General features: G+C 69.0%; 54 protein-coding genes, 1 tRNA gene and 2 riboswitches (2 of these 57 cut by a window edge). Of the genes, 28 read left to right on the top strand and 27 right to left on the bottom strand.

Annotation, left to right across the window (positions count from 1 at the left end; translation table 11 throughout):
* The 13 genes from GA0116996_RS24145 to GA0116996_RS24205 form a co-directional block, all read right to left on the bottom strand.
* Positions 1–193 carry the 5' end (the start) of a DsrE family protein gene (locus tag GA0116996_RS24145; RefSeq protein WP_092316641.1) on the bottom strand. It extends 272 nt beyond the left edge of the window, so the window shows 193 of its 465 coding nt (coding positions 1–193); its start codon is at positions 191–193; its stop codon lies beyond the left edge, outside the window.
* Positions 194–291: 98 nt separating this feature from the next.
* Positions 292–603, bottom strand: coding sequence for a thiosulfate oxidation carrier complex protein SoxZ (gene soxZ / locus GA0116996_RS24150; RefSeq protein ID WP_018006135.1), 312 nt, complete (start codon positions 601–603; stop codon positions 292–294).
* Between the two features lie 49 nt (positions 604–652).
* Positions 653–1,108: a thiosulfate oxidation carrier protein SoxY gene (soxY, locus tag GA0116996_RS24155; protein ID WP_092316643.1), complete on the bottom strand. Its 456-nt coding sequence runs from the start codon at positions 1,106–1,108 to the stop codon at positions 653–655.
* Positions 1,109–1,264: 156 nt separating this feature from the next.
* Positions 1,265–1,591 carry a c-type cytochrome gene (locus GA0116996_RS24160; RefSeq protein ID WP_035826540.1) on the bottom strand — a complete coding sequence of 109 codons (327 nt, stop codon included), beginning with the start codon at positions 1,589–1,591 and terminating at the stop codon, positions 1,265–1,267.
* Between the two features lie 117 nt (positions 1,592–1,708).
* Entirely contained in the window at positions 1,709–2,755 is a 1,047-nt protein-coding gene (locus GA0116996_RS24165; protein ID WP_092316645.1) for a c-type cytochrome, read from the bottom strand.
* A complete protein-coding gene (gene soxC, locus GA0116996_RS24170) occupies positions 2,739–4,088 on the bottom strand; it encodes a sulfite dehydrogenase (protein WP_092316647.1) in 1,350 nt (449 codons plus the stop codon). Before soxC ends, GA0116996_RS24165 begins: the two co-directional genes overlap by 17 nt.
* A 116-nt stretch (positions 4,089–4,204) precedes the next feature.
* Positions 4,205–4,624, bottom strand: coding sequence for an ArsR/SmtB family transcription factor (locus GA0116996_RS24175; protein WP_092316649.1), 420 nt, complete (start codon positions 4,622–4,624; stop codon positions 4,205–4,207).
* A gap of 51 nt (positions 4,625–4,675) precedes the next feature.
* Positions 4,676–5,578 (bottom strand): EamA family transporter, encoded by a 903-nt coding sequence (locus GA0116996_RS24180; protein WP_092316651.1) that lies wholly within the window; start codon positions 5,576–5,578, stop codon positions 4,676–4,678.
* 126 nt (positions 5,579–5,704) lie between these two features.
* Complete coding sequence (locus GA0116996_RS24185; protein ID WP_092316653.1) at positions 5,705–6,970, bottom strand: NAD(P)/FAD-dependent oxidoreductase; 1,266 nt, start codon at positions 6,968–6,970, stop codon at positions 5,705–5,707.
* Between the two features lie 12 nt (positions 6,971–6,982).
* Positions 6,983–7,360, bottom strand: a complete 378-nt coding sequence (locus GA0116996_RS24190) for a c-type cytochrome (RefSeq protein ID WP_092316655.1) — start codon at positions 7,358–7,360, stop codon at positions 6,983–6,985.
* A gap of 186 nt (positions 7,361–7,546) precedes the next feature.
* The gene (locus GA0116996_RS24195; RefSeq protein WP_092316657.1) at positions 7,547–8,425 is read right to left on the bottom strand and encodes a BON domain-containing protein; all 879 of its coding nucleotides are present in this window, start codon (positions 8,423–8,425) and stop codon (positions 7,547–7,549) included.
* Between the two features lie 55 nt (positions 8,426–8,480).
* The gene (locus GA0116996_RS24200; RefSeq protein WP_092316659.1) at positions 8,481–9,068 is read right to left on the bottom strand and encodes a phosphoheptose isomerase; all 588 of its coding nucleotides are present in this window, start codon (positions 9,066–9,068) and stop codon (positions 8,481–8,483) included.
* Between the two features lie 74 nt (positions 9,069–9,142).
* Positions 9,143–9,553, bottom strand: coding sequence for a YraN family protein (locus GA0116996_RS24205; RefSeq protein ID WP_092316661.1), 411 nt, complete (start codon positions 9,551–9,553; stop codon positions 9,143–9,145).
* Positions 9,554–9,571: 18 nt separating this feature from the next.
* On the opposite strand from GA0116996_RS24205, the gene rsmI reads away from it, so the two are divergent.
* A complete protein-coding gene (gene rsmI / locus GA0116996_RS24210; RefSeq protein ID WP_092316663.1) occupies positions 9,572–10,477 on the top strand; it encodes a 16S rRNA (cytidine(1402)-2'-O)-methyltransferase in 906 nt (301 codons plus the stop codon).
* Positions 10,478–10,573: 96 nt separating this feature from the next.
* Here the strand turns inward: rsmI and GA0116996_RS24215 are convergent, their stop codons facing one another.
* Entirely contained in the window at positions 10,574–11,341 is a 768-nt protein-coding gene (locus GA0116996_RS24215) for a septal ring lytic transglycosylase RlpA family protein (protein ID WP_208601270.1), read from the bottom strand.
* Positions 11,342–11,601: 260 nt separating this feature from the next.
* Here GA0116996_RS24215 and GA0116996_RS24220 point away from each other — a divergent pair, with 260 nt between their 5' ends.
* The 3 genes from GA0116996_RS24220 to GA0116996_RS24230 all read left to right on the top strand — a co-directional run bounded on the left by GA0116996_RS24220 (position 11,602) and on the right by GA0116996_RS24230 (position 13,346).
* Positions 11,602–12,252 carry an MBL fold metallo-hydrolase gene (locus tag GA0116996_RS24220; protein ID WP_092316665.1) on the top strand — a complete coding sequence of 217 codons (651 nt, stop codon included), beginning with the start codon at positions 11,602–11,604 and terminating at the stop codon, positions 12,250–12,252.
* A 4-nt stretch (positions 12,253–12,256) separates the two neighbouring features.
* Positions 12,257–12,913 (top strand): 3'-5' exonuclease family protein, encoded by a 657-nt coding sequence (locus GA0116996_RS24225; protein ID WP_092316667.1) that lies wholly within the window; start codon positions 12,257–12,259, stop codon positions 12,911–12,913.
* 205 nt (positions 12,914–13,118) lie between these two features.
* Positions 13,119–13,346 carry a hypothetical protein gene (locus tag GA0116996_RS24230; RefSeq protein ID WP_012354224.1) on the top strand — a complete coding sequence of 76 codons (228 nt, stop codon included), beginning with the start codon at positions 13,119–13,121 and terminating at the stop codon, positions 13,344–13,346.
* A gap of 70 nt (positions 13,347–13,416) precedes the next feature.
* Here GA0116996_RS24230 and arsC read toward each other — a convergent pair whose 3' ends face one another.
* Positions 13,417–13,776 (bottom strand): arsenate reductase (glutaredoxin), encoded by a 360-nt coding sequence (gene arsC / locus GA0116996_RS24235; protein ID WP_092316669.1) that lies wholly within the window; start codon positions 13,774–13,776, stop codon positions 13,417–13,419.
* Positions 13,777–13,948: 172 nt separating this feature from the next.
* Between arsC and GA0116996_RS24240 the strand changes: the two genes are divergently transcribed.
* From GA0116996_RS24240 to GA0116996_RS24250, 3 genes are all read left to right on the top strand, one after another.
* The gene (locus tag GA0116996_RS24240; RefSeq protein WP_092316671.1) at positions 13,949–14,533 is read left to right on the top strand and encodes a GNAT family N-acetyltransferase; all 585 of its coding nucleotides are present in this window, start codon (positions 13,949–13,951) and stop codon (positions 14,531–14,533) included.
* A 96-nt stretch (positions 14,534–14,629) separates the two neighbouring features.
* Positions 14,630–14,914, top strand: coding sequence for a hypothetical protein (locus GA0116996_RS24245; protein ID WP_092316673.1), 285 nt, complete (start codon positions 14,630–14,632; stop codon positions 14,912–14,914).
* Complete coding sequence (locus GA0116996_RS24250; protein WP_092316675.1) at positions 14,911–15,201, top strand: type II toxin-antitoxin system RelE/ParE family toxin; 291 nt, start codon at positions 14,911–14,913, stop codon at positions 15,199–15,201. Before GA0116996_RS24245 ends, GA0116996_RS24250 begins: the two co-directional genes overlap by 4 nt.
* Before the next feature lie 80 nt (positions 15,202–15,281).
* On the opposite strand, the gene GA0116996_RS24255 is transcribed toward GA0116996_RS24250, so the two are convergent.
* Together GA0116996_RS24255 and GA0116996_RS24260 are read right to left on the bottom strand one after the other, a co-directional pair.
* Entirely contained in the window at positions 15,282–16,550 is a 1,269-nt protein-coding gene (locus GA0116996_RS24255; protein ID WP_092316677.1) for a M20/M25/M40 family metallo-hydrolase, read from the bottom strand.
* A gap of 56 nt (positions 16,551–16,606) precedes the next feature.
* Positions 16,607–17,863: an allantoate amidohydrolase gene (locus GA0116996_RS24260; protein WP_092316679.1), complete on the bottom strand. Its 1,257-nt coding sequence runs from the start codon at positions 17,861–17,863 to the stop codon at positions 16,607–16,609.
* A 395-nt stretch (positions 17,864–18,258) separates the two neighbouring features.
* On the opposite strand from GA0116996_RS24260, the gene GA0116996_RS24265 reads away from it, so the two are divergent.
* The 5 genes from GA0116996_RS24265 to GA0116996_RS24285 all read left to right on the top strand — a co-directional run bounded on the left by GA0116996_RS24265 (position 18,259) and on the right by GA0116996_RS24285 (position 23,501).
* Positions 18,259–19,656, top strand: coding sequence for a C4-dicarboxylate transporter DctA (locus GA0116996_RS24265; RefSeq protein WP_092316681.1), 1,398 nt, complete (start codon positions 18,259–18,261; stop codon positions 19,654–19,656).
* Between the two features lie 47 nt (positions 19,657–19,703).
* Positions 19,704–20,396: a GntR family transcriptional regulator gene (locus tag GA0116996_RS24270; protein WP_092316683.1), complete on the top strand. Its 693-nt coding sequence runs from the start codon at positions 19,704–19,706 to the stop codon at positions 20,394–20,396.
* Positions 20,397–20,988: 592 nt separating this feature from the next.
* Positions 20,989–21,792, top strand: a complete 804-nt coding sequence (locus GA0116996_RS24275; protein ID WP_092316685.1) for an SDR family oxidoreductase — start codon at positions 20,989–20,991, stop codon at positions 21,790–21,792.
* A 53-nt stretch (positions 21,793–21,845) separates the two neighbouring features.
* The gene (locus GA0116996_RS24280) at positions 21,846–22,625 is read left to right on the top strand and encodes an enoyl-CoA hydratase-related protein (RefSeq protein WP_092316687.1); all 780 of its coding nucleotides are present in this window, start codon (positions 21,846–21,848) and stop codon (positions 22,623–22,625) included.
* A gap of 42 nt (positions 22,626–22,667) precedes the next feature.
* On the top strand, positions 22,668–23,501 hold the full coding sequence (locus GA0116996_RS24285) for a crotonase/enoyl-CoA hydratase family protein (protein WP_092316689.1): 834 nt from the start codon (positions 22,668–22,670) through the stop codon (positions 23,499–23,501).
* Positions 23,502–23,511: 10 nt separating this feature from the next.
* On the opposite strand, the gene GA0116996_RS24290 is transcribed toward GA0116996_RS24285, so the two are convergent.
* The 3 genes from GA0116996_RS24290 to GA0116996_RS24300 form a co-directional block, all read right to left on the bottom strand.
* Positions 23,512–23,892, bottom strand: a complete 381-nt coding sequence (locus GA0116996_RS24290) for a DUF2784 domain-containing protein (RefSeq protein WP_092316691.1) — start codon at positions 23,890–23,892, stop codon at positions 23,512–23,514.
* Between the two features lie 17 nt (positions 23,893–23,909).
* A complete protein-coding gene (locus GA0116996_RS24295) occupies positions 23,910–24,830 on the bottom strand; it encodes a LysR family transcriptional regulator (protein WP_025586057.1) in 921 nt (306 codons plus the stop codon).
* A gap of 148 nt (positions 24,831–24,978) precedes the next feature.
* A complete protein-coding gene (locus GA0116996_RS24300) occupies positions 24,979–25,671 on the bottom strand; it encodes a hypothetical protein (RefSeq protein WP_092316693.1) in 693 nt (230 codons plus the stop codon).
* 275 nt (positions 25,672–25,946) lie between these two features.
* On the opposite strand from GA0116996_RS24300, the gene gcl reads away from it, so the two are divergent.
* From gcl to GA0116996_RS24335, 7 genes are all read left to right on the top strand, one after another.
* A complete protein-coding gene (gene gcl / locus GA0116996_RS24305) occupies positions 25,947–27,731 on the top strand; it encodes a glyoxylate carboligase (protein ID WP_092316695.1) in 1,785 nt (594 codons plus the stop codon).
* Between the two features lie 113 nt (positions 27,732–27,844).
* A complete protein-coding gene (gene hyi / locus GA0116996_RS24310; protein ID WP_092316697.1) occupies positions 27,845–28,627 on the top strand; it encodes a hydroxypyruvate isomerase in 783 nt (260 codons plus the stop codon).
* Between the two features lie 78 nt (positions 28,628–28,705).
* Positions 28,706–29,626 (top strand): 2-hydroxy-3-oxopropionate reductase, encoded by a 921-nt coding sequence (locus GA0116996_RS24315; RefSeq protein ID WP_092316699.1) that lies wholly within the window; start codon positions 28,706–28,708, stop codon positions 29,624–29,626.
* 110 nt (positions 29,627–29,736) lie between these two features.
* Positions 29,737–31,050: a glycerate kinase type-2 family protein gene (locus tag GA0116996_RS24320; RefSeq protein ID WP_092316701.1), complete on the top strand. Its 1,314-nt coding sequence runs from the start codon at positions 29,737–29,739 to the stop codon at positions 31,048–31,050.
* Positions 31,051–31,124: 74 nt separating this feature from the next.
* Entirely contained in the window at positions 31,125–32,588 is a 1,464-nt protein-coding gene (pyk, locus tag GA0116996_RS24325) for a pyruvate kinase (RefSeq protein ID WP_092316703.1), read from the top strand.
* A 242-nt stretch (positions 32,589–32,830) separates the two neighbouring features.
* Positions 32,831–33,700, top strand: coding sequence for a KPN_02809 family neutral zinc metallopeptidase (ypfJ, locus tag GA0116996_RS24330; RefSeq protein WP_092316705.1), 870 nt, complete (start codon positions 32,831–32,833; stop codon positions 33,698–33,700).
* A 304-nt stretch (positions 33,701–34,004) separates the two neighbouring features.
* Complete coding sequence (locus GA0116996_RS24335) at positions 34,005–37,136, top strand: multidrug efflux RND transporter permease subunit (RefSeq protein WP_092316707.1); 3,132 nt, start codon at positions 34,005–34,007, stop codon at positions 37,134–37,136.
* A gap of 113 nt (positions 37,137–37,249) precedes the next feature.
* Here the strand turns inward: GA0116996_RS24335 and GA0116996_RS24340 are convergent, their stop codons facing one another.
* The 3 genes from GA0116996_RS24340 to GA0116996_RS24350 all read right to left on the bottom strand — a co-directional run bounded on the left by GA0116996_RS24340 (position 37,250) and on the right by GA0116996_RS24350 (position 39,302).
* A complete protein-coding gene (locus GA0116996_RS24340) occupies positions 37,250–37,663 on the bottom strand; it encodes a hypothetical protein (RefSeq protein ID WP_092316709.1) in 414 nt (137 codons plus the stop codon).
* 269 nt (positions 37,664–37,932) lie between these two features.
* A complete protein-coding gene (gene rnk / locus GA0116996_RS24345) occupies positions 37,933–38,352 on the bottom strand; it encodes a nucleoside diphosphate kinase regulator (protein ID WP_092316711.1) in 420 nt (139 codons plus the stop codon).
* Positions 38,353–38,870: 518 nt separating this feature from the next.
* Positions 38,871–39,302 carry a Cd(II)/Pb(II)-responsive transcriptional regulator gene (locus GA0116996_RS24350; protein WP_092316713.1) on the bottom strand — a complete coding sequence of 144 codons (432 nt, stop codon included), beginning with the start codon at positions 39,300–39,302 and terminating at the stop codon, positions 38,871–38,873.
* A 219-nt stretch (positions 39,303–39,521) separates the two neighbouring features.
* Here GA0116996_RS24350 and GA0116996_RS24355 point away from each other — a divergent pair, with 219 nt between their 5' ends.
* Both GA0116996_RS24355 and htpX read left to right on the top strand, forming a co-directional pair.
* Positions 39,522–39,875 (top strand): hypothetical protein, encoded by a 354-nt coding sequence (locus GA0116996_RS24355; RefSeq protein WP_244159973.1) that lies wholly within the window; start codon positions 39,522–39,524, stop codon positions 39,873–39,875.
* 126 nt (positions 39,876–40,001) lie between these two features.
* Positions 40,002–40,880 carry a protease HtpX gene (gene htpX / locus GA0116996_RS24360; protein ID WP_092316717.1) on the top strand — a complete coding sequence of 293 codons (879 nt, stop codon included), beginning with the start codon at positions 40,002–40,004 and terminating at the stop codon, positions 40,878–40,880.
* A 10-nt stretch (positions 40,881–40,890) separates the two neighbouring features.
* On the opposite strand, the gene arfB is transcribed toward htpX, so the two are convergent.
* On the bottom strand, positions 40,891–41,295 hold the full coding sequence (gene arfB, locus GA0116996_RS24365; RefSeq protein ID WP_092316719.1) for an alternative ribosome rescue aminoacyl-tRNA hydrolase ArfB: 405 nt from the start codon (positions 41,293–41,295) through the stop codon (positions 40,891–40,893).
* A 309-nt stretch (positions 41,296–41,604) separates the two neighbouring features.
* Between arfB and GA0116996_RS24375 the strand changes: the two genes are divergently transcribed.
* Positions 41,605–43,365, top strand: a complete 1,761-nt coding sequence (locus tag GA0116996_RS24375) for a diguanylate cyclase (RefSeq protein WP_167355547.1) — start codon at positions 41,605–41,607, stop codon at positions 43,363–43,365.
* 1 nt (position 43,366) lies between these two features.
* Here the strand turns inward: GA0116996_RS24375 and GA0116996_RS24380 are convergent.
* Positions 43,367–43,442 (bottom strand) — tRNA-Arg (locus GA0116996_RS24380).
* 464 nt (positions 43,443–43,906) lie between these two features.
* Between GA0116996_RS24380 and GA0116996_RS24385 the strand changes: the two genes are divergently transcribed.
* Positions 43,907–44,824: a c-type cytochrome gene (locus GA0116996_RS24385; protein WP_092316725.1), complete on the top strand. Its 918-nt coding sequence runs from the start codon at positions 43,907–43,909 to the stop codon at positions 44,822–44,824.
* A gap of 74 nt (positions 44,825–44,898) precedes the next feature.
* Here GA0116996_RS24385 and hemN read toward each other — a convergent pair whose 3' ends face one another.
* Entirely contained in the window at positions 44,899–46,371 is a 1,473-nt protein-coding gene (gene hemN, locus GA0116996_RS24390; protein WP_092316727.1) for an oxygen-independent coproporphyrinogen III oxidase, read from the bottom strand.
* Between the two features lie 196 nt (positions 46,372–46,567).
* On the opposite strand from hemN, the gene GA0116996_RS24395 reads away from it, so the two are divergent.
* On the top strand, positions 46,568–47,695 hold the full coding sequence (locus tag GA0116996_RS24395) for an ABC transporter substrate-binding protein (protein WP_092316729.1): 1,128 nt from the start codon (positions 46,568–46,570) through the stop codon (positions 47,693–47,695).
* Positions 47,696–47,718: 23 nt separating this feature from the next.
* Here GA0116996_RS24395 and GA0116996_RS24400 read toward each other — a convergent pair whose 3' ends face one another.
* Positions 47,719–49,824, bottom strand: coding sequence for a UvrD-helicase domain-containing protein (locus GA0116996_RS24400; protein WP_092316731.1), 2,106 nt, complete (start codon positions 49,822–49,824; stop codon positions 47,719–47,721).
* Between the two features lie 272 nt (positions 49,825–50,096).
* Between GA0116996_RS24400 and GA0116996_RS24405 the strand changes: the two genes are divergently transcribed.
* The 4 genes from GA0116996_RS24405 to gcvP form a co-directional block, all read left to right on the top strand.
* Positions 50,097–50,324 (top strand): glycine zipper 2TM domain-containing protein, encoded by a 228-nt coding sequence (locus tag GA0116996_RS24405; RefSeq protein ID WP_092316733.1) that lies wholly within the window; start codon positions 50,097–50,099, stop codon positions 50,322–50,324.
* Between the two features lie 75 nt (positions 50,325–50,399).
* Positions 50,400–50,487, top strand: a riboswitch (glycine riboswitch).
* Between the two features lie 21 nt (positions 50,488–50,508).
* Positions 50,509–50,633: riboswitch (glycine riboswitch) on the top strand.
* 95 nt (positions 50,634–50,728) lie between these two features.
* On the top strand, positions 50,729–51,856 hold the full coding sequence (gene gcvT, locus GA0116996_RS24410) for a glycine cleavage system aminomethyltransferase GcvT (RefSeq protein WP_092316735.1): 1,128 nt from the start codon (positions 50,729–50,731) through the stop codon (positions 51,854–51,856).
* A gap of 100 nt (positions 51,857–51,956) precedes the next feature.
* Entirely contained in the window at positions 51,957–52,337 is a 381-nt protein-coding gene (gcvH, locus tag GA0116996_RS24415) for a glycine cleavage system protein GcvH (protein ID WP_010812169.1), read from the top strand.
* 98 nt (positions 52,338–52,435) lie between these two features.
* Positions 52,436–54,904, top strand: the 5' portion of a protein-coding gene (gcvP, locus tag GA0116996_RS24420; protein ID WP_092316737.1) for an aminomethyl-transferring glycine dehydrogenase. It continues 474 nt past the right edge of the window; only the first 2,469 of its 2,943 coding nucleotides appear in the window; its start codon is at positions 52,436–52,438; the stop codon falls past the right edge of the window.

A 54,904-nucleotide genomic window follows, 5' to 3' on the forward strand; every position in this document is an offset into this window, starting at 1 on the left:
CATTCAGGTGGTTGCGCAGGTTGCCCATCGCGCGCACCGCCTGGTCGATGCCTTCCGACAGCTGGTACACCACCTTCACGCGCCCGCCCTTGCCCGGCCCCGCCGCTGCGGACTGGCCGGACTGTGCCGAGGCCTTCGCCGCCAGGCCGATGGCAGCCAGCGCCGCCGATGCTCGAATAAATGCTCGCCGCATAATGCTCCTTCGGGCCGGGTCCGTCCCGGCATTCCGCCCCGAACCTTAGCAGAGGACGGCGCGGCGTGCCGGCGCCATGCAAGCGTGGCCGCGCGGCCTCAGGCGATGGTGGCCTCGTCGGTGCGCTTGTCGCCCTTGTTGTCGATCCAGGTCACGGCGACCTTGTCGCCCTTGGCGCCGCCCTTGAACTTGAAGTTCAGGAACGGGTCCTTGGACACCGCCGGGCCGAACTGGGCGCGGAACACTTCCTTGCCCTTGCACTGGGCGGTCACGGTCTGGATATGCCAGGCCGGCACGACCTTGCCGGACGCATCCTTGCGCTGGCCGGTCTCCATGTCGTGCTTCATCAGAATCTTGACGTCCACCACGCCGCCGTTTTCGGTGGCGCGTACGCGCATCGGGTCTGCCATGTGTTTCTCCTGTTGCAGTTTGGCGGGAATCTCGGTCGGGGACGCGGCGTCAGCCGCCGCAGCCGCCCAGCGTGACCTTGATTTCCTTCGATGCCACGTACCACTTGCCGCCGGCCTTGACCGCGGCGTGCACCACCGAGGTCTGGCCCATCTTCACGCGCGTGGAGACGAACGGCTCGGTGCCGGCCGGGATGATGAAATCTGCGGCCAGGGTGTTGGGGTTCTTTTCCACCAGGATGGCGATCTGCTCGGTATCCGGCAGGGTGCTGGTCACGGCCACCGGCACCACGGCGCCGTTTTCGGCGATATCGGGGGCGTTGAAGGTAATGGCGGTGCTTTTCTCGGTGCCACTGCCGCCGAGGGCCTTGATCACGTCGGCAACGCTCTTGCCGTCAAAGGCGTTCTTGTTCCACTCGGCCGCCTGCGCTTCGCTGATCAGGCCGGTGGCGGCCATCAGCGACAGGACAGCGGTGACCCGCAGCACTTCTCGTCGTTTGGAATTCATTGCTTGCTCTCCGGCTACTCCGTTCCAGTCGGTCGTGGACCGTTCCAGGGGTGTTGCATGCGGCCGGTACATCGCCGGCCGCTGGTTGTCCCGGGCCGCGCGGCTTTCACTGCCCGGCCCGGTGCATCGGCGGACTGCCCGCTGTGGCAGTCGGTCTTACTTGGCGGGGGCGCCTGCCAGCACCCACTCGACCACGGTCTTCAGGTCGGCGTCGCTGATGGCGGCGTTGGCCGGCATCGGCACCGGACCCCAGACGCCAGAGCCACCGCTCTTGACCTTCTTGCTCAGGGTCGCCAGGGCGTTCTTGTCGCCCTTGTACTTGGTCGCCACTTCCTTGTAGGACGGGCCGACCAGCTTCTTGTCGACCTGGTGGCAACCCATGCAGGCGTTCTTGTTGGCGATCTCCTGTGCCTTGGCGGCATCGACCGCGTGGGCCGATGCGGCGGCGCCGAGCATCAGCGCTGCGATGACAAACTGCTTCATTGTTAAGCTCTCCAAGCTCTGTAAAGCCGTGGGGACGGCAAAGGCCACGCGGCCGTGCTGCAATGGCCTGGCGGCACACACCGGCCGCCGCCTGGGGGCACTGCGGCGGCCAGTCCGCTATTTTGCCTCAAGAATCCAGCCCACCATGGCCTGCACGTCCGAATCCGGGATTTGCGGCTGCGGCGGCATCGGCACGGCGCCCCACGCGCCCTGCCCGCCCGCCTTGACCTTGCGCGCCAGTGCCGCATGCGCATCCTGCCCCTTGTACTTGCCCGCGATGTCGGCGAACGACGGCCCCACCAGCTTGCGATCCATCGCGTGGCAGGCCACGCATTGATACTGGCTGGCCAGGCGCGCGCCCGGCGCGGGCGCCGTCGCGGCCACGGCTGCGCCGCCTGGCCTGGCCGCGCCCGCGGCCGCGATGCCGCGCACCGGGCCGAAGGCGCGCTGCTGCTGCGCCAGGTCGCCGTGGGCGTCGCGGGCATAGTCCGGCATCGACGAGGCGATCGAAACCTGCTCCGCGCAGCGCGACATGCACGCGGTGTTGCGGGTATCCGGCCGGCCGCGTCCCGGCCACAGGCCGTGTTCGGTGGTCATGCCGGCGCGGTTGGGCATGCGCCGCTGGACCTCGGCGATATTGGCGTCGGACAGCGCGAAGTCGGCCGGCACGATCTCGCCCAGGTGGAGCAGGTAGGCGGTCACCGCATAGACCTCGCTCACGCTCAGGCTCTTGGGCGCGTTCCACGGCATCGCGCGGTGGATATAGTCCCACAGCGTGCTGACCGTGCTGACCTTCATCAGCGTGGTGCGGTACGGCTGGTTGCCGGTCATGCCGGCGACGCGCCCGCGCCGGATGTCCTCGGCGGTGGTGCCGCCCACCAGCGGCGTGAACACCTCGTTCGATTCGCCGAAGTCGCCGTGGCACGACGCGCACTTGCCGTCCCAGACCTTCTGGCCCTGCGCCACCGTGCCGCTGCCCTTGGGCAGGCCCTTGAAGTCCGGGCGCACGTCGATGTCCCACGCGGCCAGCTCGGCCGGCGTGGCGGTGCGGCCAAGTGCCGCACGCGCTTCACTCGTGCCGCTTGCCGCCGCGGATGGCGACACGGCGCAGCCGGCCGCCAGCATCAGCGCCGCAGCGATCCTGAGCTCAACCCACATGGACATTGGTCACCTCGCCGCCGGCCGCCACCTGCCAGCTCTGGATCGCGTTGTTGTGATAGATCGAGCGCGTGCCGCGCACCGCGCGCAGCTGCCCCAGCATCGGCTGCACGTAGCCGGTCTCGTCGATGGCGCGGCTTTGCAGGATGGCCGGGCCGCCGTCCCAGACCCAGTCCAGGTTGAAGCGCGTCAGGCATTTGGACAGCACCGGCGCCTCCAGCCTTGCGGTGCGCCAGTTGCGCCCGCCGTCGGTCGAGACATCGACCCGCTTGACGCGGCCGCGCCCGGACCACGCCAGGCCGCTGATGTTGTAGAAGCCCTTGCCCACCAGCTGCTGCCCTCCCGACGGCGTGGTGATGACCGACTTGCACTCCTGGATCGAGGTGTACTGGCGCAGCTTGCCGTCGGGCATCATGTCGACGTAGTGGATGGTCTCGTCCTTGGCGTTCCAGGGCTGGTCGCCCAGCTCTAGCCGGCGCAGCCACTTGACCCACGACACGCCCTGCACGCCCGGCACCACCAGCCGCAGCGGGTAGCCGTTCTCGGGGCGCAGCATCTCGCCGTTCATGCCCCAGGCGACGATGATCTCGTCGGCCAGCTCCATCGGGATGGTGCGCGTCATCGACGAGCCGTCGCCGCCCTCGGCCAGCAGGTAGCGGCCGCGGCGCAGGTCGGCGCCGGCGTCGTCCAGCAGCACCCGCAGCGGCACCCCGGTGAATTCGCAGCACGAGAGCATGCCGTGGGTGTACTGCACCGTGGGCACCGCGACGTTGCCCCATTCCATGCCGGTATTGGCGCCGCATTCGATGAAATGCATGCGCGACACCGCCGGCAGGCGCATCAGGTCGTCCATGGTGTAGACCCGCGGCCTGCGCACCAGGCCGTTGATCATCAGGCGATGGCGCGCCGGATCGATATCGTGCCAGCCCTGGTGGTGGCGCTCGAAGTGCAGGCCGTTGGGAGTGATGATGCCGAAGAAGCCCTGCAGCGGCGCGAACGCCACCGAAGCCGCCGACACCCGGGTCAGGCCGGGCGACTCGCGCCGGATCAGGTTTTTCTCATGGACCGAGGGCTGGCCATAGGGTCGCGCCGCAACCGGCTGACCCAGCGACGTGGCCCACGGCTGCGGCTGCAGGATGGCGGCATCGCCGTCCGCGGCCAGCGCCTGCCGGCCCGCCGCCGCCGTGGCAATGCCCGCGGCGGCGCCCAGGAAGCTCTTGCGCAGGAAGTCGCGCCGCGGCGCGTCGAGGCCGTGCCGGCCGATGTCCTGCTGCAGCGATGCGCTGACGAAGTGCTCGGGCGCGGGCACGATGCGCCCGGGCCGGTTCCGTTCCTGCAATGCGGTCTCCTCCGGCGCGCTCGCCCTGGTCGGTCAGACCGGTCGGCATGCCTGTTGTACAGGGCGCTGCAACGGGTGCGGCGCCGCCGTTTGCTGCCGGAAGAGTGGTGGCGCGGCTACCCTGCGGGGCGCCGCCGGCGCGCCGGGGCTTCCGGCGCGGGCTGTGCCATGAAGCGGTCTACCACGCCGGAGGGCAAGGCGTTGTCCTCCAGCCGGCTCGCCACCTGCACGCAGACCGTGCGGCACAGCTCGATCACGCTTTCGTCCGCAATGGCGTAGAACACCAGGTTCGCCTCCTTGCGGCGCGACAGCACGCCCGAGCGGTACATCGCGTTGAGATGCCGCGACACGTTGGTCTGCGACGAACCCACCGTCTCGACCACCGTGCTGACCGGCTTCTCGCCATCGCACAAGGCGTGCAGGATCTTCAGCCGCGTCGGCTCCGCCAGCAGGCTGAAATAACCCGATACCTTTTCGAACACGCGATCCAGCTCTTCCATGCCGTCCAATATATTCGTATATGCGTGAATGCGCATATAGTGTTTACCCATTGATGCAGCACAACATGAGGCGCCGCGCGCGCCGGCTCAGCGGCGCGCCAGCGCCCTGCCCGCCCACAGGCGCTGGCCGAACACGTTGAGCAGCAGCCCCGCCATCACCACCGCGGCGCCGATCCACTGGGTACCGGACAGGTCCTCGCCCAGCAGCACGTGCGCCGACACCAGCCCCACCACCGGCACCAGCAGCGTCAGCGGCGCCACCTGGCTGGCCGGATAGCGCGTCAGCAGCCGGCCCCACATGGTGTAGCCGAACACCGTCGCCGCGAACGCCAGGTACGCCACCGCGAACACCGCCATGCCCGACACCTGCGTCACGCTTTGCACGATGCGGGCCGGCCCCTCGAACCACAGCGACAGCAGCGCGAACGGCACGATCGGCACCAGCGCGCCCCAGATTACCAGCCCGAGCAAGTCCACGGGGCCGATCTTCTTGCTGACGATATTGCCGCTGGCCCAGCAGAATGCCGCGCACAGCGTCAGCACGAAGCCGGCCGCGCTCATGCCGCCCATGCCCCCCGATAGGTCACCCGCGCCGGCGCCGATCAGCGCCAGCCCGCCGGCCGCCACCGCCATGCCGGCGAAGTTGTGCCAGCGCACCGGCTCGCCCAGCCACAGCGCGGCGATCGCCAGGGTGAAGAAGGCCTGCGACTGCAGCACCAGCGATGCCAGGCCGGCCGGCATGCCGACCGCCATGGCGTAGAACAGGAAGGCAAACTGGCCCAGGCTGATGGTGGCGCCGTAGGCCAGCAGCAGCCGCCACGGCACGCGCGGGCGCGGCACGAAGAAGATGGCCGGGAACACCACCAGCAGGAAGCGCAGTGCCCCCAGCAGCATCGGCGGCACGCCCGCCAGCCCGACCTTGATCACGACGAAGTTGACGCCCCAGACGCAGATGATGGCGAGGGCGAGGAGACGGTCTCTGGCTTGCATGGAAATGCCGTGCGCGGGCGCGCGGAGTTCAATCGGGACGCCTAGCGTAGCAGCGCAGGCGCGCGCGGCATTGCACGTTCTTGCGGTTTTGTGCGGGCAGCCGTGCCGCCCGCACCGCCGCCAGTGTCAGGCCAGCATCTCCGCCCAGATTCCCCGTGCCCATGCCAGCGCATAATCGCCCTCCAGCACCGTCGGCGCCGGCGACAGCCCGCCCGAGCCCGGCACCGTGACCATGGTCTTCTGTGCCGCGTCGTAGCGATGCACGCTGGACACATGCACTGCCTCGCGGTCGGAGGTAAAGCTGTAGCAGGTGTTGTTGTACAGCGGCTCCGGGTCCGGGGCGCGGTTTGACAGCAGCGCCACCAGCGCCGCCGCCGCGACCTTGCCGTGCTGGTTGGCCATATGGCCGGACTTGGGCATCAGCGGCGCGATCTGGATCGCATCGCCGATCACATGGATATGCGTCGCGGCGCGCGACTCGAAGCTGAGGAAGTCCACCTCGCACCACTTGCCATTGGCCGTGGCCAGCCCGGCCGACACCGCGATCGCGCCGGCCCGCTGCGGCGGCAACAGGTTGAGCACATCGGCGCGCACATCATCCTGCACCTCGAACTTGAGCGTGCGCGTGGCGGGGTCGACATCGGCCACCTCGTGCTGCGGCCGGTATTCCACCATGCCCGGGTATTGCGTGGCCCACACCTGGCGGAACAGCGCGGCCTTGGAGGTAATGTCGGCATTGGCGTCCAGGATCAGCACCTTGCTGCGCGGCTTGTGCTGCCTGAAATAGTGCGCCACCTGGCATGCGCGCTCGTACGGGCCCGGCGGGCAGCGGTACGGCGCCAGCGGCACGCTGATGGCGTAGGTGCCGCCGTCGGGCATCGTCTCCAGCTGGCGGCGCAGCGCGACGGTCTCGGGGCCGGCCTTCCAGGCATGCAGGATCTGGTCGCCGCCGGGCCGCTTCAGCCCCGGCAGCGCGTCGCGCATCATCTCGACGCCGGGCGACAGCAGCAGGCGGTCATAGGGCAGCACGCTGCCGCCCGCGAGGCGCACGGTCCGCTTGGCCGGGTCGATGGCGACCGCGGTGTCGCGCACGAGTTGCACGCCGTGACGGCGCACCAGCGCGTCGTACGGCAGCGTCAGGTCGCCGAGCTGGCGGCTGCCGCCCAGCACCAGGTTCGACAACGGGCACGAGACAAAGGCCGGATTCGGTTCGACCAGCGTCACCTCGATCGCCTGCCCGCTCCATTCGCGCAGGTAGCGCGCCGCCGTGGCGCCGCCATAGCCGCCGCCGACCACCACCACCCTGGCACGGGCCGCGGCGCGCGCCGGCCGGATCCCGGCCGTACCCAGTACTGCGGCGCCCGCGGCGCCGAGGAAGCTTCGTCTGTGCATGGCTTGCTCCTGTCAGCGCACGGCGGCAAACCACGCCGCGATCGCGGCGATCTGGTCGTCGCTGTAACCCTTGGCAATCTGGTGCATCACCGTGGCCGGGCGCGTGCCGGCCTTGAAGGCCTGCATCTGCGCGGCCAGCTCTGCCTGCGGGCGGCCGGCCAGCGGCGGGATCGTGCTGCCCGCCGGTGCCCGGCCGGCCGGGCCATGGCAGCTGGTGCAGGCGGCGGCCTGGCTGCGCGCGCGCAGCGCGGCATCGGTGGCCGGGACAGGCGCCGCGGCGGGCGCACCGCCCGGTGCGGCCGACAGGACCGGCTGGGCGCACAGCATCGCGGTCAGCAGCGCCCATCGCAGCGGCAGACGCCAGGCAGGCCGGGGGTTCGTTGTTGTCATGGTCTCGCTCCGTCTGGGGCCGGTGCAGCGCTATCGCAGTCGGCGCAGTCAGCCGGCGTGGCAACCGTAGCACATTGGCCGGGCCCGGTGTGCGTTGCAAACCGCAGAACGAAAAACGGCGCCCGCATATGCGGGCGCCGCCTTGACGGACCAGAGCCGGTCGGAGCCGGGCGAGCGCTGCGCGCTTCAGGGCAGGTTGCGGCCGGGCGGCAGCGCCACCGGCGAAGTGACCGGGGCCGCGACCGGCGCGGTGGTGGCGCCCGCGGGGCCGGCGGTACCCGGTGCCGCGCCGGCCGGCGCATCGATCGGCCCGCCCACGCCCGGCACCGACTGCACCGGCGCCGGCGTGCCGACGCTGCCATCGAACGACGGGTTCTGCGAGGTCGAGGCCGCATCCAGGCGCGCGCGCTCGGTGTCGTTGACGTAGTCGAAGGCCTTGACCACCTTGGTCACGCCCGAGGCATTGCGCGCCACGTCGGTAGCGCGGTCGCCCTCGGCGCTGGTGACCACGCCGAGCAGGTAGACCACGCTCTTTTCCGTGGTGACCTTGATCGAGTTGGACGGCACGCCGTCGGCGGTCATCAGCAGCGTCTTGACCTTGCTGGTCAGGTAGGCGTCCTGGCTCTGGGTCATGAAGCCGGGCGAGTTGACCACCTCCAGCTCATTGATCACCACCCGCGCATTCTGCAGGCCACGCACGTACTGCTCGATCTGCTGCTTGACGCTGTCGTTCCTGGCCTCGCCGGTCAGCAGCACCTTGCGGTTGAACACGGTCACGTTGACGCGGGCCTGGCCGCTGTAGCGCGAGTTGATGGTGTTCTCGGCCTCGAGCTGCAGGCCGCGGTCGACGGTCTGGGTGGCAGCCGGGCGGCGGTCGGTGGCCATGGCCACGCCGGTGCCCATGGCGCCGGCGATCACCGGGAAGCAGCCGGCCAGCTGCGTGGCGCACACCAGCGCGGCCGCGGCCAGGCCGGCGCGGCCCAGGCCGGAACTGGCCAGCGGGCGGGAAGGATGGCGCGTGTCCGCGCCGTTCCGGGGAGCTTGCGTAGTGGGCAGATGGGTCATGCGGTCCTTGCTGTGTCGGGATGATAGGAATGGGAAGGTCGGCGGATGCGCGGCATCAGGCCTCTCCGAGCAGTGCCTCGTCGATGCCGTTGCACAGGCAGTGCAGTGACAGCAGGTGCACTTCCTGGATGCGCGCGGTGCGCTCGCTCGGCACGCACAGGTGGATGTCGAATTCATCGAGCAGGCCGGCGATGGCCCCGCCACCCTTGCCGGTCAGCGCCACCACCGCCATCTCGCGCTGGTGCGCGGCGGCCACGGCGGCCATCACGTTGTCCGAATTGCCCGAGGTGGAAATCGCCAGCAGGATGTCGCCGGGCTGGCCGAGCGCCTCGACCTGCTTGGCAAACACCTTGCTGAAGTCGTAGTCGTTGCCGATCGCGGTGAGGATGGAGCTGTCGGTGTTCAGAGCGATCGCGGCCAGGCCGGGCCGTTCGCGCTCGAAGCGCCCGACCAGCTCGGCGGCGAAATGCTGCGCCTGCGCCGCCGAGCCGCCGTTGCCGCACGCCAGGATCTTGTTGCCGCTGGTCAGCGCGCCGACCATGCGCTCCACCGCGGCGTCGATATAGGGGGCCATCACCGGCGCGGCCTGCCGCTTGGTTTCGGCACTGTCTAGGAACTGTTGCTGGATACTGTCGATACTCATGGCTCTGGGGCCCGTTTGTTGCCATGGCGATCCGCGAATCGCCCCTCATGTTTGCCGCTCATGTATGCCGTGCATTATGACCCAGCCCCGGCGGCATCCAGGTCAAAGGCGTGCTGCAGCCACTCCAGCCGGCCGGGTTCGAGCGCTACCACGTCGAAGCGGCATGGCGGCACCCGGGCCAGCGTCGCCAGATAGTGCCCCGCGGCCAGCAGCACGCGCCGCTGCTTGGCCGGCGTGACGCTGGCCGCTGCGCCGCCAAAGCCGCGCCCGCTGCGCTGGCGCACCTCGACGAACACCAGCGTGCCGTCCGGCGCGCGCATGACCAGGTCGATCTCGCCGCCTTTGCAGCGATAATTGCGCACCACGGGCTCCAGGCCCTGGCGCCGCAAGTGGGCCAGGGCCCGGTCCTCTGCCTGCGCCCCGCGTGCCTGCCGGCTTGGCGCCTGCCTGCCCGGCACCTGCGTGGTGGATTTGAATGATCGCATCAACGGAAGTTCTCAAGCATGAGTGACTGGATCTCCCTGGCGGCAAGCCAGTCGTACCCGGCCGGCACGCTGTATGTCGTGGCGACGCCTATCGGCAATGTCGCCGACCTGTCCCTGCGCGCGCTGCATGTGCTGGGGCTGGCCGACGCGGTTGCCTGCGAAGACACCCGCAATACCGGCCAGCTGCTGTCGCGCGTCGGCCTGCAGCGCCCGCTGGTGGCGGTGCACGAGCACAACGAGCGCGAGGCCGCGGGCCGCATCGCCGAACGCCTGGCGGCGGGCGAGCGCATTGCCTATGTCTCGGACGCCGGCACGCCGGGCATCTCCGACCCCGGCGCGCGGCTGGTCGAAGCGGTGCGCGCCGCCGGCCATCCGGTGGTGCCCCTGCCCGGTCCCAGTGCGGCGGTGGCGGCGCTGTCGGTGGCGGGCGACCTGCTCGATGCCGGCGCGGGCCGCTTCACCTTTGCCGGCTTCCTGCCGCCCAAGCCCAAGGCGCGCGCCGAGGCCATCGCCCGGCTGGCGGGGCTGGACCACGCCTGGGTCTGCTACGAGGCGCCGCACCGCATCGCCGACACGCTCGCGGCGCTGGCCGCGGGCCTGCCGGGCGAGCGCCGGCTGCTGGTCGGGCGCGAGCTGACCAAGCTGTTCGAGGACATCGCCGTGATGCCGGTGGCGCAGGCGCCGGACTGGCTCGCGGCCGACCCGAACCGGGCCAAGGGGGAATTCGTGCTGGTGGTGGAAGGTGCCGGCAGCGCCGCCGCCGATGGCCTGCCGGATGCCGAAGCGCAGCGCGTGCTGTCGCTGCTGCTGGCGGAACTGCCCGCCAAGCGCGCCGCCAAACTGGCGGCCGCGATCACCGGGGCGCAAACCGGCGCGCTGTATCAGCTGGCGCTGGCGCAGCGTGCCGGCGACGCCGACGATTGAGGGCACGGCCCGCGCGCGGGCACCGGCGCGGGCCTGCAGGTCAGAATGTAAGGAGGAAGTGTCAGCGCGCGGCGGCATGCGACGGCGCTGACGCGCTCAGCGGCGCTTGGGCTTGACGGTCTTGCCGCTGGCCTTGGCCGCCTTGCGCGCCTTGGCGGGCGCCAGCGAATTGGCCAGTTCCGGCACGGACACGTCGTCATCGCCGCTGCCGTCGCCGGCCTCGGTGCCGCCGGCATCGACCTGCGGGCCCAGCGCGGCGACTTCGGTGCGGGTCAGGCGGCGGATCTCGACGTTGGTGGCGCCGCGCTCGACAAAGCCCAGGCGGCGCGCCGCGCCCATGGACACGTCCAGTACGCGGTTGCCATGGTACGGCCCGCGGTCATTGATGCGAAGCACTGCCACCTTGTTGTTGCGCAGGTTGCGCACCAGCACCCAGCTGTCCAGCGGCAGCGACGGATGCGCCGCGGTCATGGCGCGCATATCGAAGCGCTCGCCGTTGGCAGTCTTGCGGCCATGAAAGCCCTTGCCGTACCACGAGGCCACGCCGCGCTGCTCGAACGTGCCGATGTCGGCGCGCAGGCCTTCGAGCGAGTTGCCGCTGCGGCCTTCGTCGGGGTCATAGCCGAACAGGTTCCAGCTGCCGGTGTCGGGCGCGCGCGCGGAGGGCCTGGTCTCGACGCGGTCGGTCCGGGCGGACTTGCTGTTTTTTGCCGCGCGCGTGGGCACGGCCTCGCCGGCGTCGGCGCCGGCGGTATCGCTTTCAGGCGGCGTGGCACAAGCGGCCAGCACCACGGCGCATGCGGTGCATGCGCCGAGCTTGGCCAGCCGTTGCCAGCGCTTGGTGAGAGCGGAGATCTGTAACATGGGCGGCAGTCTAACATTGACTGTTTGGGACTATCTCTTTCAATTTGTTACGAAATCTGTGCGATTTCGCACGATCGGGGCCTAATTGGGCGGAATCCCGCTTGTGGCAAGGGATTCAGGCCGATGCGGCGCGGCTCGCGCGGGGTACCCATTGATCACATGGAAGCCGCCGGGCGTGCCCAACCTTCCCGGCGCTACAATGCTGGGCATTGCCGCCGATCGCGCCGCCACGAGGCCCGGGCCGGCCACCAAAGACCTCCATGAAAGCCCTGCTCATTCCCGTCACGCCCTTCCAGCAGAACTGTTCCTTGCTGATCGATGAAAGCACCGGCGCCGCCGCGGTCTGCGATCCCGGCGGCGACCTCGACCGCATCCGCGCCGCGGTGAAAGAGCAAGGCGTCACGCTGGAGAAGATCTTCCTGACGCACGGCCACGTCGACCATTGCGCCGGCGCCGCGGCGCTGTCGCGCGAACTCGGCATTCCCATCGAGGGCCCGCAGCAGGACGAGCGCTTCTGGATCGAGCAGTTGCCCGAGCAGACGCGCCGCTTCGGCTTCGGCCACGCCGAGAGCTTCGAGCCCGACCGCTGGCTCGAGAACGGCGACACCGTGGCGTTCGGCAACGAAACTCTGGAGGTCTACCACTGCCCCGGCCATACCCCGGGCCACGTGGTGTTCTTCTCGCGTCCCAACCGGCTGGCCGTGGTCGGCGACGTGCTGTTCGCCGGGTCGATCGGCCGGACCGATTTCCCGCGCGGCAACCACGCCGACCTGATCCGCTCGATCCGCACGCGGCTGTGGCCGCTGGGCGAGGACGTGACCTTTATCCCCGGGCACGGCCCGGTCTCGACCTTCGGCGAGGAGCGCCGCAACAACCCGTTCGTCGCCGATCACCTGGTCGACGCGGGCTGAGGCCATGGCCAAGCGACAGGCGCCCGACACCCGTCCCGAGATCTACGTCAGCACCGACGTCGAGGCCGATGGGCCGATCCCGGGGCCGCACTCGATGCTGTCCTTCGCCTCGGTGGCGATGCTGGCGGACAAGACCGTGCTCGGCACCTTCTCGGCCAACCTCGAAACCCTGCCCGGCGCCGCCGGCCACCCGGTGCAGATGCAGTGGTGGCAAACCCAGCCCGAAGCCTGGAGCGCCTGCCGGCGCGACCTGCAGCGCCCCGAGGACGCCATGGTGCGCTATGTCGAATGGGTCGAGGCCCTGCCGGGCAAGCCGGTCTTCGTCGCCTTTCCGGCGGGCTTCGATTTCACCTGGATGTTCTGGTACATGATGCGCTTCGCCGGGCGCTCGCCGTTCGGCTGGGCCGCGCTCGACGTCAAGACGCTGGGCTTCGCGCTGACCGGGCGGCCCTATCGCAAGACCGTCAAGGCGGCCTTCCCGGCCGGCTGGATGGATCCGCTGCCGCACACCCACGTGGCGCTCGACGATGCGATGGAACAGGGCGCGCTGTTCTGCAACATGCTGGCGACGCTACGCGAACGCGAAGCGGAGCTGGCAGCGCTGACGGCGGAAGAGGCAGCGAACGCAAGCGTGCCCTCACCTCCGCCGACATCGTCCTGATCGTCTGTTGCGCCGCGTCAAGCGCGGCGGCATGTCCCTTGCAGGCCTTCGCTCGCATCCGGCGCCAGCCCGGCTATAGTAGAAGCGAATATGGCGTTACCGGGCGAAACGAGCCATGACTAACCGGCGCACTTGCGCAGCCACGCCATATGACGTTTGAGCATCCTGCCCGGACCGCGCGGCGCCTGCCGAGGAGGTGTCGATCATGCGTTTCCCTACCGACCTGCACTTGAGAGACTTGGCCGGCCGGATCCATTGGCCGCATGCCACGCGGGACGCCACGCCCATTACCCATCGCCACTCCTCGGATGAGGACGCCGAAGTCGCCAAGGCCACGCTCTACGTCAGCACCGTGACGCTGGTGGTGCTGCTGGTGGTGCTGGCGGCCATCGCTTTCGGTCAGGAGGCCATGCACTGGCTGGGTGTTCATTAGACGACCCTGCCTGAAGCAGACTGCCTCGCAGACCGGCCGGCCCCCACACACCGTGGGGGCCGGTTTTATTTCAGGCCAGCAGCGCCGCCACGTTCTCGGGCGGGCGCCCAATCGCCGCGCGGCGATTGCGCACCACCACCGGACGCTGCAGCAGGATCGGGTTGTCGGCCACCGCCGCCAGCAGCTCGGCATCGGTCAGGCCGGGGTCGGCCAGGCCCAGTTCGGCATAGGGGCCTTCGTTGTCGCGCAGCATCTCGCGCACCGGCACGCCCAGCAGGGTGTGCAACTGGCGCAGCGTCGACAGCGACGGCGGGTCCTTCAGGTACTCCACGATCTCCACCGGCTCTCCCAGCCGCTCGGCGGCGGCCTGGACCAGGGCGAGGGTCTCGCGCGACTTGGAGCAACGGGGGTTGTGGTAGATGGTGATCATGGCAGGTCCTTTCTTGTGATGGCCGCGCCCCGCGGCGGGGCATCGGCACTAATGCGGTGCAAATCCATCCGCACTATATACAAGACCGTGGCCGGCGCGCAGCATCATGCGGTGCAGCGCCACCGGCACGCATCCTGCGTTGCACCGGTTCTTGCCCCAGGCGCCATTTCCGATGACCTCCATTCCTGCTTCCACCGCCGCGCCCCGCGGTCCTCGCACGCACCAGCCCTTTACGCTGCGTGACGCCACCCCCGCCGACATTGCCGCCATCCACGCCATCTACGCCCACCACGTGCAGCACGGCCGCGCCTCGTTCGAGGAAGTGCCGCCGAGCGCCGACGAGATGCAGTTGCGCCTTGCCGAAGTGCACCGCAAGGGCTTGCCCTACCTGGTCGCGGAGCGGGACGGCGAGGTGCTGGGCTACGCCTATGCCTCGGCCTACCGCGCGCGCAGCGCCTACCGCTTCGCCATCGAGGACTCGATCTACATCGACCACCGCCGCGTCGGCGAAGGCCTGGGCCAGGCGCTGCTGGCCGCGCTGATCGCCCGCTGCGAAACCGGTCCCTGGCGCCAGATGGTCGCCGTGATCGCGTGCACCGCCGCCGGCGAAGGCGCGGGCTCGCTGGCCGTGCACGAACGGCTGGGCTTCCGCACCGTCGGCCGGCTCGAGGCGGTGGGGTTCAAGCATGGACAGTGGATCGATACGGTGCTGATGCAGCGGGTGTTGGGCGCGGGGGCGGCGACGCTGCCGGTGTAGGCGGAATCGGCTGCGGCAAGTTCAGACGTGTCTTATCGACGTGCAGGTGTCGCGGCTTCGACAATGCCTGTACTCTGTCATCAAAGGACACCGGACATGCTTGTGTCGGAAGAAACCAAACTTACGTTCATGCTTGACGCTCGGCTGCATGACGCATTCATCGCCGAAGCCGAGGCACGCGGGCGCACGCCCTCCGAAGCGCTTCAAGACCTGGTGCGCGCATACCTCGGTCACAGCGGCAGCATGCGCGACTACGAGGCCTTCCTGCGCAACAAGGTTGAAGCGTCCCGCGCATCGCTGCGCACTACAGGCGGCATCCCCGCAGAACAGATCGAAGCGGAGTTTGCGGCCTGGCGCGCTGCAGCCCGGCGGAGAGTTTGAGGGCTGTCTGGACAGCACTGGCCCGGCGCGATCGCACACTGATCTTCGACTTCATCGCCCAGGATGATGTCGAAGCCGCTGCTCGCCTGGATGAACGATTTCTCCACGCAGCGGAGCGTTTGTGCGCGTTCCCTGTACTGGCGCCGACCGGGAGCGTGCAAGGCACCCGGGAATTGGTGGTTCACGAACACTATCGCCTGATCTATGAAATCGAAGGCGATACGGTGCTGGTGCTCGCGCTAGTGCATACCTCGCGCTGTTGGCCACCGCTCGAATATCAGGCGTAACCCGGTCGCCTAAAAAAAACGCCACGGAAACCTCCGTGGCGTCTTTCTCGCAAAGCTCGGCGCCTTTGGCGCCAAAGGACTTACTGCATCAGATCCGACAGCGCCAGCGCCACCACCTTGGTGGCACGGTTCAGGTCGTTCAGGCGCAGGTTCTCGTCGGAGTTGTGGCCGCGGGCTTCCATCAGCGTGCGCGGGCCGGCGCCGTACAGCACGGTGGGGATGCCGCGCTTGGTGTAGTGGCGCGCATCGGTGTAGAGCGGCACGCCCTGCACCGGGATTTCCACGCCGAAGACCGACTCGGCACGGCTCTTCAGCGCGCCGATCAGCTTTTCCACGCCCGGCAGTTCCGACAGCGGCTCGGCCAGGATGATGCGCTCGACCTTCACCTCGATGCCCGGGCGGTCCTTGGCGGCCTTCTCGACCACGGCACGGATCTCACCCTCGGCGTCGAAGCCGATTTCCTCGGGGATCATGCGGCGGTCGACGCGGAAGGTCACCAGGTCCGGCACCACGTTGGTGTTGATGCCGCCCTTGATCAGGCCGACGTTCAGCGTGGCGGTGTCGATGCCCGGCACCTTCGACTTGCGCGTGGCCAGCTCGGCGCGCAGGCCGTAGATGGCCTGCAGGATGTGGGTGGCGGCCTCGATCGCGTCGACGCCGGTGTGCGGCATGGCGGCGTGGCCCTGCTTGCCCTTGACCGTCACTTCGACGTGCAGGCAGCCGTTGTGCGACGAGGTGATGCCGTACGAGAACCCGGCCGAGATGGCGTAGTCAGCCTTGCTCAGGTTGTTGTCCAGCAGGAACTTCGGGCCGATGTCGCCGCCGGTTTCCTCGTCATAGGTGAACTGCAGCTCGACCGCGCCGTTGATCTTCGCGCCCTGCTTCTCGGCTTCCATCAGCGCCAGCACGGCATAGGTGTAGGTGGCAAAGTCCGACTTCGACACCGCCACGCCGCGGCCGTACATGACCGGGCCGTGCTCGCTGTCAGCCACTTCGCCGCCGTACGGATCCTTGGTCCAGCCCAGGCCGGGAGGCACCACGTCGCCGTGGGCGTTCATGGCGATGGTCGGGCCGCCGGTGCCGAACTGCTTGCGCACGATCAGGTTGGTGGCGCTGATCATGCCGGCGGCCTTGACCTGCTCGTCGGGCACCTTGTGGGCCTCCACCGCGAAGCCCAGGCCCTCCAGCAGTTCCTTGGCGCGCTTGCCGTGCGCGTCGCAATCGCCGGCCGGGTTGTCCGACGGCACCTTGACCAGTTCGGCCAGGAAGGCTTCCTGCTGCGGACGATGCTGGTCGATGAACTGCGTCAGCGTGGTTTCGATGGGGTTCATATTGTCTCGTGCGGTCATGACTTGTTCTCGTAACAACTGAAGGAGGTTCGGGTGGGGCTTCCGGGCGCGCTGGCTTACTGCGGCAGCCGGAAGTGCTCGACGAAATCGCTGAACACGCGCGCGGACAGTGCGGCATCCTCGGCGGTCATGGTTTCGGTGGGATGGTGGCTGATGCCGCCGTTGCCGCAGCGCACGAACAGCATGGCGACATCGGCGATGGCGGCAATGGCCATGGCGTCGTGGCCGGCGCCCGACGGCAGGTGGCGCACCGGCACGCCCTGGCGGGCGATGGCGGCGGCCCATTGCTCTTGCAGCCACGGGGCGCACGGAACGCTCCTGGCCTCGTGGGTCTTGCGGATCTGCGCGCGCACGTTGCGGCGCGCGCAGACGCGCTCGATCTCGGCCAGCACGTCGTTGACGGCGGCCTCGCGCTCGGCGTCCTCGCCGGCGCGGATGTCGATCGAGAACACGGCGCGGCCCGGCACCACGTTGGTGGCGCCGTTGGGCACGTTGAACTGGCCCACGGTGCCGACCAGGCCCGGCTTGCCGCCGCAGCGCTTCTCGATATAGAGGCCGATTTCGGCGCCGGCCATGGCGGCGTCGCGGCGCATGTCCATCGGCACGGTGCCGGCATGGCCGGCCAGGCCTTCGAGCTCGACCAGGAAGCGGGTCGCGCCGGAAATCGCGGTCACCACGCCCACCGGCAGGCCTTCGTTCAGCAGCACCGGACCTTGCTCGATATGCACCTCGACAAAGGCCGCCACCTTGCTGCGGTCATGCTTTGCGGCGGGCAGCGCGGCGGCGTCGAAGCCGGCCTCGCGCATCACCTCGCGCATGGTCTTGCCGCTGTCGTCGAGGTTGTCCAGCACGTTGTTGTCGAACGTGCCGGCGATGGCGCGGCTGCCCAGCAGCGTGGCCTTGAAGCGCACACCCTCTTCCTCGGCGAAGCCCACTACCTCGAGCGCGAACGGAAAGCGCTTGCCCTGCCGGTTCCATTCCGCCACGCACGCGATCGGCAGGATCACACCCAGGTTGCCGTCATAGCGGCCGGCGTCGCGCACGGTGTCGAAATGCGAGCCGGTCAGCAGCGCCGGCGCGTCGGGCGTGGTGCCCTCGTAGCGGCCGATCACGTTGCCGGCGGCATCGCGGCGCACCGTCATGCCGGCCTGCTGCATCCACTCGGTCAGCTGCGCGGCGGCGCCGTGGTGGGCCTCGGTCAGGTAGGTGCGGGTGAGCATGCCGGGCTGCTCGGTGTGGACGGCCAGGGCGTCGGCCCAGGCCATGATGCGCGTGCCAGTCTCTGCGGCGGACGGCGACGGATTTGCTGCCATGCGTGTCTCCTGCTGGAAGTGCGTGAAAGCCGCGGCGGCGTGGCTGGCGGGGTGCCAGTGCGGGCGGGACGCCCATGGCCGAAGCTCTATTCTGTGCGATTCATGGTAGCACAGTGAATTCAAAAATTGCATACAAAAATGATATGCACTATATTCGGTTCCACGTTCAGACAATCCGCTGCGGACAATCCGGTCCGGACAACGGATGGCGTGGAGTCCGCCCCAACAGGGGGGCTGTCCGCGCGGTGGCGAGTTCCCGACCCGGAGCCCTGCCCAGAACGTAAGGCCGGCAGCCCACCCCAGCCGTCAGAGCAGCACGGGGCCGCCGGTGATTCCTGGATCGAAATGGGCCAGCCAGCGCACGGGCGCGGGACCGGCCCCGCACGGAGACAACCATGCAGCACGCAGTTCCCTCGCAGCAGCGCCCGGGTACACCCCGCCTGCACACCCGCTTTACCCGCTCGCTGTTCGGCCAGGTGCTGATCGCCCTTGTGATCGGCACGGCACTGGGCCTGGCGTTTCCGGAATTTGCCGCCAAGCTCAAGCCGCTTGGCGATGCCTTTATCAAGCTGATCAAGATGCTGATCGGCCCGATCGTGTTCTGTGTGGTGGTGGCCGGCATCTGCGGCGCCGGCGAGCTGAAGAAGGTGGGCCGCGTCGGCATCAAGGCGGTGGTGTACTTCGAGATCGTCACCACCATCGCGCTGGCGCTGGGCATCGTGCTGGCCTACGTGTTCCAGCCCGGCGTGGGCATGAACGTCGATCCCCGTTCGCTCGACGCCTCGGCTATCGCCGGCTTTATCGACAACGCGACCAAGGTCAAGGACCAGGGCACGGTCGACTTCCTGCTCAAGCTGATCCCCAATACCGTATTCGGCGCCTTCGCCAACGGCGACGTGCTGCAGGTGCTGGTGGTGTCGATCCTGTTCGGCTGCGCGCTGTCGCTGGTGGGCGAGCCCGGCCGGCCGCTGGTCAGCCTGATCGATACCTTCTCGCACACGCTGTTCAAGATGATGGGCTTCATCATCAAGCTGGCGCCGCTGGGCGTGCTGGGCGCGGTGGCGTTCACGGTGGGCAAGTACGGCATCGGCTCGCTCAAGCAGCTGGGATTCCTGGTGCTGCTGTTCTACGGCGCGGTGATCGTGTTCGTGCTGGTGGTGCTGGGCGGCATCATGCGCGCCTGCGGTTTCTCGGTGATCAAGCTGATCCGCTACCTGCGCGCCGAGCTGCTGGTGGTGCTGGGCACCGCCTCGTCCGACAGCGTGCTGCCGCAGGTGATGAAGAAGCTCGAGTTCATGGGCGTGAAGAAGTCGGTGGTGGGCCTGGTGATCCCGACCGGCTACTCGTTCAACCTCGACGCGTTCTCGATCTACCTGACGCTGGCCGCGGTCTTTATCGCGCAGGCAACCAACACGCCGCTGGCGATGGCAGACCTGCTCGGCATCCTGGCAGTGGCGCTGATCACCTCCAAGGGCGCGCACGGCATTCCCGGCTCGGCCATCGTGATCCTGGCCGCGACGCTGTCGGCACACCCGGCGATCCCGGCGATCGGCCTGGTGCTGGTGCTGTCGGTGGACTGGTTTATCGGCATCGCGCGTGCGCTCGGCAACCTGATCGGCAACTGCGTCGCCACCGTGGTGGTGGCCGCGTGGGAGAAGGACATCGACCGCGCCCGGGCGCACGGAGTGTTGAACGGCACCATCGAGGCGTCCGACCTGGATGCCGGCCTGGCCGCGATGGCGCAGGACGCCACCGCTGCGGCCATCGTGCCAGGCCCGGTCGCGGGGCGCTAGAATCACGCATCTCCCCCACCGCGCAGCCTCTGCGCAAGTGCGCTGCCATGCCCGAGCATATCGATCCTGACATGACTGCCGAAGCGATTGCCGACGACATCGTCGCGGCGATCGTTTCGCACCGCCTGCCGCCCGGCACCAAGCTGCGCGAGGAGGCGCTGGCCAGCGTCTACCGCGTCAGCCGCACCAAGGTGCGCGCGGCGCTGCTGATGCTGTCCAAGGACAAGGTCATCCAGATCGTGCCGGACAAAGGGGCGTTCGTGGCCAAGCCGAGCGCCGAGGAGGCGCGCGAGGTGTTCGCGGTGCGCCGCATCCTCGAAGCCGCGCTGGCGCGCGAGTTTGTCGCCAAGGCCACCGCCGCCGACTACAAGCGCATCGACCGCCACCTGGCGGCCGAGCGCAAGTCGCTGGCGGGCAACGATGCCCAGGTGCGCACCCGGCTGCTGGGCGACTTCCATATCGTGCTGGCCGAAGTGGTAGGCAACGGCGTGCTGACCGAGATGATGCGCGAGCTGTCGACGCGCAGCGCGGTCATCACCATGTTGTACCAGTCGCGCCGCGACGCGGCCTGCTCGTCGGACGAGCACCGCGAGTTCATCGAGGCGGCGCGTGCCGGCGATGTCGAGCGCGCCGTCACGCTGATGGTGGACCACCTGGGCCATGTGGAAGGGGCGCTGCATTTCGAGGAAACCGCGCCGGTGGCGCGTGGTAAGGACCTCGTTGCCGCGCTGCTGGCCTAGGCGCGACGCACCCGCCCGCCTTCACCTTCCCTCCTTCTTCCGCCTTTGCCGGCCGCTTGATGTGAGTCAAAGCACCCCGGGCCGCCCGCGCGCAAACTTCATCTCGCCATGAAGACGCGGGGGCGCACTTCATGAGCACTTGCCTGCCGGCACCTCATCGTCGGCAGGCTGCCCGCACGCTGCAACGGTGTGCGGGCTTTCTTTTTTCTGAGGACGGGGTTCCGCGGCGCCGAATGGCGCGCTGCCCCGCGGCCTCGAACCGGTGCCGTCCCGCACCGGTTTTTCCCTTTTCCGACAGCAGGTTGCGGTGCGCGGCGCCTGCGCCCGGGAGAGCCGCCTGGTCGGCTCGTGTGCATCCCGCGCGGGCTTGCGCGCCGGCTCCACGTGAAAAGCGAATCCCGCCTTCGGGTTAGGATGCCGCAGGCCCTGCCAGAGGCCCGCGCCGTCCCGCCATGCTGCGGTGGCAGCCGCACACGATAACAATCACAGGGAGACCGCCATGCGCCATCGCGCGATACCTGCCGTGCCGCCGCACCGCCGGCGCTAGCCCTCGCCTGAATCCGCCCTGCTTCCCGATCGAAAAGGACTTCCCATGCCCAGCGCCTTTCGCCCCGACGCCTTTGCCGGCAAGACCGTATTCGTCGCCGGCGCCTCGTCCGGCATCAACCTTGGCATCGCGCACGGCTTTGCGCGCGCCGGCGCCCGGCTGGCGCTGATCAGCCGCACCGCCGAGCGCATCCAGGCCGCCGCCGACACCATCACCGCGGCCGGCGGCACCGCCATCGGCATGGCCGCCGACGTGCGCGACTACGCCGCGGTGGAAGCCGCCCTTGTGCGTGCGCAGGACGAACTGGGCCCGATCGACGTGGTCATCTCCGGCGCCGCCGGCAATTTCCTGGCGCCCGTGGTCGGCATGTCGGCCAATGCCTTCAAGACCGTGGTCGATATCGACCTGCTCGGCACCTTCAACGTGTTCCGCGCCAGCTTCGACCACCTCAACAAGCCGGGTGCGTCGCTGATCGCGATCACCGCGCCGCAGGCGGTCAACGCCATGATGTTCCAGGCCCATGCCTGCGCCGCCAAGGCCGGCATCAACATGCTGATCAAGTGCCTGGCGATGGAATGGGGACCGGCCGGGGTGCGCGTGAACGGCATCTCGCCTGGCCCGATCGCCGACACCGAAGGCATGGCGCGGCTGGCGCCGACGCCGGAGATGGAGGCCCGCTACAAGGCGCGCCTGGCGTTGCGCGACTACGGCACCAAGGACGACATCGCCGACGCCGCGATGTACCTGAGCAGCGACAACGCTCGCTACGTCACCGGCACCATCCTCGACTGCGACGGCGGCAGCAAGCTCGGCGACGCCTCGGCCGACGCGCTGAAGAAGCCGCAATAGCCGGCGGTACCGGATCTCGCACCCGCAACGACACAGAAACCAGGAGAACCACCATGACGGCAACCGTCCTCTACCAGGCCAGCGAAGGCGTGGCCACGCTGACCCTGAACCGCCCGGACGTGCTCAATGCACTGAACGCCGACATCCTGCGCGAACTGCGCGAGGCCGTGGACCGCGCCGCGGCCGATGCCGAGGTGCGCGCCGTGCTGCTGACCGGCGCCGGCCGCGGCTTCTGCGCCGGCGCCGACCTGGCCGCGCGCCAGGGCGGCGGAGTGACCGATTCCGGCACGCTGCTGCGCGAGCGCTACCACCCGATCATCATGGCGCTGCGCGAGATGCCCAAGCCGGTCATCACCGCGGTCAACGGCGTCGCCGCCGGTGCCGGCATGAGCCTGGCGCTGGCGGGCGACGTGGTGCTGGCGGCGCGCTCGGCCAGCTTCCTGCAGGCGTTCTCCAAGATCGGCCTGATCCCGGATGCCGGCAGCACCTACTTCCTGCCGCGCTACGCCGGCGAGATGCGCGCCCGCGCGCTGGCCATCCTGGCCGAGAAGATCGACGCGGAAGAAGCCCACCGCATCGGCCTGGTGTGGAAGGTCCATGACGACGCCGCGCTGCAGGACGAGGCCGGCAAGCTGGCCCGCCACCTGGCGACCATGCCGACCATGGCCTACGCCATGATCAAGCAAGCCCTCAACCAGAGTTTCGGCAACGACCTGGCCGCGCAGCTGGAAGTCGAAGCCACGCTGCAGTCGCGCGCCAGCCGCAGCGAAGACTGCAAGGAAGGCGTCGCTGCCTTCGTCGAGAAGCGCAAGCCGCAGTTCAAGGGCCGCTGAGCGCGGCGACTGCCACCACCGCCACTTCGAAGGAGCCCGCGCATGAGCGCCAGCAATGAACGTATCCTCGTGACGATCGAAGACGGCGTCGCCGACGTCCGCCTGAACCGCCCCGACAAGATGAACGCGCTCGACCAGGCCATGTTCGACGCCCTGATCGAGACCGGCGAACAGCTCGCGCGCCTGCCGGAGCTGCGCGCGGTGGTGCTGTCCGGCGAAGGTCGCGCCTTCTGCGCGGGCCTGGACATGGGCCGCATGGCCGGCATGTTGTCGGAGGATGCGGGCGCGTCGCAGCCCGACAGCATCGGCGCGGGCCGGCTCGGCCAACGCACCCACGGCCTCTCCAACCGCCCGCAGTACGCCTGCATGGTCTGGCGCGAGCTGCCGGTGCCGGTCTTTGCCGCCGTGCATGGCGTGGCCTTCGGCGGCGGCCTGCAGGTGGCGCTGGGCGCGGATGTGCGCTACGTCGCGCCGGATGCCAGGCTGTCCGTGATGGAGCTGAAGTGGGGGCTGGTGCCCGACATGGCGGGCATGGTGCTGACGCGCGGGCTGGTGCGCCCGGATGTGCTGCGCGAGCTGATCTACAGCGCGCGCGTGCTCAGCGGCAGCGAGGCGTGCGCGCTGGGGCTGGGCACCTACCTTGCCGACGACCCGCGCGCCGCGGCACTGGCCGCCGCGCGCGAAGTCGCGCTGAAGAATCCGGATGCGATCCGCGCCGCCAAGCGGCTGATGGCGGTGGCCGAGGGCGGCGACCACGCCGCCATCCTGCGGGCCGAGTCCGACGAGCAGGACCGGCTGGTGGGCTCGCCCAACCAGCGCGAGGCGGTGCTGGCCAACCTCGAGAAACGCGCGCCGCGCTTCACGCCGGCAAGCTGAAGCCGGTCGCTCAGCGCCTGGCATGGTGGTGGCGCCGCCGGCGCCACCACAGCGCATAGATCGCCACGTTCACCACCAGCACCACCAGGCCGAGCCACAGCTGCACCGCGGGCGTCAGCCCCGCCGGATAGATCAGCGGCAACAGGTAGCGCTCGACAAAGCCGCCGCTGTAGCCGGCCTGCCCGGCAGCCCGGCGCAGCATGTTTTCCAGCGGCGTCAGCGGGCAGATCCAGCCGGCCCATTCGATCAGCACGCCCCACACCGCGGCGGGCAGGTGCACCCACGCGGCACGCGGCCAGCGCAATACCAGCAGGCCGCCCGCCACCACGAACACGATGAACAGCGCGTGCGCGATCACGACAAGGTCGGCCAGCCAGGCGGCGATCGGCATCGTATGCGGCGGCGGCCTCAGTTGCCGCCCGCCGTGTCCATCCAGTAGCCCGGGCGCGCGAACTGCGCCTTCAGGTGCTCGATGAAGAAGCGGATCTTGGCCGGTACCGGACGCTGCTGCGGGTACACGGCAAGGATGTCGTAGGCGGGCAGCGCGTATTCGTCCAGCACCGTGATCAGCTCGCCGCTCTCCAGTTGCGGCAGGATTTCCCAGGTGGAACGCCAGCCCAGGCCCAGGCCCTCGCCGGTCCAGCGGTGCAGCAGCTCGCCGTCATTGCAGTCCAGGTTGCCGTTGACGCGCACGGTCACGGTCTTGCCGTTCTGGCTGAAGTACCAGCCGCGCTGCTGGCCGCCCTGCAGGTTGAACGCCAGGCAATTGTGCTGGGCCAGGTCGTCCAGCGTTTGCGGCACGCCGTATTTGGCGAAGTACGCCGGCGTGCCGCACACCACGCGCTTGTTCGACGCCAGCTTGATCGCGACGAAGTTCGGATCGATGGCGCCGCCGATGCGGATGCCGACGTCATAGCCCTCGCGCACCAGGTCGACCACGCGGTCGGTCAGGTTGAACGAGATCTGCACCTCGGGGTTGCTGGCCAGGAACGCCGGCGCGTGCGGCGCCACGTGCTTGCGCCCGAACGCCGCCGGCGCCGACACGATCAGGTGGCCGGTGGCCTTGTGCTTGCCTTCGGCGATCAGCATCTCGGCGCGGTCGAGGTCGGCCAGCGCCTTCTTGCACTGCTCCATGAACACCGCGCCCTGTTCGGTCACGGCGATGCGGCGCGTGGACCGGTGCAGCAGCTTGACGCCGATGCGGGCTTCTAGCGCGTTGATGCGGCGGCCGATCATCACCGGCGTGACGTTCTGCGTCAGCGCCGCGGCCGCCATGCTGCCGTGCTCCACCACGGCGATAAAGGCTTCGATTTGCTTGAGTTTGTCCATCGGATATAGGTCTCCCGGGCGCCATTGTGCGGCATCGCCGGGGTTGTGGCATCCCTGAGCGGCTGATGGACCGGATCGAAGCCGCCGCATAAGGGCCGCTGCCGGGTGCCGCCACGGGCACGGGGCGGCACCCGTTGCGTGAGCGGCGTCAGCCCGCGCCCGCCGTGTGCTTGCCGAGCTGCGCGTTCAGTTCGGCCGCCTCGCCCAGCACATGGGCCAGGCGCCGCAGCGGCCGGCTGCATTGCAGATGCAGGTACAGGTAGCAGGCGGCGCCGATCACCACCATCACGCCGTAAAGCCACAGCAGCGTGCCGGCCACGGCCTGCTGGCGCGGCAGCGCGGCCAGCACCGCGGCGGCCGGCGCCAGCGCCAGCAGCACCGCCAGCATGCGCGCCGCGCCCTCCCACAGCCGCAGCTGCAGCGCCACGCGCCGCTGGCGTGCCTGCAGCTGCTGCGGCGGGATCCGCGCCAGCCGGCGCAGCAGCGCGTCTTCGGCGGCGCTGTCGCGGTCCAGTTCGGCGGCCTGCCAGCGCAGCGGATGGCGCAGCCGCGCCAGCACCGTGCCGGCACGGGCCAGCCCCGCGCCGACATAGCACGCGGCCGCCAGCGCCAGCAGGGCCTCGAAGCCGCGCAGCGACCAGAGCGGTACGGCGTGCTTCAGCCCCAGGCGCCACACGGCCAGGCCGGCGCCACACAGGATCGTCGCGGCCAGCGCCGCGACAAAGCCGAGCCACAGCGCGCGCCCGAGCCGGCTGTCCGGCGCGGCGGCAGGCGCGGACTCAGGCGAGGCGGCGGCAAGCGCTTGCAGCAGTTCATAGGTGGACGGCAGCCTGGAATACATGGTCGGCCCGGATGGCAGGAAATGCCGCCATTTTGCCGCAGTGCGCCGCGGCGGCACGCTGGTGTACCCAGTGCTGCGCGGCGTGTCCGTACCGTCACACCACATATCCAATGGCATGCATCCGCGACCCTGCGCCGACCAGCCGACGTGGCTTTCCAGCCCATATTGCGTACTACAGGTATCGAATCAACTGATCGCTCTTCTGTTTATCCCAACCGGCCTGCGGGAATAGGATCAACTCCAACGAAATTCCCACCATTACCGGAGACAAGATCATGGCAAAGATGAGAGCAATCGACGCGGCAATCGCCGTGCTGGAGAAAGAAGGCGTGACCACTGCGTTCGGCGTGCCCGGCGCGGCCATCAACCCGTTCTACTCGGCAATGCGCAAGTCGGGCAACATCAACCACGTGCTGGCCCGCCACGTCGAGGGCGCCTCGCACATGGCCGAAGGCTACACCCGCGCCGAGCCGGGCAACATCGGCGTCTGCGTCGGCACTTCCGGCCCCGCCGGCACCGACATGATCACCGGCCTGTACTCGGCCTGGGCGGACTCGATCCCCATCCTCTGCATCACCGGCCAGGCCCCGCGCGCACGCCTGTACAAGGAAGACTTCCAGGCCGTCGACATCGAATCGATCGCCAAGCCCGTGACCAAGTGGGCCGTGACCGTGCGCGAGCCGGCGCTGGTGCCGCAGGTGTTCCAGCAGGCCTTCCACATCATGCGCTCGGGCCGCCCGGGTCCGGTGCTGATCGACCTGCCGTTCGACGTGCAGGTCGCCGAGATCGAATTCGATGTCGACACCTACCAGTCGCTGCAGCCGTACAAGCCGGCTGCCTCGCGCGCCCAGATCGAGAAGGCCATCGCCATGCTGAACGCGGCCGAGCGCCCGCTGATCGTGTGCGGCGGCGGCGTGATCAACGCCGATGCGTCGGAACTGCTGGTCGAGTTCGCCGAGCTGGTCAACGTGCCGGTGGTGCCGACCCTGATGGGCTGGGGCGTGCTGGCCGACGACCACCCGCTGCAAGCCGGCATGGTCGGGCTGCAGACCTCGCACCGCTACGGCAACGCCACGCTGCTGGCCTCGGACTTCGTGATGGGCATCGGCAACCGCTGGGCCAACCGCCACACCGGCAGCGTCGACGTCTACACCAAGGGCCGCAAGTTCGTGCACGTCGATATCGAGCCCACCCAGATCGGCCGCGTGTTCGGCCCGGACCTGGGCATCGTGTCCGACGCCAAGGCCGCGCTGGAACTGTTCGTCGAAGTCGCCCGCGAAATGAAGATGGCCGGCCGCCTGCCGTGCCGCAAGAGCTGGGTCGCCGACGTGCAGAAGCGCCGCCGCACCATGCAGCGCAAGAGCGACTTCGACAACGTGCCGGTCAAGCCGCAGCGCGTGTACCGCGAGATGAACCAGTACTTCCCGCGCGACGTGCGCTACGTCAGCACCATCGGCCTGTCGCAGATCGCCGCGGCCCAGTTCCTGTCGGTCAACCAGCCGCGCCACTGGATCAACTGCGGCCAGGCCGGCCCGCTGGGCTGGACCATCCCGGCCGCGATCGGGGTGAAGACCGCTTCGCCGGATTCGGATGTGGTGGCGATCTCGGGCGACTACGACTTCCAGTTCATGATCGAAGAACTGGCCGTGGCCGCGCAGTTCAAGGTGCCCTACATCCACGTGGTGGTGAACAACTCCTACCTCGGCCTGATCCGCCAGGCGCAGCGCAACTTCGAGATGGACTACTGCGTGCAGCTGGCCTTCGACAACGTCAACGCCCCCGAGCTGAACGGCTATGGCGTCGACCACGTCAAGGTGGTCGAGGGCCTGGGCTGCAAGGCGATCCGCGTGTTCAAGCCGGAAGACATCGCCCCGGCCTTCGCCGAGGCGCGTGACCTGATGGCCGAGTTCTCGGTGCCGGTGGTGGTCGAGGTAATCCTGGAGCGCGTGACCAATATCGCGATGGGCACCGAGATCGACAACATCAACGAGTTCGAGCCGATCGAAGACCTCGAGGACATCGAGGAAGCGATCCTGAAAGAAGAAGTGGAAACGGCGTAAGCAACACCATTCCAGCATGGAACGCGCGGGCCACGGCCCGCGCGAATCCAGTGCCCCCCTGCAGCAGGGCTCCACACCGGCGGAGCGACAACACAATTAAACCGGAGAGACTCATGACTAAACTTGCGGCCAACCTCACCATGCTGTTCAACGAGGCGGGTTTTCTCGACCGCTTCGAAGCCGCCGCGCGCGCGGGCTTCCGCGGCGTGGAATTCCTGTTTCCCTATGCGTTCCACGCGGACCAGATCGCTGACCGCCTGAACCGCTTCCAGCTGGACCTGGTGCTGCACAACCTGCCCGCCGGCAAGTGGGATGCGGGCGAGCGCGGCATTGCCTGCCACCCGGACCGCGTCGGCGAGTTCCAGGACGGCGTGGGCGAAGCCATCAAGTACGCCAAGGTGCTGGGCGTGCGCCAGCTGAACTGCCTGGTCGGCATCCTGCCGCAGAACGTCAAGCGCGAGCAGGCGCAGGAAACGCTGGTGGAAAACCTGCGCTTCGCCGCCGGCGCGCTGGCCGCCGAGCATATCGACCTGCTGATCGAGCCGATCAACACCTTCGACATCCCCGGCTTCTTCCTGTCGCGCACGCAGCAGGCGCTGGACCTGATCACCCAGGTCAACGCGCCCAACCTGTACGTGCAGTACGACATCTATCACATGCAGCGGATGGAAGGCGAGATCGCCAATACCATCAAGGCCAACCTGCCGAAGATCAAGCACATCCAGCTGGCCGACAACCCGGGCCGCAACGAGCCGGGCACGGGCGAGCTGAACTACCAGTACCTGTTCAAGTTCCTGGACGAGATCGGCTACACCGGCTGGATCGGCTGCGAGTACAAGCCGAAGACCACCACCGAAGCCGGCCTGGGCTGGCGCGCCGCGCACGGCGTGCAGTAAGCGCTGCGCGCTGCCGTCGTATCCCGCTACTACCTACACGAACCAAGACACATTTAATCTCAAGCAAGGAGACATCACATGGCAACCACTCGCAACGTCGGCTTCATCGGCCTGGGCATCATGGGCGCACCGATGGCGGGCCACCTGCGCGCCGCCGGCCACACGCTGTTCGTGCATGACGTCAACCCGGCCCCGCAGGCGCTGGTCGATGCAGGCGTGACCGTCTGCACCAGCGCCGAGGAAGTCGCCAAGCGTGCCGACATCATCGTCATCATGGTGCCGGACACGCCGCACGTGGAAGCGGTGCTGTTCAGCGAGAAGGGCGTGGCGGCCGCGTTCAAGGCGGCCGGCAAGGAAGCCAGCTACAGCAAGATCGTGGTCGACATGAGCTCGATCTCGCCGATCGCCACCAAGGACTTCGCCGCGCGCATCAACAAGCTGGGCGCTTCGTACCTGGACGCGCCGGTTTCGGGCGGTGAAGTGGGCGCCAAGGCCGCGTCGCTGACGATCATGGTCGGCGGCCCGCAGGAGGCCTTCGACCAGGTCAAGCCGCTGTTCGAGCTGATGGGCAAGAACATCACGCTGGTGGGCGGCAACGGCGACGGCCAGACCACCAAGGTGGCCAACCAGATCATCGTCGCGCTGAACATCCAGGCCGTCTCCGAAGCGCTGCTGTTCGCCTCCAAGGCCGGCGCCGATCCGGCCAAGGTGCGCGAAGCGCTGATGGGCGGCTTTGCCGCGTCGCGCATCCTGGAAGTGCACGGCGACCGCATGGTCAAGCGCACCTTCGACCCGGGCTTCCGCATCGAGCTGCACCAGAAGGACCTGAACCTGGCGCTGCAGGGCGCCAAGGCGCTGGGCGTGGCGCTGCCCAACACCGCCACCGCGCAGGAGCTGTTCAATACCTGCTCGGCCAACGGCCTGGGCAAGCAGGACCACTCGGCCCTGTGCCGCGCGATCGAGATCATGTCGAACCACCAGATCGCTAACGCCAAGTAAGCAGCAACCCGTCGTCCCCGCCCAGCGGGGACGACACGCTTTGCAGTACCGCTTTGTACCCACTGCGTACCCGAAGTACCCGGCGTACCCGTCAGCACCCAGGATTCTTCATGCTCGTCACCGAACCCCAAGCCGCCCTGCTGTCGCCCCAGCGCACCGCAGCCAACGCTGAACCGCGCGCGCTGCTGCGCGACCTGTTCGATACCGCGGTCGCCTCCGTCAGCGCCAGCCACTGCCTGCCGCCGCATCTGCCCTCGCCGCCGAAGGGCCGCACCGTGGTGATCGGCGCCGGCAAGGCCGCCGCGGCAATGGCGCAGGCGGTGGAAGCGAACTGGCAAGGCGAGCTGTCGGGGCTGGTGGTGACGCGCTACGGCCACGGCGCCGATTGCAAGCGCATCGAAGTGGTCGAAGCCGCCCACCCGGTTCCCGACGAAGCCGGCGCGCGCGCCGCGCAGCGCATGGTGGAACTGGTGCAGGGCCTGAGCGCCGACGACCTGGTGCTGTGCCTGATCTCCGGCGGCGGCTCCGCGCTGCTGGCGGCGCCCGCGCCGGGCCTGACGCTGGCCGACAAGCAGGCCGTGAACAAGGCGCTGCTCAGGAGCGGCGCCAGCATCGGCGAGATGAACTGCGTGCGCAAGCACCTGTCGGCCCTCAAGGGCGGCCGCCTGGCGCTGCACTGCGCGCCGGCACGTGTCGAAACGCTGCTGATTTCCGATATTCCCGGCGATGACCCGACCCTTATCGCCAGCGGCCCGACGCTGCCTGACGCGACCACCTGCGCCGATGCGCTGGCGGTGATCGCCAAGTACGGCATCGAGGTGCCGGCCAACGTGCGCGCGCACCTGGAGAGCGGTGCCGGCGAAACCCCCAAGCCTGGCGATGCGCGCTTCAACGGCCATCGCAGCGTGACGCTGGCCACCGCGCAGCAGGCGCTGGAAGCCGCCGCGGCGCGTGCGCGCGAACTGGGCTTCGAGGCCCATATCCTGTCCGACTGCATCGAGGGCGAAGCGCGCGAAGTGGCCGAAGTGCATGCCGCGATCGCGCGCCAGGTGGCGCAGCGCGGCCAGCCCTTCGGCAAGCCCTGCGTGATCCTGTCCGGCGGCGAGACCACCGTGACCGTGCGCGGCAAGGGCCGCGGCGGCCGCAATGCCGAGTTCCTGCTGGCACTGGCGGTGGCGCTCGACGGCCTGCCCGGCGTGCACGCCATCGCCGGCGACACCGACGGCATCGACGGTTCGGAAGACAACGCCGGCGCCATGCTGTCGCCCGACACCCTGACCCGTGCCGGCGCGCGCGGGCTCAATGCGCGTGCGCACCTCGACAACAACGACGGCTACGGTTTCTTCGCCGGCCTGGAAGACCTGATCGTCACCGGCCCGACCCGCACCAACGTGAACGATTTCCGCGCGATCCTGATCGTCTGACGATCGCCGCCAACGTAGTACCGACTGACTCGCGGCGCCGACGCGCCGCTACCGAGAATGGAAGAGGAGACATCATGAGACGCCAGCGCAAAGCGAAGATCGTGGCCACGCTCGGCCCCGCCAGCACCGACATCGCGGTGATCCGCGCGCTGTTCGAGGCCGGCGCCGACGTGTTCCGGCTGAACTTCAGCCACGGCACGCACGACGACCACCGCGCGCGCTACGACGCGGTGCGCCAGGTCGAGGCCGAGACCGGTCGCCCCATCGCCGTGCTGGCCGACCTGCAGGGCCCCAAGCTGCGCATCGGCACCTTCGCCGCCGGCAAGGTCGCGGTGCGCACCGGCGATGTGTTCGTGCTCGACAGCGACCCGACCCCGGGCGACGGCACCCGCGTCTACCTGCCGCACCCGGAGCTGTTCCAGGCCGCGCAACCCGGCCAGTCGCTGCTGATCGACGACGGCAAGGTGCGCCTGGCGATCGAGTCGGTCACCACCGGCACCATCACCACGCGCGTCGCCAACAATGGCTCGCTGTCCGACCGCAAGGGCGTGAACGTGCCCGACGCGGTGATTCCCATCCCCGCGCTGACCGAGAAGGACCGCAAGGACCTGGACTTCGCGCTGTCGCTGGGCGCCGACTGGATCGGCCTGTCGTTCGTGCAGCGCCCGTCCGACATCGTCGAGGCGCGCGAGATCGTCGGCACCCGTGCCGGCATCCTGTCCAAGATCGAGAAGCCGGCCGCGCTGCAGCAGCTGGAAGAGATCGTGCGGGTGTCCGATTCGGTGATGGTGGCGCGCGGCGACCTCGGCGTGGAGCTGCCGCCCGAGCGCGTGCCGGGCGTGCAGAAGCGCATCCTGCGCGTGTGCCGCCAGCTGGGCAAGCCGGTGGTGATCGCCACGCAGATGCTGGAGTCGATGATCGACTCACCGGTGCCGACCCGCGCCGAAGCGTCGGACGTGGCCAGCGCCATCTATGAAGGCGCCGATGCGGTGATGCTGTCGGCCGAGTCGGCCAACGGCCGCTACCCGGTGCAGGCGGTGTCGATGATGAACCGCATCGTCACCGAGGTGGAGCGCGACCCGCTGTACCGCAACCTGCTCGACGCCCAGCACGAGACCCCGCTGAACACGCGCCAGGATGCCATTTGCGCCGCGCTGCGCGAAGTCACGCACATCATCGGCGCCGCCGCGACGGTGACCTATACCTCGTCCGGCTCGACCGCGCTGCGCGCCGCGCGCGAACGGCCGTGCGCGCCGATCGTCAGCATCACGCCGAACCTGGAGATCGCCCGCCGGCTGGCGATCGCGTGGGGCATCCACTCCACCGTGAGCCCGGACGTGCAGAGCGTCGATGAAATGGTCGAAGCCGCCACGCGCGCCGCCGTCGCCGAAGGCTACGCCGCGCCGGGTGACCAGATCACCATCGCCGCCGGCATGCCCTTCGGCCAGGGCGGTACCACCAACCTGCTGCGCGTGGCCGAAGTCAGCGCCAGCGTGGTGGCCGCCGCGCCTGCCGCACGCGAGGCCGCACTGGCCTGAGCGCGCGCTCGCGCGTTCCCGCGCCGGAACCGCCAGGCCATGACGGAACCGGGTGCAAACCCGGTTCTTCGCTTTGCCGCACACCGCCCGCATTGCCCGTCTCCAGGGTGAGTGGGCGGTGTTTTTTTTGGGGTGCCGCGCGCATCCGCCGGCACGGCGCGACGCCGCAACGAGCACCGAAGCGCGGATTGCTATACTGAATTCCACTTTCCTCACCCTCTTTCCCAAGCAGCGGAGCCCCCATGCGCCTAGATGACGAAGCCGAAAGCCAGCACGTTGAAGACCGCCGCGGCGGATTCGGCGGTCTTGGCGGCAAGTCGATCGGCATCGGCACGGTGATCATCGCGCTGGCGGCGTCGTACTTCTTCGGCATCGACCCGATGCTGATCATGCAGGGCGCGTCGGTGCTGCAGGGCTCCGGCCCGCAGCAGCAACAGCAGCAGGTCAACCGGCCGCCGGCGACGGACCAGATGACCGTGTTCACGCGCAAGGTGCTGGGCAATACCGAGCGCACCTGGCAACACATCTTCGAAACCCAGCTCAACCGCCGCTATGCGCCGCCCACGCTGGTGCTGTTCTCCGGCGCCACGCCCACGGCATGCGGCACCGGCCAGTCGGCGATGGGCCCGTTCTACTGCCCCGGCGACCAGAAGGTCTATATCGACCTGGCCTTCTATGACGAATTGCGCCAGCGCTTCGGCGCCAGCGGCGACTTCGCCCAGGCCTATGTGATCGCGCACGAGATCGGCCACCATGTGCAGAACCTGCTCGGCGTCTCGGACAAGGTCGACAGCGCGCGCCGCCGCATGGGCGAGGCCCAGGCCAACCAGCTGTCGGTGCGCATGGAGCTGCAGGCCGACTGCCTCGCCGGGGTCTGGGCCGCCACCGCGCAGCGCGCCAACCAGCAACTGCTGGAACCGGGCGATATCGAGGAAGGCCTGAAGGCCGCCGCCGCGATCGGCGACGACCGGCTGCAGCGCCAGTCGCAGGGCTATGTCGTCCCGGAAGCCTTTACCCACGGCTCGAGCGAGCAGCGCGTGCGCTGGCTGCGCCGCGGCATCGAGTCCGGCGACATCCGCAAGTGCGACGCCTTCGCCGCGCGCGACCTGTAGTTCCCGGCCCCGCCCCCAACCTCCGTGGGGGCCGGCAATGTGATGTTTGCGTTGTCCGGGCCGCGCTTCCCTGTCTATAATCGCCCGGCAAGGCCGCAGTATGGCGGCCGGTCCGGCGTTGATCCTTACCGATCCTTCCCGCCGCAGCGCCGGGTCCATTCCCGCCGGACCCCCGTACCCCCGGTACGCGCGCCACTTGCCGCAGTCGTTTGCGGCGTCTCCGCACCCAAGCCGTTCCGTTCCAACCGCACCGGAGCCACGGCGATCTTCATTTGCCGTGCGCCCGTGCCAGCCCTGACCTGACATGGCGTCGTTTTTCCTGAAGCGCCCGGCGTTCGCCTGGGTGCTGGCCATCCTGACCGTGGTGGCGGGCCTGCTGGCCCTGAACCGCATTCCCATCGCCCAGTACCCGGCGGTGGCGCCCCCGACGGTGATCATCTATGCCGATTACCCCGGCGCGTCCGCGCGCACGGTGGAAGATCGCGTCACCGCGGTGCTGGAGCAGCAGATGCACGGCATTCCGGGCCTGCTCTACCTCGATTCCAGCAGCGAGGGCGGCACCGCCACGGTGACGCTGGGTTTCCGCCAGGGCACCGATCCGCAGCTGGCGCAGGTCAACGTGCGCAACCGCGTGGCCCAGGCCGAGCCGCTGCTGCCCGAGGCGGTGCGCCGCGGCGGAGTCTATGTCGACCAGGCCAGCAGCAGCGCCTTCATGTATGTGTCGCTGGTGTCGGACAGCGGCCAGCTCGACGAAACCGCGCTGGGCGACTTCGCCGCCGGCTCAGTGCTGCCGCTGCTGCGCCGCCTGCCCGGCATCGGCAAGGCCGAGCCCTACGGTGCCGAGTACGCCCTGCGGATCTGGTTCGACCCGGAAAAGCTGCACGCCTTCAACCTGACCACGGCCGAGGTCGAGGCCGCCATCCGCGCGCGCAACGGCAACGTCACGCCGGGCCAGCTTGGCGGCGCGCCGGCGGTGCCGGGCCAGCCGTTCCAGGCAATCGTGCGCCCGCCCGCGCCGATGAGCGACGCGCAGGCTTTCGGGCGCATCGTGGTGCGCGCCGCCACCGACGGCTCGGCGGTGCTGCTGCGCGACGTGGCGCGGGTGGAACTGGCCGCCAGCGACTACCGCTACGGCTCCACGCTGAACACGCGCAACGCCGCCTCGATCGGCCTGAAGCTGGCCGACGGCGCCAACGTGCTGCAGACCTCGCGCACCGTGCGCGCCGCGCTGGATGCCGCCAGCAAGGGCTTCCCGGGCGACGTGCGCTACGAGATCTCATATGACGGCGCCACCTTCGTGCAGGCGTCGATTTCGCGCGTGGTGCTGACGCTGATCGAGGCCACGGTGCTGGTGTTCCTGATCCTGTACCTGTTCCTCGGCAACCTGCGCGCCACGCTGATCCCCTGCATCGTGGTGCCGGTGTCGCTGCTGGGCACGGTCGCGTGCCTGTACGCGCTGGGCCTGTCGCTGAACGTGATCACGCTGTTCGGGGTGGTGCTCGCGATCGGCATCCTGGTCGACGATGCCATCGTCGTGGTGGAAAACGTCGAGCGCATCATGCGCACCGACGGTGTCGGTGCGATGCAGGCCGCGGCGCGCTCGATGCGCGAAGTCTCCGGCGCGCTGGTCGCGGTGACGCTGGTGCTGTGCGCGGTGTTCGTGCCGATGGCGTTCTTCGGCAGCGCGGTGGGCGTGATCTACCGGCATTTCGCCGTGACGCTGGCGGTATCGATCGCGTTCTCGCTGTTCTTTGCGCTGACGCTGGCGCCGGCGATGTGCGCCAGCCTGCTGCGCCACAGCGCCGCGCCCGCGCGCGGGCCGCTGGCGTGGTTCGATGCGCGCTTTGCCGCTTTCACCGCACGCTATGCCGGCTGGGTGCAGGCGCTGCAGCGCCGCCGGCTGCGCTGGCTGGCGGTGTACCTGGCGCTGACGCTGGCGTGCGGCTATGCGCTGTGGAAGATGCCGAGCGGCTTCCTGCCGGAAGAGGACACCGGCGAGATCGTGGTCGACGTGGAGCTGCCCGCCGGCAGCACGCAGGCCGACACGCGCCGGCTGGTTGCCAGCCTCGAGCAGTGGATGCGCGACCAGCGCTACCCGGTGCGCTCCAGCTTTGCCGTGCTGGGCTGGTCCAGCGGCGGCAGCGGCGAGCAGCGCGCCAGCCTCTTCATCGGCCTGACCGACTGGAAGGCGCGCGGGCGCGAGCACACCGCGCAGGCGGTGCTGGAGCGGCTTGCGGCGGGCCTGGAAAGCTGGCCCGGCCGCGGCGCCGCGCAACTGTTCGCCTACAACAGCTCGGCGCTGCCGGAACTGGGCAGCATCGGCGGCCTGGACATGCGCCTGGTGGCGCGCCAGCCGGTGGGGCGCGAGGCGCTCTTCGCCGCGCGCGACAAGCTGATCGAGCGGGCCAGGCAAGACCCGGTGCTGGGCGAGGTGCGCGCCACCACCGGCCAGCCGGTGCCGGCGCTGGACCTGAAGATCGACTACCGCAAGGCCGAGGCCTTCGGCGTCGATGCCGAAGCCGTGCACCACACGCTGTCGGCGACGCTGGGCTCGCGCTATATCGACGAAGTGGCGCGCGAAGGCCGGGTACGGCGCGTGATCCTGCAGGCCGACGCCCCGTTCCGCATGCAGCCGGACCAGCTGGCACGGGTGCATGTGCGCAACGCACAGGGGGCGATGGTGTCGCTGGCCGCCTTTGCCTCGCTGGAATGGGGGCAAGGCGAAGTCACGCTGGAGCGCTTCGACGGCTTCAGCTCGGTGCGCATCAATGCCGAAGTGGCGCCGGGCTACACCACCGGCGCGGCGATGACGCGGCTGGCGGAACTGGTGCGCGAGCTGGGTCCCGAATTCGACGTGCGCTGGACCGGGCGCGCCTACGAGCAGGAGCAGACCGGCACGCAGGCGCCGTGGCTGTTCGCGCTGTCGCTGCTGTTTATCTTCCTGTGCCTGGTGGCCCTGTATGAAAGCTGGACGCTGCCGCTGGCGGTGATCGCGATCGTGCCGACCGGCCTGATGGGCGCGGCCGCAGCGATCTGGCTGCGCGGCATGCCCAACGACGTCTACTTCAAGGTGGGGGTGGTGGTGATCATGGGGCTGGCGGCCAAGAACGCCATCCTGATCGTCGAATACGCCGAGCAGCTGCGGCGCGGCGCCGCGGGCGCGATGGACGTGGTCGAAGCCGCCACGCGCGCGGCGCGCCAGCGGCTGCGGCCGGTGGTGATGACCTCGCTGGCGTTCGTGCTGGGCGTGGTGCCGCTGGCCATCAGCACCGGCCCGGGCGCGGGCGCGCAGCAGGCGGTCGGCACCGGCGTGCTGGGCGGCATGCTAGGTGCGACGGTGCTGGGCACGCTGGCGGTGCCGCTGCTGTACGCGGCCATCGCGCGCCGCTTGCCGCGCGCGCAGCCGGCGCCGGAACAAGCGGCAGCTACGGAATAGAAAAACGCCTGCCTGGCGAAGAGAGAAGGAGGAGGAGGTCGGCCGGGCAGGCGGGAGAGAAAACATGCGGCCACCGCAGTGGCCGCGTCGGGTCTTGGGGCAGACCCGGGGGATCAGACGCGATAGCCGTACAGCGAACCGTCGCCGGAGCGCGAATTGTCGAGCGCGCGTTCGGCCACGTCACCGGTGAAGGTGTGCGTGCCTTCGCTGAAGGTATCGAACTTGCCGCGCTTCGAGATCTCGCCGCTGAAGCTGTGCGCCCCTTCGCTGAAGGTGTCGAACTTGCCATCGCGGCGCGAGCCTTCCGAGTACGGATCGAAGCGGCCGGTGCGGGCGCCGTCGGTGTAGGTGTCGAACTTGCCTTGCTTGGCGCCGTCCGTATACACATCGTACTTGCCGACCCGCAGCGCGTCGGCATACACATCAAACTTGCCAACCTTGCTGGCAGCGGGGGCAGCCATCGCCGCAGCGGACGCGGCTACCGCCGCGAACACGAGCGCGCCGCCAAGGATACGTCTGGCGATCATTTGGGACTCCTTCAACTGATTTCGTCGTTCTTTCTTGTAGGTCCGGGATGAGACTCCGGCCGCTCTGCAATCTATGTTGCGATGCGAGCACGGACTGAAGATTAGTCACAGCCCGCGCCAGCAGAAATACCGCTGCGACGAATGGTGCGTTGCGAGTCGTGAAACGACTGGCTTGCCGATGAATGGTGTCCACGGATCGCCGGCGACACGCCGCTACGGGCGGGTGCGCGTGGCGGCGGCCGCACCCGCGAGGGCGCGCCCGCGGCTGTTCAAAGGGTGTACTGGCCGCTGGCTTCGGGCTGGAACGCGATCTCGGCGACAGTCACCTCCTGCTGGCGGCCATCCGGCAGGCGGTAGCTGACGGTCTGGCCGGTGCGCGCGCCGAGCAGCGCCTGGCCCACCGGCGACAGCACCGACAGCCGGCCCGCGTCGAAATCGGCGGCGTCGGGATACACCAGGGTCCAGTCGCGCGGCGCCTGCTCGCCCGGCAGCGTGCACACCACGCGGGTGTTCATGGTCACCACGTCGGTCGGAATCTCTTCGGGCGCGACGATGGTGGCGCGCGCCAGCAGGCTGTCGAGCATGTCCTCGATCTGCGCGGAGCCGGCGCGGCTGGCGATGCGCTCCAGGCGGGTGACGTCGAGTTCGGTCAGGTACAGGGTGGCGGTCTGGGTCTTGGTGGCCGTCATGGCGGGTCCTCCGGCAGTCGTGGGTGGGCGCGGCCGGCCTGCATGGCGGGCGGCGGCGGTCAGGTCTTGCGGGGTTGGCGTGCCGCGCAGCGGCGCGCGCATCAACGGATCGGCAAAAGCGTTGCGGCGATCGCCGGCAACAACGGAAACGCTGGCTCGGGCCCGGTTCGGCCCGGGCCCCGCTATGGGAGACGAATCAGGCTGGGAACCGGGCGGAATCAGGCGGTGCGCTGATCCGGCGGGGAGACATCGCGCGCTTGGCGCGCTGGGGCAGGCTGGGGGCCAGGGCGACCGCGGACGCGTGCGCGCGGCCGGTCCGCAGCGGGCGGACAGGCGCATCGGGCATCGGCGTCAGGCGATCGGTCATGGCACTGTGGAAAAGGATAAGCGGCAGCGGCTGGCGTACTGCAATGGCGAGCCCCGAAGTGGTGGCTCACCTGCCTTGCCGCCCCGGTTCGTGCACCGCGCTGGTGCGAAGCCGGAGCAACCATCGTAGCACAGCGCCGCGTTCGGGGTCGTCACCCGTTAGTGGCATGGCACTCACAGCCCGCCCCGGCCGCCGCCTGCTGCAGGTTCTGCAGGATGCCGCATGCGCTGGCGGGCTGGTGATGGCGGCAGGTTTCGCGCAGTGTGCGCAGCTGGCCTTCGAGTGCCTCCAGCGCCACGCGCTGGGCATGGATCTGGGCGATCTGGCGGTCCAGCAGCGTGTTGATGTCATCGCAGTCCTGCGACGGGTTGCGCTCGAACTCGCGCAGCCGCCTGACGTCCGACAGGCTCATCCCCAGCGAACGGCAATGGCGCACGAAGTTCAGCTGCACCACATGGCCCTCGTCATAGCGGCGGTAGCCGTTGGCCTCGCGCCGGGGCGCGTCGAGCAGCCCTTCGCGCTCGTAATAACGGATGGTCTCGACATCGCAGCCGCTGGACCGTGACAGTTCACCGATACGCATGTGCCTGTTCCTTGCCATACCCTGTAACGACTACAGGGTTGGCGATAGTGTAGGCCAGTCTGCCGCATCCTGCAGAGGGGCCGAAGCCCGCTGCAACCGTCCGTGTGCTACCGCCGCCACGGCGGCGCCGTCGCGGTGCGGCATCCTGTAGAATTCCTTCCACTTTCACCGATAAGCCGTCCCCTGTCCGTGCGCGCCCTGCGGCTGCTCCTGCTGGTCATGATGCTGGCCTTCCTGCCCCTGCCGGGCTGGGCGGCCGCATTCGCGCACGCGGTGGTGTCCACCACCGAAGCCGCGGCCGTACCTGTCGCTGCGCCCGGCATCGAGAATGCCGGCGATGCCGCCGAAGCGAATCCAGCCGCCATCACAGGCGACCCTGCAGGCGATCCCCTGCCGCTTCCCGAAGCCGCCGAGCCGCAATGGCAGCCCGGCGCCGACCTGGCCGAGCAACTGCTGCCCGCCACCCCGTTGCGCCTGGCCCCCTGGGCCGGCCGTGCGGGGCCGCCGCGCTATGCCGGCGCCCTGCTGCCCGAACCCGACCTGCCGCGGCTGCCGCGACCGCCACGCGCCTAATCCCCTGTGGCGCGGCCCGGCCGCGCCCGCCCCGAACCCGCGTGCCGCGCACGAGTGCGGCGCGCGCCTGCGGTCCGACCGCACCTTTGCGCCGCATGGCGCGACCCACCACTGCTCCACACTCACATGAAACGCGTACTGCTTTTCCTGGCGACCAACCTCGCCGTCATGCTTGTCCTCAGCATCACCGCCAGTGTGCTCGGGGTGAACCGCTTCCTGACCGCCAACGGGCTGAACCTGGGCATGCTGCTGGCGTTCGCCGCGCTGATGGGCTTCGGCGGCGCCTTTATCTCGCTGCTGATGTCCAAGACCATCGCCAAGTGGTCGACCGGCGCGCAGGTGATCACCCATCCCAGCACCAGCACTGAACTGTGGCTGGTGCAGACCGTCGAGAAGCTGGCGCAGCGCGCCGGGCTGCCGATGCCGGAAGTGGCCATCTACGAGGGCGAGCCCAATGCCTTCGCCACCGGGGCCACCAAGAACAGCTCGCTGGTGGCGGTCTCCACTGGCCTGCTGCAATCGATGTCGCACGAAGAGGTCGAGGCCGTGCTCGCGCACGAGGTCGCGCACGTGGCCAACGGCGACATGGTCACGCTGACGCTGATCCAGGGCGTGGTCAACACCTTCGTCATCTTCCTGGCGCGCGTGGTCGGGTACTTCGTCGATTCGATGCTGCGCAAGAACGACGAGGAGTCGAGCGGCCCCGGCATCGGCTACATGGTCACGGTGATCGTGTGCGAGATCGTGTTCGGCATCCTGGCCAGCATCATCGTGGCCTGGTTCTCGCGCCGCCGCGAGTTCCGCGCCGATGCCGGCGCCGCCGGCATGATGGGCACCCCCACGCCGATGGTCGCGGCCCTGCGCCGCCTGGGCGGGCTGGATCCGGACGGGCTGCCGCAGAACATGCAGGCAATGGGCATCGCCGGCGGCAAGTCGTGGATGGCGCTGTTCTCGAGCCACCCGCCGATCGAGCAGCGCATCGCCGCGCTGCAGTCGGCGCGCTGACGCCAGCGGCTCAGTCGAACACCCGGCCGCGCAGCGACTTGACCTGGCTGCGCTGGCTCTTGCTCTCCAGCCGGCGCTGGCGCGACGCCAGCGTCGGCCGCGTCGGCCGGCGCACGCGCGGCGGCGTGGCCACGCTGCGCACCAGCTCGTGCAGGCGCCGCACCGCATCGTCCCGGTTCTGGTCCAGGCTGCGGAACTGCTGTGCCTTGATCACCACCACCCCATCGCGCGTGATGCGGTGGTCATGCAGCGCCAGCAACCGTTCCTTGTGATCAGACGCGAGCGACGACACGCGCACGTCATAGCGCAGGTGCACGGCATTGGACACCTTGTTGATGTTCTGGCCGCCCGCCCCCTGGGCCCGGATCGCGGTGATCAGGTATTCGTGGTGAGGGATGACGAGGTCGTCGGTCATGCCTCGAATCATAGCAAGGGCGTCCAGGGCTAGCGCCACCCACAGGCGATTCCGACGCCATAGGTTAGCTGGTTGCGCGTGCCGCGCTGGGTCACGATCGGGCTGTCGGGGGCCGCATCGGCCGACGCTGGCGGACGGCCCTTGCCGGGGAAAATCCTGCCAACCGTGGCTATAACGGTACTTGTCGAAGCGCTATTGTTTCCATCGAGGAAATGAAGCATCGCCATGCTTTGCCTTTTATTCCGGATGACACATGATGAGATCAGCTTCGCTGATCCACGCAGTGCCGAAGTCACTCGGAGCTTCTTCATGCGTCCCCGTCTCACCACCCTGTTCGACCGCCTCTGGGAACAAGCCGTGCGCACGCCGCAGCGTTTCGTGGTGCTGTCGTTCGCGGTGGCCGCGATGCTGCTGGTCTTGTTCTTCGTGCATGGCCTGGGGCTGCTGCGCGACCACCAGATCCAGTCGCTGCATCAGGACCAGCAGCTGCAGGTCGCCGGCATCAGTTCCGTGCTCAACATCGAGGCCGAGCGGCTGATGGGCATGCGCGGCTATGCGCAGCACCTGATCCGGCTGCAGAGCGGCCCGCATGCGATCGCACCCGATCCGCCGCTGAAGGCCGCCTACGACCACCGCAACGACGCCGTGTGGACGCTGCCGGCACCAGAGGGCGATGCGGTGCTGCTCGGCGTCGGCCCGGCCGCGCTCGCCGGCCTGGACGGATTCTCCCGCCGCGACGCCGACCTGCTGGCGGGCCTGTACGTGGCCCGCGGGCTGAGCCACCTGATCAGCGCCGAACCGGTCAACCCGCTGGTGGCGCGCAAGCTTACCTATGTCTCGACCAACGGCTTTTTCGTCGCCTATCCGCCAGTGCCGCCCGCCGACGCCGCCGCCACGCTGCGTCGCATCGCCGCCGCCGGCTATCTGCGCCAACACCTCCCCGAAGCCAATCCCGGCCAGTCCATGCGCTGGCACTTCGCCCCCGCCGCCGACGGCGCGCCGGACGGATATCTGTCGCTCAGCGTGCCGGTCTACCTGGCCCGGCAATTCCGCGGCGTGGCGATCATGGAAATCTCGCAGCGCAGCCTGGACGCGTATCTGACCCGGACCACACGCCAGGACGTGCAGCGCTTCCTGGTCGATGCCGACGGCAACCTGGTTGGCACCAGCACGGGCGACGTCAGGCGTGGCGAAACGCTGTCCGAAGTCCTGCCGGCGTCGTGGCGCGAAGCCACGGCGCAGGAAATGTTCCGGCGCGGTTCGGGTACGCTGCGGGCCGCGGACGGCAGCCGTATCCTGTTCCAGCGCATCGGCAACAGCAGCCTGGCGCTGGTCGATTACTTCTCGGGCACGGACCTGCTGCTGCGCACGGCGTCGCATCTGAGCGCCGTGCTCGCCGCCAGCGCGCTGGCGCTGGCACTGCTGATGTGGGTCACCCTGCAGGGCATCGGCAAGCTGTTCTCGCACTATCAGGCGCGCGGCGATGCGCTGCGCGAGCTGGCCGCAACCGACGCGCTGACCGGCCTGGCCAACCGCCGCGGGCTCGAGGCGCGCTTCGCCATCGAATACCAGCACAGCCGGCGCGACCAGGCGCCGATGTCGATGCTGATGATCGACATCGACCGCTTCAAGCGCATCAACGACCACTGGGGCCACGCCAGCGGCGACCGCGTGCTGGCGGCCCTGGCCGGGGTGATGCGCGCCACGGTCCGGGCCATCGACGTGCCGGCGCGCGTGGGCGGCGAGGAGTTCGCCGTGCTGCTGCCGCGCACCGCGCTGGAAGAGGCGGCCCGGATCGCCGAGCGCCTGCGCAAGACCATTGGCCAGACCGCATGCGCGCCGGCCGCGGACGCGGCAGACCAGGAAGAGATCCGGTTCACGGTATCGATTGGCGTGGCGGACATGGGCGTGGACGGCACCGACGGCCTCGACGCCATGATGCAAGTCGCGGATCGCAGGCTGTATGCGGCCAAGGCGGCGGGCCGTAACCGCGTGGTCAGCGATGACCGCGTATCGGAACCGGCCGCGGCGCAGGAGGCCCCGGTGGTCGCATCACACATCGGAAATTGATTGGCGCGCCCGGCTGGGATCGAACCAGCAACCCCTGCCTTCGGAGGGCAGTACTCTATCCATTGAGCTACGGGCGCACAGGACGGTTTTGCAACCGGTTTTGCGGGTACAGCGGTTGCGGCGGGCGAATGCCGCCGCAGGAAAGTCGCATAGGATACCGCTTTTGCCCGGCGCCGTCCATGCGGGGCCGATACAGGCGCCTGGGAACGTCTCGCAACCGCCGCTTTTTGGCACTGGCAGGGGGGCTTTGGCGCTATAATCGCCAGCTATTTGCGTCAAATCGTGCCCGTCGCGCCGTCGGCGCAACGAGTCGACCGGGGTCAAATCCGGGCGGCTGGTTGTAGGCGACAATCGGGCCCCGGTCCGGGAGACAGTCCGAGGTACGCAAATGGCAACAGACCCAAGTCAGGCAAGGGCCGCAGGGGAGCGCGGGCGGTCCGGATGGGGCCGGATAGTGGTCAGCGAAGGGCCACACCAGGGCCAGAAAAAGCAAGCCGAGCGTAAGCGGCCAGAAGGTTTCCTGCAAAACTGAGAGTTCTGTATGAGCGACGTCCACAACGAACACCCCGAGCACGAGTCTCCCATCAAAACCCCGAAGCAGTTGATCGCAGTCGTGATCGCGGCGTTCCTGGTGCCGATCATCGTGATCATCCTGCTGGTCAACTTCGTCGGACACGGCTCGACCGAGAGCGCCGGCGCGAGTACCGCCGCCGAAGCCGTCAACGATCGCATCAAGCCGGTCGCCTCGCTCGAAATCAAGGACCCCAACGCGCCGCGCGTGTTCAAGACCGGCGAACAGGTCTACAAGGAAATCTGCGCTGCCTGCCACGCCACCGGCGCGGCGGGTGCGCCCAAGCACGGTACCGCCGGCGACTGGACCGCGCGTATCGGCCAGGGCTTCGACGGCCTGATGAAGTCGGTGCTCAACGGCAAGGGCGCGATGCCGCCGCGCGCCGGCAGCACGCCGGACGACTACACCGATTACGAACTGGCCCGCGCCGTGGTCTACCTGGCCGATTCCGGTGGCGCCAAGTTCCCCGAGCCGGCGGCCCCGGCCGCTGCCGCGCCGGCCACGGCCGCAGCCCCGGAAGCGGCTGCCCCGGCTGCCCCGGCTGCCGCGGCGGCTCCGGCCCCCGCTGCTCCGGCAGCCGCAGCACCCGCACCGGCCGCCACCGCTGCCGCGCCGGCCGCCACCGCTGCCGCGCCGGCAGCTGCCTCGGCGGAAGTGGGCAAGAAGGTCTACGAACAGGTCTGCGCGGCGTGTCACGCCGCCGGCGTGGCCGGTGCGCCCAAGTTCGGCGACAAGGCCGCCTGGGCGCCGCGCCTGAAGGAAGGCATGGATGCGGTCCACAACTTCGCGCTCAAGGGCAAGGGCGTGATGCCGCCCAAGGGCGGCTATGCCGGCCCGGACGCCGACGTGATCGCCGCGTCGGACTACATGGCCAACGCCGCCAAGTAAGCCGGCACTGCGCTGACAAAAAAACCCGCCTTGCGCGGGTTTTTTTTCGTCCGGCCCGGGGCCGAGGTTGCGCGCTACACCACGCGCGAGTAGCGCGGCACGATGCGGATCGGCTGGGCGCCGTCGTTGGCGGCGCGCGCGCCGTTGTCGACCGGCCGGGCGGCGTCGTCGCGCAGGTAGCGGTCGAACACCATCGCCACGCGGCGCACCAGCAGCCGGCCCAGCGGCGTCACGGTGATGCGGCCGGGCTCGCAGCGCACCAGCCCGTCCGCGGCCAGGCGGTCGAGGTCGGCCAGTTCTGCCGAGAACGTCAGGTTGAAATCGATGCCATGCCGCGCCTCGATCGCCGGCAGCTCGAGCACCCCATTGCACATCAGGTCGCCGATGATCTCGCGCCGCAGGTGGTCGTCGGCCGTCATCGCCACGCCCCGCGCCAGCGGCAGGCGGCCCTGGTCGAGCGCGCCGTAGTAGTCGTCGAGCGTGCGCGCGTTCTGCACGTAGCGCCCCGCGATCGCGCCGATGGCCGAGATGCCGAGGCCGACCTGGTCGTAGCCGGCATGCGTCGAATAGCCCTGGAAGTTGCGCTGCAGCCGGCCCTCGCGCTGGGCCACGGCGAGGTCGTCGTCGGGCAGCGCGAAGTGGTCCATGCCGATATAGACATAGCCCTCGGCGGTCAGCCGCTCGATCGTCGAGACCAGGATGTCGAGCTTCTCGCCGGCCGGCGGCAATGCGTTTTCGTCGATGCGGCGCTGGGGCTTGAACACGTGCGGCAGGTGGGCGTAGCTGTAGACCGAAAGGCGGTCTGGCCGCAGCGCCAGCACCTGGTCGATGGTGCGGCCGAAGCGCGCCGCGGTCTGGTGCGGCAGGCCGTAGATCAGATCCAGGCTGACCGAGCGAAAGCCCAGCGCGCGCGCGGCATCGACCACGGCGCGGGTCTCCTCGAACGGCTGGATGCGGTGGATGGCCTGCTGCACCTCGGGGTCGAAATCCTGCACGCCCAGGCTGACGCGGTTGAAGCCCAGTTCGGCCAGCAGCGCCATGCGGTCCTGGTCGACGCGGCGCGGGTCGATCTCGATCGAGTGCTCGCCGTCGGCCGCCAGCGCGAAATGCGTGTTCAGCAGCGCCATCACGCGACGCATTTCCTCCGGGTTCAGGAAGGTCGGCGTGCCGCCGCCCCAGTGCGACTGGATCACCTGCCGGCGCGTGCCCAGGCGCCCGGCCACCAGCGCCATCTCGCGGCCCAGGTAGCTGACGTAGCGCGCGCTGCGGCCGTGGTCGCGGGTGATGATCTTGTTGCAGCCGCAGTAGTAGCAGATGTTTTCGCAGAACGGGATATGCAGGTACAGCGACAGCGGCGCCGGCGCGTCGGCGCGGCAGGCGTCCAGCGCGTCGTGGTACAGCGACAGGTCGGGGCCGTTGCGGAAGCGGTCGGCGGTCGGGTACGAGGTATAGCGCGGACCGTTGCCGTCGATGCGCCCGGCCAGCGCGCGGAAGTCGGAGAGCGCGCGGCGGTCGAGCGCGGGGGAAGTCATGGCAGACGGATTCATGGGGGCGCGGGGGAATGGGTATGCGACACGTCATCGTAGGACCGGGCCGGCGCCCGCAGCTTGACCGCCGTCAAGCGCGGGCCTGAGCCCACCAGCCCCGTCCCCGCTGACATGCACGCGTACGTCACATTGGCGTCATGAGTGCCGGGTACGCTGCGCGCCACCGCGCCCGCGCGCGTTCCGTCCTGTCCCAGCCATGTCACTTTTCCGCCGATCCACCACGCCCGCGCCGTACCCACCGCTGCGCGACCACCCGCCGGCACATGCCGGCCGGCGCCGGCTGCTTGCCGCGACCGGCATGGCGCTGGCGCTGCCTGCGTTGGCTGCGCTGGCCCAGGCGCCGCGCACGGTGGTGGTCGGGCATCTGGTCGACCGCAACGGCGCGCAGTCGGACCTGGCGCGCGACTACCTCGCCGGCGCCAAGGTCATGTTCGACGCGGTCAACGCCACCGGCGGCCCGGTGCGGATCCAGCATGTGGTGCGCGATGCGGACCCGGATCCGCGCCGCGCGCTGGCGCAGGCGGTGTCGCTGGCCGATACCGAGCATGCAGGGCTGCTGTTCGGCCCCGGCGACCGGCTGCTGCCCGTGCTGGCGTCATCGACCGAACTGGCCCGGCGCGGCATGCAGATCGTCGCGCCGCTGTCAGGGCTGGCGCTGTCCGCCGACCATGTCTGGTTCACGCGGGCCGACTACCAGGCCGAACTCGACGCGGCCGCGCAACAGTTGCGCGGCTACGGGCTGACGCACATCGCGCTGGCCGTGGCGCCGGACTTTGCGGTGTCGTCGCTGGCCCGGCTGGAAGCGCAAACCGGCACCCGCGCGGTGTTGCTCGAAGGCAGCGGCGATGCCGCGGCGCGGCGCATCGCGGCATCGCGTCCGGGCGCGGTGATCGTCGCGGGCGACACCCTGGCCTATGCCGAACTGGGCCGGGCGCTGGCGGCGCAGGGTTGGTATGGCTTCCTGGTCGGCCTGTCCGCGGTCAGCGCCAATGCCGCGCGCGAGATCCTGGGCCGCGGCTACGCCGGCGGGCTGGTGCTGACCCAGGTCGCGCCCGGCCCGCAGCAGGCAACGTTGCGGGTGGTGAAGGAACATGTGGCGCGCATGAAGCAGTACCTGGACGAGCCGCCGTCGCCGGCGACGCTGGCCGGCTATATCGGCGCCGCCTGGCTGGCGCGGGCGCTGCAGGGCCTGCGCCCGGGCGGCCCGGCGGAACTGCGGCGCGCGCTGCAGAGCCGCGTCGACGTGGGCGACTTCACGCTCGACTTCACGCGCGAGCAGCGCGGCTCGCAGTACGTCACGCTGGCGGTGTCGGGCGCACGGTAGCGATGCGATAGCGCCGCGGCGGCTCAGCCGGCGGCCGTCTTGCCGCCGTTGCCGCCATTCCCGAGCAGCGCCTTGAGCGCGCCGAGGCGGTCCTTGGGACTCATCGCCGGGGTCGCGTCGACCGGCGCGGGCGCCTCTTCGAGCTTCATCTCGCCGATAAAGCGCGAGGGCTGGCACGAGTAGGTCTCGCGCGCACGCTTGCGCTTCTTGCACCAGCTGACATGCAGGCTGCGCTGCGCGCGTGTAATGCCCACGTACATCAGGCGCCGCTCCTCCTCGATCTTCTCGTCGCTCATGTCCTCGTCCTCGCGGCAATGGGGCAGGATGCCCTCCTCCACGCCGACCAGGAACACATGCGGATACTCCAGACCCTTGGACGCATGCAGCGTGGACAGCCGCACCGCGTCGGGATCTTCCTCGCGGCCCTCGAGCATGCTCATCAGCGCCACGGTCTGGGTCAGTTCCAGCAGGTTCTTGCCGTCGCTGCCGAAGCCGTCGGCGGTGTCGAAGCCGGTGGCCTCCCCGCCGTCCGCGCCTTCGGGCTTGGTGCCCTTGCGCTTGAGCCAGTCGAGGAATTCCAGGGTATTGGTCCAGCGCGACTGCGCCTGCCGCTCGTCGAAGCTGTCGTACAGGTAGGCCTCGTAGTGGATGCCGGCCATCAGGTCGTCGAGCACCTCGGTGGCCGGGTCCTTCGCCGCACGGTCGGCCAGCCGCACCATCGATTCGCAGAACACGCGCAGCGGTTCCAGCTGGCGCGGCTGCAGCTTGCCCTCGATGCCACCCATCATCGCCGCCTCGAACAGCGAAACCTTGGCCTGGCCGGCGAACGTGCCCAGCACTTCCAGCGTGGTGTTGCCGACGCCGCGGCGCGGCGTGGTGATGGCGCGGATAAAGGCGGGATCGTCGTCGGGATTGGCGATCAGGCGCAGGTAGGCGCAGATGTCCTTGATCTCGGCCTTGTCGAAGAAGCTCTGGCCGCCCGACAACACGTACGGGATGCGCTCGCGCCGCAGGATCTGCTCGAACAACCGCGCCTGGTGATTGCCGCGGTACAGGATGGCGTAGTCGCGGAACTGCGCGCGGCGCTCGAACTTGTGCGCCGACAGGCGGAACACCACCGACTCGGCCTCGTGCTCCTCGTCGTTCATCGGGTGGATGGCGATGGGGTCGCCCATGCCGTGCTCGCTCCACAGCTTCTTGTCGAACAGCTTGGGATTGTTGGCGATGACGGCGTTGGCCGCTTCCAGGATGCGCACGGTGGAGCGGTAGTTCTGCTCCAGCTTGATCACCTTCAGGTCCGGGAAGTCGGTCTGCAGCCCGCGCAGGTTGTCCAGCGTGGCGCCGCGCCAGCCATAGATGGCCTGGTCGTCGTCGCCCACCGCGGTGAAGGCCGGCGCGCGCAGGTGCGAGCCGCCGGCGAGCAGCTTGAGCAGCTGGTACTGGCAGGCATTGGTGTCCTGGTATTCGTCGACCAGGAAGTAGCGCAACCGGTTCTGCCACTTGAGTTGTACCGCTTCATTGCGCGCGAACAGTTCCGCGGGCAGCCGGATCAAATCGTCGAAATCCACCGCCTGGTAAGCGTTCAGCGTGGCGACGTAGTTGCGGTAGACCAGCGCGGCCTGGTGCTCGTCTGCATTGGCGGCCTGCGCGATCGCGGCCTCGGGGTCGACCATGCCGTTCTTCCACAGCGAGATCGTGCTTTGCACGCCGCGGATCAGCTTTTTGTCGGTGGTGCCCAGCTGCTCCTGGATCAGGCCGAAGCAGTCGTCCGAATCCATGATCGAAAACTGCGGCTTCAGGCCGACGTGCTCGGCTTCCATGCGCAGGATCTGCACCCCCAGCGAGTGGAAGGTACAGACCGTCAGCTGCTTGAGCGGAATGCGCTTGCCCTCGCGCGTGGTCTTGCCTTCCATCAGCTTGCCGATGCGCTCCTGCATTTCCTTGGCCGCCTTGTTGGTAAACGTGACGGCGGCGATATGGCGCGGCTCGAAGCCTTTGTCCTCGATCAGATGCGCGATCTTCTGCGTGATCACCCGGGTCTTGCCGGAGCCCGCGCCGGCCAGCACCAGGCAAGGCCCGTCCAGGTAGCGGACGGCTTCGGATTGTGCGGGGTTCAGGCCATGGGTCATGCGGGGCGGGCGTTCGGGGGCGGCGGCGGAATTGGCGGAAGACGGCGGGATTTGCCAGCGCCCCGGCAATGGAGGGCGGCAAAGCTGGCGATGTTAACACGCTCGTCGCAGCGGGTCAGTCAGCGCCATGCGCAACCGCGGGCCCGGCTGTGTCATCGGCGTAACACTTCGTAAAGAACGGAGCCAATGGCATAACGCGACACTCTAACCAGTGTGTCCCCCGGTCCGCCGGATCGCTTGGGCATGCACAAATCATCACATCGGAGCCAACAATGAAAACCATGCAAACTTTGACCAAGGTGACCCTGATCGGCATGACGGTCGCGGCCTTTGCCGGTTGCGCGGACATGACCCCGAAACAACGTAACACCGCCATCGGCGCCGGTGCCGGCGCGGTGGGCGGCGCCATCCTGACCGACGGCAGCGCGCTGGGTACGCTGGGCGGCGCGGCAGTGGGCGGCGTGATCGGCAACGTCGTCACCGACGAGAAGAAGAAGTAAGGCCACACCGCGCAGCAGTGGTACGGCGGGCCTCTGCCGTGGTTTGACAAAGGCCGGGGCCTCCCGTACATTGCGCGCATCCGACCGGGAGAGCGCGCATCGCTTGCGCCGCCGAAGGGGTATCACCCGAAAACTCTCAGGCACCACGGACCGGTCGGATCGGCATGCAACATGCACACGATGCATGCCGCACTCTGGAGAGCGGCACCCGCCATTCGTGGCGAGCGTGCCCACCGAAGGGGCGCGCGAGGATGGGGTCCATGGGATCCGCCTCGTAATCTCTCAGGTATCGAGGACAGAGGGGTCATCCGCCGCAGCGGATCGCTTGCCATATTGGCGTAGCGAAGGTTGCGGCGGATGACCCTTTTTTGTTTTCGCCAACCGAGACTGCCCCCGAGGATTCCATGACGCTCCAGGCCACGCCCCTCAACGCTATCCACCGCGCCCTCGGCGCCCGCATGGTCGACTTCGGCGGCTGGGACATGCCGGTCAACTATGGCTCGCAGATCGAAGAGCACAACGCCGTGCGCAGCGACGCCGGCATGTTCGACGTCTCGCACATGTGCGTGGTCGATCTCGCCGGAGCCAATACCCGCAGCTTCCTGCGCGGCCTGCTGGCCAACAACGTCGACAAGCTGCAGACCCCCGGCAAGGCACTCTACTCCTGCATGCTCGACGAAAACGGCGGCGTCATCGACGACCTGATCGTCTATTTCTTCGCCGAGGACCGTTTCCGCCTGGTGGTCAACGCCGGCACCGCGGTGGGCGATATCGACTGGATCCGCGCCCGCAACGACGCCACCGGCAGCGGCGTGACCATCACGCCGCGCCGTGAGGACGTTGCGCCCGAGGGGGTAGAGCCGCTGGCGATCGTCGCGGTGCAAGGGCCCAACGCCCGCGCCAAGGTGTGGAGCACCTTCCCGTCGACCCAGCCTTCCGATGCGCTCAAGCCGTTCAACGCCGTGGTGGTGCAGGACCCCGCCCTCGGCGAAGTGATGGTGGCGCGCACCGGCTACACCGGCGAAGACGGCTTCGAGCTGGTGGTGCCGGCCGCCAGCGTCGCCGGCCTGTGGGAAAAACTGAATGCCGCGGGCGTGCGTCCGGCCGGCCTGGGTGCGCGCGACACGCTGCGCCTGGAAGCCGGCATGAACCTGTACGGCCAGGACATGGATATCAAGGTCTCGCCGCTGGACGCGGGCCTGGCGTGGACCGTCGACCTGCAGAGCGAGCGCGACTTCACCGGCAAGGCGGCGCTGGCTGCGGCCGGTTCGCGCCAGCAGTTCCTCGGCCTGATCCTGCGTGACAAAGGCGGCGTGCTGCGCGCCCATCAGAAGGTCATCACCCCAGCCGGTGACGGTGAAATCACCAGCGGCACCTTCAGCCCCTCGCTGTCGCAATCGATCGCTTTCGCGCGCCTGCCCCACGGCGTGAACGTGGGCGACACCGTGCAGGTCGAGATCCGCGACCGCAAACTCAACGCGACTGTGGTTAAACTGCCGTTTGTGCGTCATGGCAAGGCACTCGTGAGCTAAGGGAAAGCCCCGCTCACCCAACGGTCGCCCTCGCCTGCCGGCAGCGTTGCCGGGCAGGCATCACCCAAACAAGAAACAGATCTGAATCCGGAGAACCTTCATGAATTTCCCCGCTGACCTCAAGTACACCGAGTCGCATGAGTGGGTGCGCGTCGAAGCCGATGGCACGCTCACCATCGGCATCACCGACCACGCCCAGGACGCGCTGGGCGACATCGTCTTCCTGGAACTGCCCGAGGTGGGCAAGTCGGTCGGTGCCGGCGACGCGCTGGCCGTGGTGGAATCGGTGAAGGCCGCGTCCGACATCTACGCACCCGTGGCCGGCGAAGTGATCGCCGTCAACGAAGCCGCCACCGCGGCGCCGGAAAGCGTCAACGCCGACGCCTTCGATGCGTGGCTGTTCAAGCTCAAGCCGGCCAACGGCGACGACGTCAACGGCCTGATGTCGGCCGACGCCTACAAGGCCAGCGTCGGCGCCTGATCGCCCGCCGGTCCCGCGCCAGGGACCGGCACCCCGCATTCGCGGCGCCGCGGCACGGCTGACCACCTGCCGCTGCGCCCCCCACGAGGTTCTTGCCCATGAACGCCCCGCTGCCCACCCCGCTGTCCATGAACGCCGCCCAAGCAAACCGGCCCACGCTGGCCGAACTGGAGGCGCGCGACGCCTTCGCCGCCCGCCATATCGGCCCCGATACCCCCGAGCAGCAGCACATGCTGAAGGTGCTCGGCTATGACAGCCGCGCCGCGCTGATCGACGCCGTCATCCCCGCCGCCATCCGCCGCCGCGATGGCATGCCGATGGGCGAGTTCACCGAGCCGCTGAGCGAAGAGGCCGCACTGGCGAAACTGCGCGCGCTGGCAGGCAAGAACAAGGTCCTGAAAAGCTTTATCGGCCAGGGCTACTTCAATACCATCACGCCCGGCGTCATCCTGCGCAATATCTTCGAGAACCCGGCCTGGTACACCGCCTACACGCCCTACCAGCCCGAGATCTCGCAGGGCCGCCTGGAAGCGATGCTGAATTTCCAGCAGATGGTCACCGACCTGACCGGGCTGGACATCGCCAATGCGTCGATGCTCGACGAAGGCACCGCCGCGGCCGAGGCGATGACGCTGCTGCAGCGCGTGAACAAGCACGACTCGACTATCTTCTTCGTCGCCGACGACGTGCTGCCGCAGACGCTGGAAGTGATACGCACGCGCGCGCTGCCGCTGGGCATCGAGGTCAAGGTCGGCCCCGCGGCCGACGCTGCCGCCGCGGGCGCCTTCGGCGTGCTGCTGCAGTACCCCGGCGTGAACGGCGACATCAATGACTACCGCGCCATCGCCGACGCCGTGCACGCCGCCGGCGGCCTGGTGGTTGCCGCCGCCGACCTGCTGGCGCTGACGCTGGTCGCCGCGCCCGGCGAATGGGGCGCCGACGTGGCGGTGGGCAACTCGCAGCGCTTCGGCGTGCCGCTGGGCTTCGGCGGCCCGCACGCCGGCTACATGGCGGTGAAGGATGCGTTCAAGCGCTCGATGCCGGGCCGCCTGGTCGGCGTCACCATCGACGCGCAGGGCAACAAGGCCTACCGCCTGGCGCTGCAGACGCGCGAGCAGCATATCCGCCGCGAGAAGGCCACCTCCAATATCTGCACCGCGCAGGTGCTGCTGGCGGTGATGGCGTCGATGTACGCGGTCTACCATGGCCCGCAGGGCCTGAAGCGCATCGCGCAGCGCGTGCATCGCCTGACCGCGACGCTGGCCGCCGGCCTGCAGGCACTGGGCTTTGCGCGCACCAATGCCAGCTTCTTCGACACGCTGACGCTGGAAACCGGCTTCAACACCGATGCGATCCACGCCGCCGCGACCGCGCGCGGCATCAACCTGCGCCATGCCGGCGCCACCCGCGTCGGCATCTCGCTGGACGAGACCGCCACTCGCGCCGACGTGATCGCGCTGTGGGAGATCTTTACCCAAGGCAAGCCGCTGCCCGCCGAGGTCGACTTCGACAAGCTCGAGGCCGCCGCGCAGGATGCCTTCCCGCCTGCGCTGGCGCGCACCAGCGCCTACCTGACGCACCCGGTGTTCAACACGCACCACGCCGAGCACGAGATGCTGCGCTACCTGCGCATGCTGGCCGACAAGGACCTGGCGCTGGACCGCACCATGATCCCGCTGGGCTCGTGCACGATGAAGCTGAACGCGACCAGCGAGATGATTCCGGTGACCTGGCCCGAGTTCAGCCAGATCCACCCGTTCGCGCCGCTGGACCAGACCGTCGGCTACCGCGAGATGATCGACCAGCTCGAGGCCATGCTGTGCGCCGCCACCGGCTATGCCGCGGTCAGCCTGCAGCCCAACGCCGGCTCGCAGGGCGAGTACGCGGGCCTGCTGATCATCCACGCCTACCACGCCAGCCGCGGCGAGAGCCATCGCGACATCTGCCTGATCCCGTCGTCGGCGCACGGCACCAACCCGGCCTCGGCACAGATGGCCGGCATGAAGGTGGTGGTGGTGGCCTGCGACGAGAACGGCAACGTCGACCTGGAAGACCTGGCGAAAAAAGCCGAGCAGCACAGCCAGAACCTCGCCGCGATCATGATCACCTACCCCTCCACGCACGGCGTGTTCGAGCAGGGCGTGCAGCAGATCTGCGAAATCGTGCACCGGCACGGCGGCCAGGTCTATGTGGATGGCGCCAACATGAACGCGATGGTCGGCACCGCGGCGCCCGGGCAGTTCGGCGGCGACGTGTCGCACCTGAACCTGCACAAGACCTTCTGCATCCCGCACGGCGGCGGCGGCCCGGGCGTCGGGCCGGTTGCGGTCGGCGCGCACCTGGCGGACTTTCTGCCCAACCAGGACAGCGTCGGCTATCGCCGCGACGAGCGCGGCATCGGCGGCGTGTCGGCGGCACCGTTCGGCTCGGCCAGCATCCTGCCGATCTCGTGGATGTATATCGCGATGATGGGCTCGGCCGGCCTGACCGCGGCGACCGAGAACGCGATCCTGGCCGCCAACTATGTCGCCAAGCGCCTGGCGCCGTACTACCCGGTGCTCTACACC

This window comes from Cupriavidus alkaliphilus, from assembly GCF_900094595.1.
GTDB classification, from domain to species: domain Bacteria; phylum Pseudomonadota; class Gammaproteobacteria; order Burkholderiales; family Burkholderiaceae; genus Cupriavidus; species Cupriavidus alkaliphilus.

What these genes read in the sequence shown, in the direction of transcription:
- soxZ (WP_018006135.1), bottom strand. Translation starts at nt 603, where the DNA reads ATGGCAGACCCGATGCGCGTACGCGCCACCGAAAACGGCGGCGTGGTG.
- soxY (WP_092316643.1), bottom strand. Translation starts at nt 1,108, where the DNA reads ATGAATTCCAAACGACGAGAAGTGCTGCGGGTCACCGCTGTCCTGTCG.
- GA0116996_RS24160 (WP_035826540.1), bottom strand. Translation starts at nt 1,591, where the DNA reads ATGAAGCAGTTTGTCATCGCAGCGCTGATGCTCGGCGCCGCCGCATCG.
- GA0116996_RS24165 (WP_092316645.1), bottom strand. Translation starts at nt 2,755, where the DNA reads ATGTCCATGTGGGTTGAGCTCAGGATCGCTGCGGCGCTGATGCTGGCG.
- GA0116996_RS24175 (WP_092316649.1), bottom strand. Translation starts at nt 4,624, where the DNA reads ATGCGCATTCACGCATATACGAATATATTGGACGGCATGGAAGAGCTG.
- GA0116996_RS24180 (WP_092316651.1), bottom strand. Translation starts at nt 5,578, where the DNA reads ATGCAAGCCAGAGACCGTCTCCTCGCCCTCGCCATCATCTGCGTCTGG.
- GA0116996_RS24185 (WP_092316653.1), bottom strand. Translation starts at nt 6,970, where the DNA reads ATGCACAGACGAAGCTTCCTCGGCGCCGCGGGCGCCGCAGTACTGGGT.
- GA0116996_RS24190 (WP_092316655.1), bottom strand. Translation starts at nt 7,360, where the DNA reads ATGACAACAACGAACCCCCGGCCTGCCTGGCGTCTGCCGCTGCGATGG.
- GA0116996_RS24195 (WP_092316657.1), bottom strand. Translation starts at nt 8,425, where the DNA reads ATGACCCATCTGCCCACTACGCAAGCTCCCCGGAACGGCGCGGACACG.
- GA0116996_RS24200 (WP_092316659.1), bottom strand. Translation starts at nt 9,068, where the DNA reads ATGAGTATCGACAGTATCCAGCAACAGTTCCTAGACAGTGCCGAAACC.
- GA0116996_RS24205 (WP_092316661.1), bottom strand. Translation starts at nt 9,553, where the DNA reads ATGCGATCATTCAAATCCACCACGCAGGTGCCGGGCAGGCAGGCGCCA.
- rsmI (WP_092316663.1), top strand. Translation starts at nt 9,572, where the DNA reads ATGAGTGACTGGATCTCCCTGGCGGCAAGCCAGTCGTACCCGGCCGGC.
- GA0116996_RS24215 (WP_208601270.1), bottom strand. Translation starts at nt 11,341, where the DNA reads ATGTTACAGATCTCCGCTCTCACCAAGCGCTGGCAACGGCTGGCCAAG.
- GA0116996_RS24220 (WP_092316665.1), top strand. Translation starts at nt 11,602, where the DNA reads ATGAAAGCCCTGCTCATTCCCGTCACGCCCTTCCAGCAGAACTGTTCC.
- GA0116996_RS24225 (WP_092316667.1), top strand. Translation starts at nt 12,257, where the DNA reads ATGGCCAAGCGACAGGCGCCCGACACCCGTCCCGAGATCTACGTCAGC.
- GA0116996_RS24230 (WP_012354224.1), top strand. Translation starts at nt 13,119, where the DNA reads ATGCGTTTCCCTACCGACCTGCACTTGAGAGACTTGGCCGGCCGGATC.
- arsC (WP_092316669.1), bottom strand. Translation starts at nt 13,776, where the DNA reads ATGATCACCATCTACCACAACCCCCGTTGCTCCAAGTCGCGCGAGACC.
- GA0116996_RS24240 (WP_092316671.1), top strand. Translation starts at nt 13,949, where the DNA reads ATGACCTCCATTCCTGCTTCCACCGCCGCGCCCCGCGGTCCTCGCACG.
- GA0116996_RS24245 (WP_092316673.1), top strand. Translation starts at nt 14,630, where the DNA reads ATGCTTGTGTCGGAAGAAACCAAACTTACGTTCATGCTTGACGCTCGG.
- GA0116996_RS24255 (WP_092316677.1), bottom strand. Translation starts at nt 16,550, where the DNA reads ATGACCGCACGAGACAATATGAACCCCATCGAAACCACGCTGACGCAG.
- GA0116996_RS24260 (WP_092316679.1), bottom strand. Translation starts at nt 17,863, where the DNA reads ATGGCAGCAAATCCGTCGCCGTCCGCCGCAGAGACTGGCACGCGCATC.
- GA0116996_RS24265 (WP_092316681.1), top strand. Translation starts at nt 18,259, where the DNA reads ATGCAGCACGCAGTTCCCTCGCAGCAGCGCCCGGGTACACCCCGCCTG.
- GA0116996_RS24270 (WP_092316683.1), top strand. Translation starts at nt 19,704, where the DNA reads ATGCCCGAGCATATCGATCCTGACATGACTGCCGAAGCGATTGCCGAC.
- GA0116996_RS24275 (WP_092316685.1), top strand. Translation starts at nt 20,989, where the DNA reads ATGCCCAGCGCCTTTCGCCCCGACGCCTTTGCCGGCAAGACCGTATTC.
- GA0116996_RS24280 (WP_092316687.1), top strand. Translation starts at nt 21,846, where the DNA reads ATGACGGCAACCGTCCTCTACCAGGCCAGCGAAGGCGTGGCCACGCTG.
- GA0116996_RS24285 (WP_092316689.1), top strand. Translation starts at nt 22,668, where the DNA reads ATGAGCGCCAGCAATGAACGTATCCTCGTGACGATCGAAGACGGCGTC.
- GA0116996_RS24290 (WP_092316691.1), bottom strand. Translation starts at nt 23,892, where the DNA reads ATGCCGATCGCCGCCTGGCTGGCCGACCTTGTCGTGATCGCGCACGCG.
- GA0116996_RS24295 (WP_025586057.1), bottom strand. Translation starts at nt 24,830, where the DNA reads ATGGACAAACTCAAGCAAATCGAAGCCTTTATCGCCGTGGTGGAGCAC.
- GA0116996_RS24300 (WP_092316693.1), bottom strand. Translation starts at nt 25,671, where the DNA reads ATGTATTCCAGGCTGCCGTCCACCTATGAACTGCTGCAAGCGCTTGCC.
- gcl (WP_092316695.1), top strand. Translation starts at nt 25,947, where the DNA reads ATGGCAAAGATGAGAGCAATCGACGCGGCAATCGCCGTGCTGGAGAAA.
- hyi (WP_092316697.1), top strand. Translation starts at nt 27,845, where the DNA reads ATGACTAAACTTGCGGCCAACCTCACCATGCTGTTCAACGAGGCGGGT.
- GA0116996_RS24315 (WP_092316699.1), top strand. Translation starts at nt 28,706, where the DNA reads ATGGCAACCACTCGCAACGTCGGCTTCATCGGCCTGGGCATCATGGGC.
- GA0116996_RS24320 (WP_092316701.1), top strand. Translation starts at nt 29,737, where the DNA reads ATGCTCGTCACCGAACCCCAAGCCGCCCTGCTGTCGCCCCAGCGCACC.
- pyk (WP_092316703.1), top strand. Translation starts at nt 31,125, where the DNA reads ATGAGACGCCAGCGCAAAGCGAAGATCGTGGCCACGCTCGGCCCCGCC.
- ypfJ (WP_092316705.1), top strand. Translation starts at nt 32,831, where the DNA reads ATGCGCCTAGATGACGAAGCCGAAAGCCAGCACGTTGAAGACCGCCGC.
- GA0116996_RS24335 (WP_092316707.1), top strand. Translation starts at nt 34,005, where the DNA reads ATGGCGTCGTTTTTCCTGAAGCGCCCGGCGTTCGCCTGGGTGCTGGCC.
- GA0116996_RS24340 (WP_092316709.1), bottom strand. Translation starts at nt 37,663, where the DNA reads ATGATCGCCAGACGTATCCTTGGCGGCGCGCTCGTGTTCGCGGCGGTA.
- rnk (WP_092316711.1), bottom strand. Translation starts at nt 38,352, where the DNA reads ATGACGGCCACCAAGACCCAGACCGCCACCCTGTACCTGACCGAACTC.
- GA0116996_RS24350 (WP_092316713.1), bottom strand. Translation starts at nt 39,302, where the DNA reads ATGCGTATCGGTGAACTGTCACGGTCCAGCGGCTGCGATGTCGAGACC.
- GA0116996_RS24355 (WP_244159973.1), top strand. Translation starts at nt 39,522, where the DNA reads ATGATGCTGGCCTTCCTGCCCCTGCCGGGCTGGGCGGCCGCATTCGCG.
- htpX (WP_092316717.1), top strand. Translation starts at nt 40,002, where the DNA reads ATGAAACGCGTACTGCTTTTCCTGGCGACCAACCTCGCCGTCATGCTT.
- arfB (WP_092316719.1), bottom strand. Translation starts at nt 41,295, where the DNA reads ATGACCGACGACCTCGTCATCCCTCACCACGAATACCTGATCACCGCG.
- GA0116996_RS24375 (WP_167355547.1), top strand. Translation starts at nt 41,605, where the DNA reads ATGCGTCCCCGTCTCACCACCCTGTTCGACCGCCTCTGGGAACAAGCC.
- GA0116996_RS24385 (WP_092316725.1), top strand. Translation starts at nt 43,907, where the DNA reads ATGAGCGACGTCCACAACGAACACCCCGAGCACGAGTCTCCCATCAAA.
- hemN (WP_092316727.1), bottom strand. Translation starts at nt 46,371, where the DNA reads ATGAATCCGTCTGCCATGACTTCCCCCGCGCTCGACCGCCGCGCGCTC.
- GA0116996_RS24395 (WP_092316729.1), top strand. Translation starts at nt 46,568, where the DNA reads ATGTCACTTTTCCGCCGATCCACCACGCCCGCGCCGTACCCACCGCTG.
- GA0116996_RS24400 (WP_092316731.1), bottom strand. Translation starts at nt 49,824, where the DNA reads ATGACCCATGGCCTGAACCCCGCACAATCCGAAGCCGTCCGCTACCTG.
- GA0116996_RS24405 (WP_092316733.1), top strand. Translation starts at nt 50,097, where the DNA reads ATGAAAACCATGCAAACTTTGACCAAGGTGACCCTGATCGGCATGACG.
- gcvT (WP_092316735.1), top strand. Translation starts at nt 50,729, where the DNA reads ATGACGCTCCAGGCCACGCCCCTCAACGCTATCCACCGCGCCCTCGGC.
- gcvH (WP_010812169.1), top strand. Translation starts at nt 51,957, where the DNA reads ATGAATTTCCCCGCTGACCTCAAGTACACCGAGTCGCATGAGTGGGTG.